Source organism: Croceibacter sp., from assembly GCF_002716225.1.
Classification (GTDB): Bacteria; Bacteroidota; Bacteroidia; order Flavobacteriales; family Flavobacteriaceae; genus Croceibacter; species Croceibacter atlanticus.
On the sequence record NZ_PAZX01000005.1, the window covers coordinates 173,015 to 230,685 of the forward strand.

Genomic DNA, 57,671 nt, shown 5'->3' on the forward strand with positions numbered 1-57,671 from the left:
AAAATTAAAAATGCTTCTGAAACTTGGCTTAATGCAAATGGATATTCAGGTTACACTTCAGATTACCGTTGGGAATATAATTTAGTGCAAGATGATCAAATTAACGCTTGGTGTATGCCAGGTGGAAAAATTGTTGTGTATACTGGTATATTACCAATTACTCAAGATGAAGCAGGTTTNGCTGCAGTTATGGGTCATGAAGTTGCTCACGCATTAGCAAATCANGGACAGCAACGTATGAGTGCAGGACAATTACAACAAATAGGAGCTGTTGCAGGAACTATTGCTGTAAGCGGAAGTAGCCAAGAAACACAACAAATCTTTGGTACAGCTTATGGTTTAGGGACTCAATTTGGTGTCATGTTACCATTTAGCAGAAGCCACGAAACAGAGGCAGATATTATAGGACAACAAATTATGGCCATTGCAGGTTACGAACCATTAGAAGCTGCAGAGCTATGGCAACGTATGAAAGCAAATTCTGGAGGACAAGCACCACCAGAGTTTATGAGTACTCACCCAAGCAGTGATACCAGAATTAACAATTTGCAAGCCAATGCAGATAACGCTAGGGCAGAAGCTAGACGATTTGGAGTTACTAGCTTTAAACGTTAATTCTTAAAAATATAATCTATAAAAGCCGTTCTATTTGAGCGGCTTTTTTATTTTTATAACATGCAAAACCTACCAAAAGGAAGTAAAAAATTGCTCAATGCTTGGGCGTTTTACGATTGGGCCAACTCGGTATATAGTTTAGTAATTGCTTCTGCAGTCTTTCCTATTTTCTACGGCGCCATTACATTAGTAAAAGATGAACAAACAGGTAAAATCTTAGATGATACCGTTACCTTTTTAGGCATCAATTTTAATAACGATAGTCTAATAAGTTATATTACNGCNTTAGCTTTTTTAGTGGTATCCTTCTTAAGTCCGTTTCTAAGTGGTATTGCCGATTATGTAGGGAATAAGAAATCTTTTTTAAAATTCTTTTGCTATTTAGGCGCTATATCCTGTATAGGTTTGTTTTGGTTTAATATAGATTATCTGTGGTTTGGTTTTTTATGTTACTTTTTGGCTTTAATAGGATTTTGGGCAAGTTTAGTATTTTACAATTCATACCTGCCAGACATCGCTTTTCCAGAACAACAAGATAAAATTAGTGCTAAAGGCTTTTCATTAGGTTATATAGGTAGTGTTATATTATTAGTTATTTGTTTAGCAATGATAATGTTTTACGACACATTTGGATTTGAAGATGAAGGCTTACCTACCCGNTTATCTTTTNTTCTTACTGGAGTTTGGTGGATAGGATTTAGCCAATACACCTATAAATACTTACCCAAAGGGAATAAGGCTGAAAAGAAATTAACTAGAGGTGTGTTATTTAATGGTTTTAAAGAACTAAAACACATTTGGATTAAACTTGGAGATAACATAAGATTAAAACGATTTTTAGGCGCTTTTTTTGTTTATAGTATGGCTGTGCAGACAATAATGTTAGTAGCCACTTATTTTGGAATTGAAGAATTAGATTGGGGAGAACAAAACTCTACAACAGGATTAATAATTAGTATTCTACTTATACANTTAGTAGCTGTAGTTGGTGCTACATTAACGTCTAGAGCCTCAGGTAAATTTGGTAATATCCCAACATTAATTGTAATAAATATTATATGGATGGCAATTTGTATATATGCATATACAGTAACTACTCCAAATCAATTTTATGTTGCAGCAGCTTGTGTTGGTCTTGTAATGGGTGGCGTACAAAGTTTATCTAGATCTACGTACTCAAAGTTGCTTCCAGAACACGCTATAGANACAGCATCATACTTTAGTTTTTATGATGTTTCAGAGAAAATAGGAATCGTGATAGGAATGTTCTCTTATGGTTTTATTGCTGAGCTTACTGGAGATATTAGGTATTCCATTATCACATTAACTGTATATTTTCTAATTGGTATTATTTTGCTCTTAAGAATTCCTAAAGCTTTGGGATAATCATCTTAATATTTTTTAATTATGTTTGTTATGACTAAAAAACATATGATGAAACACCTACTTAACTTAAAATGTATTTTTATTGCCCTAATTGTAGTTAGCTTTTCAGCTTGCGANAATGAACCTTTAGAAGGAGAATTTGCAGCTAGTGGCGGCGCAAATCTTACCTGTGAGCAAGCAGCACANGCAACTGTTTCTGCNGGACTTGCNCTTTCTGATGCTACAACAGAAAATGTAGATCAACTTTGTAACACTTATAGCTTAGCTATTGAACAACAAATTACATCTTGTGGAGATGAAACNGGTGTTTTACAACAATTATTAGATAGTATTGAAGACTGCTCTGCCTTTGTTGGTGGTGGTGGAAGTACNTCTGGNATNTTCGATTTTGATATTGTAGATGGAGATGCTTTTGAAGGTGTTTCAATTTCTGCCGTTAGCAATGAAGACGGATTGTTAGTTGATGCAACAGTAGGAACAAGACAAGCAGGATTCCAAATATTTAACCCAGTACAAGGCACTACATATGATCTNTCTGACCCAGATCAAGCTATATTNCTTTANGATACAGATATTTCAAATGAAGAGTCTGACGTTTTCTTTGCTATTTCTGGATCACTTACATTAAGTACTTATAATACTAATACAAATATAGCTGGAGGTAGTTTTTCTGGTGTAATGCAGGAATTTTTTACAGAGTCTACAATTACTGTAGAAAANGGAATTTTTCAAAATATTGAATTTTCTGTAGAAGAACCAGTAAACAGCTGTACAGCAACAATAGATGGTGCAGGATTTAATGCAAGTTTATTTCCAGTAGTATTTGTACAAGAAACAATACAGGTGACTTTTGATGATGATATGGGAAGACAGATCCGAATTATTTTTCCAGATAACATTATAGAAGGAACATATGATTTAGCTGCTACTCCAGAAATTTATAGTGCCACGTATACAGAAAGTGATGTGGATTATACAGGAGTTGAAAATAGTGGAAGCATTGTTATTACAAATGTAGAAAATGATGTAGTTACAGGATCATTTAATTTTGATGTCGTTAATGATGGTGACCCAGAAGATGTAATAGTAATTACAAGCGGNGAATTTGTTATAGATGTAAGCTTTTAAGTTTNACCTATAATTTTAAAAAAGCCGATAGAGTGAGTATATGCTCTATCGGCTTTTTTTATGCCTTAATTATTATTGGTTTTAAATATACAAGTAATGTTTTATAGANNNTTNATTCAACTTTAAATACCTAATTACTGTCTCTNAGTATTTTAAGTTTAACAACATTAGTTACACTNAAATTAGCATTAAATCTTAAACACAAATATTATAGCATAAAAAAAACCGACTCAAATTAATGAGTCGGTTTTAATAATATTAGGATTTAGAATTACTTCTTAGAAGCTTCATCCATACCTTCTTTTACCATACTGTAAAATTGGTCTAANTTAGGAAGTACTACAATACGAGTTCTTCTGTTTTTAGCTCTACCTTCTGCAGTNTCATTACTAGCAACAGGAATGTAGTAGCTACGNCCTGCAGCTGTCATACGCTGAGGTGGCACACCATACTCGTCTTGTAAAATTCTTACAACACTTGTTGCACGTTTAGCACTTAAATCCCAGTTGTCTTCTAAAACAGCATTCTTAATTGGCACATTGTCTGTATGACCTTCTACCATAAATTCAATATCTGGTTTAGCATTTACAACTGTAGCAACTTTACCTAAAACTTCTTTAGCACGGCTAGTTACGTTGTAGCTACCACTCTTAAATAATAATTTATCTGAGATAGATACATATACAACACCTTTTTCAACATTAATTTCAATGTCTTCATCTGCCATATTACCTAAAGCACCTTTTAAGCTTGTTACTAATGCAAGAGTTACAGAATCTTTTCTTGTAACAGCATCACGTAACGTTTTAATCTGTAAATCTTTTTCTTTTAAAGATTCTAAAGATTTTTCAAGGTTTGTAGCACCNTTAGTTGTCAAGGTNGTTAAGTTACCTTTNGTTTCAATAAGATCTGCATTAGTTCTTCTTAAGTCTGCTACCTGATCTTCTAAAGCATTTGCCTTAGCAGTTGCTCCAGCTTTTTCTTCTAAACAAGAGTTTAATTTTACGGTAGCCGTATTTAACCTGTCTTGCGTTTCCTGTTGCTGAGCTTCTAAATCAGCATATTTCTTCTGAGAAACACAAGAAGACAATAAAACCGCTGCAGATGCAGCAATAATCATTATTTTTTTCATAATTGTTTTAATTCGTTATTTGTACATCAAAATTATCAAAAAGAATGCCGACTTTCTTAGTATTAACAATACTTTAAGTAAAGATTATAGTTCCTTAAAGGATTGTTTTTTCAGAATAAAGTGTTTGTAAACTACCGAGTTAATTTGATGATATTTAATACTACTTTTTAATGCCTTTCGTTTCTTTAAAAATTTTGGTAGTTGNGCATAAAAGCTACCGTGNGCTTTAAGAATAGCAATAAAATGTTTTGGTTTTTTTTCAAGTAGAAATTTAAATCCTGCAATCCCATCTAAAATTAAACGAATTAAGATGAAGCCATAAACTTTAGGGCCAGCAACGTTTTTAATTAGGGCAAATAAGGTATTCCTAAAGTTAAAGAATGTTTTCTTAGGATTCATACTGTTTAATGTAGCACCACCAACATGATATACAGTGCTTTGCCCAGTATAAACTATGTTATATCCTGCATTTTTAATGCGCCAGCATAAATCAATTTCNTCTTGGTGAGCAAAAAAGTCTTCATCTAAAGCGCCTACCTCATGAAATACATCATTTTTAATTGCAAGGCAAGCGCCGCTTGCCCAAAATATNTCTTTAGTGTCATTGTATTGTCCATGGTCTTTTTCTAAGCTATTAAAAATACGACCTCTACAATAGGGATAACCTAAAGCATCAATATAACCACCAGCTGCACCAGCATATTCAAAGTAAGATTTATTTTTATAATCTAATATTTTTGGTTGTACCGNTGCTACGTTAGGGTTGCTTTTAAAACANGTTAAAATAGGAGTGAGCCAATGTTCTGTCACTTCTACATCACTATTTAANAGAATAAGGATATCTTCGTTAAGATGTTTTAAAGCATCATTATACCCTTTAGCATAACCGCCATTAACANCATTCTGTATTATTTTTACTGAAGGGAATAGTGAAGTTATCAATAAGATAGAATCATCTGTCGAGGCATTATCTGCCACATACACAGTTGCTTCTTTAGAGAAATTAACAACAGATGGTAAGAACTTTTCTAAGAGCGCTCTACCGTTCCAATTTAATATGACAACTGCAATCTTCAAAGGATAAAATGTTTAANGGCAAAACTACTTTAAAATATGTTATTTCTAAGTTATTACTCGTGTAATTGCAATTTTCTGTAGTTTAGTAACCTCTAAAAGTTTCCTTATGAATGTTATAATTATTGAAGATGAAAAACCATCTGCAAGGCGTTTACAACGTATGCTTGCCGAAATTGGAATCTCTGCATTAACAATGCTTCATAGTGTAGANGAATCAATCGAGTGGTTGAGTATGAATGCACATCCAGATCTTGTGTTTTTAGATATTCAACTAAGTGATGGNTTATCTTTCGAAATTTTTGATGTGGTAAACCTTAAGAGTGCAATAATCTTTACTACGGCTTATGATGAGTATGCGTTAAAAGCATTTAAATTAAATTCTGTNGATTATTTACTTAAACCTATTGATGAAGATGAATTAAAAGTGGCAGTTAAGAAATTTAAGACAACATTTTCTACAGCATCATCTGCATCAATAAACATGTCTGAGATACGACAATTATTAAATGTTGCTGAAACTGCTTCTTANAAAACAAGATTTACNTCTAAAGTTGGTCAACATATTAAAGTATTTAACAGTTCTGCAATTGAGTGTTTTTATTCTGAAAACAAAGGAACCTATCTTTTTAATACTGAAGGAAGAAGTTATTTAGTAGACACAACAATTGATGAATTATCAACCGATTTAGATCCAAAAAAATTCTTTCAAGTTAGTAGAAAGTTTATCGTGAGTTTTAAGGCAATACAAGATATTGTTAGTTATTCTAACTCAAGGTTAAAGGTGAANCTAAAAACATACAATGAGCAAGAAATTATAGTNAGCCGAGAACGTGTNAAAGAATTTAAAGCTTGGTTAGAGTAAGTATATGTCTAAATCTTTAAGAGTTCTTCAAATTATAGATACGTTAAATGCAGGTGGTGCAGAGCGCATGGCAGTACAAATAGCTAATGGTTTAGTTGATAAGACTGGCTTTTCAGGACTATGCTGCACTCGTGAAGAAGGTGTGTTGAAAGATTCAATTTCTGAAGGAGTTTCGTTACTATCTTTAAATCGTAAGTATAAATTTGACATACCATCATTGAAAACGGCTTTGCGTTATTGTAAAGAAAATAAAGTGCAAATTTTGCATGCACATGGAATGTCCTTTTTCTTTGCTATGCAGCTAAAGGCTTTTTACACNCATCTAAAAATTATTTGGCACGATCATAATGGGCAAAGAGTTAATCATAATAAAAAACAACATCTAATTTTAAAACTTTGCTCTTTTAAATTTTCACAAATATTATGCGTTAATGAAACGTTGAGCACTTGGTCTAAAATTAATTTAAATTGTAAACGTGTTACGTATTTGCCGAATTTTGTTCAATTGCAAGAGAACACTCGTCAAGAATTAAATTTAAAAGGTGAAGATGATAAACGAATAGTATGTGTAGCAAACTTAAGGCCTCCAAAAAATCATATATTTTTATTAAAATCTTTTGCTAAAACTAATTTAGCCAAAACAGGATGGTCTTTNCATTTAATTGGAGCTGTATATGAAGACGAGTATTTTGCTGAAATACAAAAATATATAGAGCTAAATAATTTAAAAAATTCTGTGTTTATATTAGGAATGCAAACTAATATAAATTCTCAACTTAAGCATTATGATATTGGTGTACTTTCTTCTAAGGATGAAGGCTTACCAATGGTAATTTTAGAGTATGGATTAGCAGGATTGGCAGTTTTATCAACACGCGTAGGTCAAATACCTAAGGTGATATTGAATTATGGTAAAGTAGCTGAAGTAGATTGCATACAAAATTTTTCAGAACAATTAACTTTGCTTGCTTCAGATAAAGAGTCTAGAATACAATTGGGAAAGTCTCTTCAGAAACATATTATTAAAAACTATTCAGGCTCATACATAATGCCTAGATTAATAAAATTATATACTAAAGCCATATCAAACCATTAAATAAAATAGCGTATTTACAGTTAATTATATTACATATAGTAATAGCGTTACTTATTACAATTTTACCTGTTCTTTCTAAGGTTTACTCTCTTGCGTCGCTTTTTATATTATTATTTCTGGTTGTAAAAAATAAAAACAAAAACAACGAGGTTTTAGTAGCTGCAGCATATTTTACATCTTGTGAAGTATTCTTGAGAATGACCAATGGTGGTATTGCTTATGAGTTTGGTAAATATGTTGTTATTGGGTTATTACTAATAGGTCTTTTTTATAGAGGTGCATCTTCTCGATCTGGCCCATATTGGTTATATCTTATCCTATTAACACCTGGAATTTTATTTGCAGCAATGTATTTAAATCCAGAAACAAACGTTAGGAATACAGTTTTATTTAATTTAACAGGACCTGTTTGTCTTGGTTTAAGTGCAATTTACTGTTATAGGCGTTCAATTAGTACGCGTAGGTTACAGCATATTATTCTTGCGCTGTTGCTACCGGTAATAACTATGACCGTTTACTTATTTTTTAATACTCCAGATATTGGAGATATTTTAGGAAGTACACAATCTAATCATGAAGCTTCTGGAGGTTTCGGTCCTAACCAGGTTGCTACAACTTTAGGAATAGGAATATTTGTACTTCTTACCCGCTTATTTTATATAAAGAATAAGTTCATTAATATTTTAGATCTCATATTGCTAGCATTAGTTACATATAGAGGTTTAGTTACGTTTTCGCGTGGAGGTATAATTACAGGGTTAATTTGTGCTATAGCTTTTGTAGGTATTTATTTTTTAAGAGGAAATATAAAAACTAAAGCGTTTTTAATACCGAGGCTATCTATAATAGCTATTATACTAGCAAGTACCTTTGCTTTTACGGCTATTAAAACTTCTGGGTTAATAACGAATAGATACACAAACAAAGATGCTGCTGGTCGTTTAAAAACTGATATTACCACTGGAAGAGCAGAGCTAATTACTTCGGAACTTGAAGCGTTTTATGATAAACCAATTACTGGAATTGGTATTGGTAAAATTAGAGAGTATCGCTATGAGAAAACTAAAATTCTTGCAGCTACACATAATGAATTTAGTAGATTATTATCTGAACATGGTATATTAGGTATTGTAATACTTCTTATTTTAGTATTAACTCCGTTACTTTACAGGTTTAAGAATAGGCGTAATAATTACTTTTATGCATTTTTGTTATTTTGGGCATTAACTATTAGTCACTCTTCAATGAGGATTGCAGCACCAGCATTTATTTATGGCCTCTGTTTATTAAATGTAACCTATGAAACATCTCCTTTACGTAGGAAACAAACTTCAGCAGCACGGTTACACACCTAGTGGTGTAGATGTTTATTCTAAAAAATTTGAAGAATTAGGCTTTAAGGTAACTGCAGTTTCTTCAATAAAAAATAAATATCTAAGACTTTTAAAAATGCTTTTTTCAATACTTAGATATAGAAATAGTGTTGATTTTATTTTAATAGATACCTACAGTACTCAAAATTTTTATTTTGCTTTTCTATGTGGTCTATTAGCTAAGCTTTTAAAGATAAAATACATTCCTATTTTAAGAGGTGGCAACCTACCACAAAGGCTTGTAAAATCTAATAAACTTTCTAATTTATTATTTAAAAATGCTCACGTAAATATAGCGCCATCAAAATATTTAAAAGACGCTTTTAACGTTCATAATTTTAATAATGTCTTATACATCCCTAATAGTATTTCTTTAAAAGATTATGAGTTCACTCCTAAACCAATTGATATTCCAAAATTACTTTGGGTAAGATCTTTTGTGAAAATTTACAATCCCAAACTTGCTATTAAAATTTTTAGTGCTATTAAAAGTAAATATCCAGAAGCTACACTGTGTATGGTTGGGCCAGAGAAAGATGGTAGTTTGCAAAATTGCAAAGCCTATGCAGAGCAGTTAAATTTAAATGTAAAATTTACAGGGCAATTAACAAAGCAAGAATGGAGAGAACTTTCAAATAATTATAACATCTTTATAAACACTACAAATTTTGATAATACACCAGTAAGTGTAATTGAAGCTATGGCTCTTGGTTTACCCGTAATCTCGACAAATGTTGGAGGATTACCTTATTTGATAAATCATGGTGAAGATGGAATATTAGTTCCTGCTAATAACCTCACACATTTTATAGATGCAATTATTTCCTTAGTTGAAAACCCAACAAAAGCTCAGGAATTATCAATACACGCAAGAGAAAAAGTTTCTAACTATGATTGGCAAATCGTTAAGCATAATTGGCAAAAACTCTTTACTTAAAATGTTATATTTGAATCCCAACTAAATGAAATGCCTAAACCTACAACTATTCATTTCGAAATATCTGAACGTAAAGTTTTATTAAGAATATTTGATGTTCTTTTGGTACTTTCTAGTCTTTATTTGGTTAGTGAATTGTTTGATTTAGAGTATTTTAATATAAGTGAAGAACATTGGGTGTGGTCTATTGTACTGTGTGTTTATTTACTTGTATTTTCTACTATATTTGAACTCTACAACCTTCAAAAAGCAAGTAATCTTCAAAAAACCGTCAAGAATATATTTGCAGCTGTTTCACTAACAGTATTACTTTATCTTTTTACTCCTTTTTATACACCTAAACTGCCTAGTAACCGATTACAAATTTTAGTGTTTTTCGGTATTATAACATTTACACTCTTTATATGGAGATTGGCTTACATAAAGTTAATTTCTGCACCTAGGTTTTTCAAGCGTATTTTAGTGGTAGGCGATTCTTTTGATATAGAACTAATTGCTGAGGCATTACAAAAAAGTGATCCTAACTATCAAGTAATTGGATATGTAAATACAGATGTTAATAATGACGAACAATCAGAATTTAAAAATTTAGTTCAGATAGATGTTAACGTTATAGATGATGCCATAAAGCAATATCATATAAATGAAATTGTAGTAGCAAGTTCTTATACAGAAGGTGTAATGTTGCCGCTATATAATAAGTTAATAACTCTTCTAGAAGATGGTTTCCCTATTAGAGAATATACACAGGTATATGAAGAAGTAACTCATAGAATACCAGTACAGCATATAGATAAAGATTTTTATAAATTTTTCCCTTTTAGTAGAAGTAATCAAAATAAATTCTACTTGTTTTATCATCGCCTTTTTGATGTTCTAGTTTCAGTTTTAGGTATTTTACTATCTACTATATTATTGCCTTTTATCCTCATAGGAAATTTAGTAGCCAATCGAGGTCCTTTATTTTACACACAAGAACGTATAGGGAAAAATGGAAAGCCATTTAAGATAATGAAATTAAGAACTATGGTTGTAGATGCTGAAGTTTCTGGGGCACAATGGGCAAAAAAAAATGATACTAGAACAACTCCATTTGGAAAGTTTTTAAGACGGTCAAGAATAGATGAAATTCCTCAGTTTTATAATATTATATTAGGACACATGAGTATTATTGGTCCTAGACCAGAACGACCAATGTTTGTGAAAGAACTATCATCCATAATCCCTTTTTATGAAACTAGACACGTTGTAAAACCAGGTTTAACAGGTTGGGCCCAAGTAAATACATCTTACGGATCCTCTTATGCAGACAGTCTAGAAAAACTGCAGTATGATCTTTATTATATAAAACACAGAAGTGTTTATTTAGATATAAGCATTGTACTTAAAACGTTAAGCACTATAATATTTTATAGAGGACAATAGGTTGTTAATTTAGACTTCACCACGCCTTCTTGTTATAGCGTATAAGAAAAGGAAAATTAAGACAAAGGCAGATGTTCGTGCTATATAATCACCATATTTTACATAAAATGTCATAGTATCATTTAGGGTAACAGTGCCTTTAAAGCTTCCTCGCTTCTCATATCCTAAAGTTTCTAAAACCTCTCCAGTTTCAGAAATAAAACCAGAAATTCCAGTATTAGCACTTCTAGCAATACTTCGTCTAGTTTCTATAGCTCTTAATCTTGCGTAATTAAAATGCTGCTTATGACCTTGAGTATTGCTCCACCATGCATCATTGGTTATAATACTTAAAAACTGAGCTCCGTTTCTTACGTAACCCGTTACAAATTCACCATAAATAGACTCATAGCAAATTATAGGAGCTGTTTTTATATTGTAATTTAAAGTAAAAGCTTCTCTATCTTCTTGTGTCGTTTTCATTGCTACTGTACCGCCTAAATCTAACATAACATCACCAAGTAGCGGTTTTAATAGTCCTTGATACGGAAAATTCTCTACGCCAACTACAAGTTTAGATTTATGATAAAGCTGAATATCTTTACTTGTATTCATCATATAAGCAGAGTTATAATCATCAAACCAACCACCTTTAGGATGACTGTTAGATTGTGGTGTTACTCTAGAACTTTCAGTAAAATAATCATACATAGAAATGCCAGAAAGTATGCTTAGTTTATAGTGCTTACTCACCATTGTTTTCCCAAATTGATAAGCTGGTGAATAGTTTATTTTAGAAAGTGGTGTATTATCTGCAAATACTGTCTCGGGTGCTAAAACTAAAGCCGTACTATCTGTAACTCGCTCTTCTGCTAAAGTAGTAAGGAGTGTTTGTATGTTGCTATCTGTAATGTTATATTTCTCGTTGTAAGGATCTATATTAGGCTGTAAAATAACAACCTCTGCAGTTTTAGTAGATGTTTTGTAAGTTTTTAAAATGATTACAGATACAAGTAATGGTAAACCTATACAAGCCATTAACTTTATCGCACCATTTAAGATAAGTTTAGTCTCTTTATATTTAAGGTAAAGCAACGTTGCTTTAAAGACAATAAAATTCCCTATCCAAACCCATAACGTTCCTCCAAAAGCACCTGTGTACTCATACCATTGAATCCACGATGTATATTCTGCAAATGCATTTCCTAAGTTTAACCAAGGCCAAGAAAATTCCCATTGTAGGTGAAGGTATTCAAATGATATCCAAAGCAGTACGAGAAATAGTGCGCTTTTCTTAAAATCTAATCGTTTGGTTATTTTGTAATAAAATAAAAACACCAAAGCCATTAAAAGTGTGTTTACTAATACAGCAAACCACATACCGAAAGGCGTAGAGTAGTAGAGCCAATACGTGCTTACAATATTCCAAATAAAGAATGATAGGTATGACAAACCTAAAATTAACCAGCCAGATTTTTTTTGAGATGCACTGCGTTCATGAATTACAATGAGTAATGGTACAAAAGCAAAAAATAGTAATTGTGGTATACCGTATGTTGGCCAAGCTAAAGCTAACAAAACTCCAGAGAGTAGAGAAAGTATGAGGTGTCTCATCTATTTAATTTGAAATCCTCTCAAAAATAGCAAAAGGTAATCCCATTACCTAAAGGAATCTAAACTTACCTTTAAAGAAAAAACGTTAGAGTAAAGAGCAGCACTTTGATCACCAATGTCTGTAAAAGCATAATCTACCTGAATACCTCTGTATTTAAATCCAACACCAAAACTTGGCTGAAATCCAATACGTTCGTCACCTTGAAACTCACCTTCAAAATCTGGATCATTTGGTGCGCCTTCTAAAGTTTCAATATTTTGAAAATTATTAACGCCACCTCTTAAGTAAACAAGGTTTATATAGCCAACTTCAAAACCAAATGCTGGAGAGATACTAAATGCTGAGGTTGAAATAATATCATTAGTTTCTGCAAAGCGCATATTTAAATCTAATTCTGCTTTTACATCAAAATCGTATCTAATCGTCATGCTTTTTGCAATACCTAATTGTAATTTTGGAAGCGTGATCTCTGTATTTTCAGGAAGTTCTTGGTTTTGGCCTTCTACAGCATTTTGTACAGTAGCATACTCTTCTTCATCTATACTCCAAGCATTAAATGTTGTTGTAATATCACGCGCCATAAAACCAAATTTCCAGTTGTTTCTTTCAAGCTGAATACCTGCATCTAAACCAAAACCCCAAGAATTTGCAAAGTCGCCAATAATACGGCGAATTACTTTAGCATTTACACCATAACTAAAACCAGGTATCTTTAACTGTCTTGCATAAGAAAACGTAAAAGCGTAATCTGCAGTTGAGAATAAGCTTATCCTATCATAATTTATGTTTCCTTGGTCGTCTATTAATTGTGTTGTGTTTAAAATATCGTCAACACCAAAGCGTATGACACTAAATCCAATTGCACTTTCATTATCTAAAGGTTTTGCAACCGCCAGGTAATCATAATTAGCAATGTTTGCAAAGTAGCTGGCATGCATTCCAGAAACTTCCCAATCTTCAATATTAACTAAGCCAGCTGGATTCCAATAACCAGAATTTACATCATTACTAAGTGCCGTAACAGCATTACCCATACCAAAAGCAGCAGCATCAACACCAATATTTAAAAATTCATTGGAGTATTTACGTGTGGTCTGTGCACTAAGTGTAACAGATACTAAAATTAAAAAGAAAGTAAAACTATGGCGCAATATGATGATTTTAGGCAAATATGCTGAAAAAAATACAATTCTATAACTCTAATTACGAGGCAATATTGCCTTTGGTTGTTATAAGACGAAAATACTTTGCTATTTTTACATTGTAACTATAATTATCCTAAATGACTAAGCAAATTCCTAACCTAATTACGCTATTAAATTTATTGTGCGGAAGCATTGCAACAATCCTTGCAGTACAAAACCATTTGGTGCTTGCAGCTTTGTTTGTAGCTATAGGTATTTTCTTTGATTTCTTTGACGGTCTTGCAGCAAGACTTCTTAATGCAAAAAGTGAATTAGGTTTACAGTTAGATTCTTTGGCAGATATGGTTACAAGTGGATTAGTTCCAGGCATTGTAATGGTGCAACTATTAAATAACGCTCTGGTATCTAAAGATGGTTTTTATGGNAGTTGGGATGTTGAAAATCATATTTTCGAATACCCGATGTTATCATTTATCGGCTTAGCGATTACGTTAGCGTCTTGTTANAGGTTAGCTAATTTTAANGTAGATGATAGGCAGACAGATAGTTTTATAGGATTACCAACACCTGCCAATGCATTGTTAGTTTTAAGTTTGCCGCTAATATTAGAATACCAACCTGTAGAAATATTTGTTGAGCTATTTACTAATATGTGGTTCTTATTTGCTTTTACAGTTTTAAGCTGCTTTTTATTAAATGCTAATTTAGAATTATTTGCTCTTAAATTTAAGAACTTCAAATTAGATGGAAATAAAACAAGATTTGGATTCTTGCTATTGTGTATATTGCTAATTGTGTTTTTAAAGTTTATAGCTATTCCAATTATTATGTTAAGCTATATTTTAATTTCATTCTTTAAAAAACCATCTCATGCCTAAAAAATCTTTAGTCCTATACGTTGTTATATTTATAGTAGTTTATTTTGGATTTAATTACTTTTTACAACGAGAAGTCTTTGCAGAGAAATGGCCTGCAATTTTAATTACTTCAATAGTCGCTGGATTGTTTTCTGGAGCTGTACTTTACTTTTTGTCTAAGAAGAACCGTAAAAAGTAATTATACATTTTGCTATGAGTAATATTATTTATTTAAATCTTACTCACTTAGATGTCTTAAAAAAAAGAGAATTTTGATAGTAGTTGTGTTTATTAAGTAAACAACTTTTTCTTACGTAACTCAAAGTTTTGCCCTAAGTATACTTTACGTACCATTTCATCTTCTGCCAACTCTTCTGGTTCGCCATGTTTCAAGATGCTTCCTTCAAACATAAGATAAGTTCTATCTGTAATGGCTAACGTCTCTTGAACATTATGATCTGTGATAAGAATACCTATGTTTTTGTTTTTAAGCTGCGCTACAATACGNTGTATGTCTTCAACAGCTACAGGATCTACTCCTGCAAAGGGTTCATCTAAAAGTATAAAACTGGGATCTGTAGCTAATGCACGAGCAATTTCTGTTCGCCTACGCTCACCACCACTTAATAAATCNCCTCTATTTGTCCTAATATGATTAAGACTAAACTCATCNATAAGGCTTTCCATTTTCTCCTCACGTTGCTGCTTATTAAGCTTTGTAAGTTGTAAGACACTCATAATATTATCTTCTATACTTAGCTTTCTAAATACAGAAGCTTCTTGAGCTAGATACCCAATGCCGTGCTGTGCACGTTTATACATTGGGTATTTAGTAATATCTTGTTGGTCTAGATGTATGCTTCCGCCGTTAGGTTTAATNAGGCCAACTATCATATAGAACGAGGTTGTTTTTCCGGCACCATTNGGTCCTAATAAACCAACTATTTCTCCTTGGTTTACTTCAACAGAAATACCTTTTACAACTTTACGGCCTTTGTAGGCTTTCATTAAATTGTCTGCTCTTAATTTCATTGTTGTCTATATTAAATCACTAACTAAACGTAAAGATAGCAATTAGATTATGCTTCAGAGGTTTCTAAAATTTCCCANTACTCATAAGCTCTTCTTAAGTGAGGAATTACTATTGTACCACCAACTAATGTACCAATACTTAATGTTTCCATTATTTGTGCTTTGGTAACGCCTTGGTTAAANCTACTTTCTAAATGGTACTTTACACAATCGTCACAACGTAAAACTAAAGATGCTACTAATCCTAATAACTCTTTTGTTTTTACATCTAAAGCACCTTCTGCAAAAGCATTGGTGTCTAGGTTAAAAATTCTCTTAATGACTTTGTTNTCTTCATTAAGGATTTTGTCGTTCATCTTACTACGGTAAGAGTTGAACTCATCAACCATATTTATCATGAGGTCTTTTTTAATTGTTGTTCTTTTTTTCGTTGTTTACGCACAACCCATTTTGCAATTACGATACTTACTTCGTATAAAATAAGTACAGGAATTGCTACAATAACCTGACTGGCTATATCTGGAGGCGTAATAACTGCTGAGATTACCAAGATGATAACTAACGCATACTTTCTATAGGTTTTTAAGAATTCTGGAGTTACCAAACCTATTTTTGTCAAGAAATAAATGACAATTGGTAACTGAAATATTAATCCGCTAGCTAAAACTGAAGCTCTTACTAAACCGGTATAACTACTTANATCAAAATCATTAAANACCTCTTTACTTACTTGGTAACTACCAAGAAAGTTTATAGATAATGGNGTNATCACGTAATAACCAAATAGCACTCCTAAAAAGAATAGCATAGATGAGGCCGTTATAAAGCCTCGTGCGTGTCTGCGTTCTGTATGGTGTAATCCTGGNGANATAAATTTCCAGAATTGATAAATTATNTAAGGAAAGGCTACTATAAATCCTGCGGTAATAGACATCCAAATGTGAGCAGAGAATTGTCCTGCTACCTTTCTACTTTGTATTCTAAATGGTAANTCTTCAAAACAAAAGCTATCATCTAANTGAACAAGTTGNGCTAATTGGCATAAAATATCATAGGTTACAAAATCTGCTTTNTTAGGGCCAAGTAAAACAACATCAAATAAAAATTTATAAGAGAGNAANGCTGCAGTAGCACANATTAAAATAGCAATAACGCANCTAATAAGATGCCATCTTAAATCTTCAAGATGATCTAAGAAAGACATTTCTTTCACGACTTCTTTAACAGATTTTTTTGCCATTATATAATACCTTCTCTAATAAGATTGTGTAAATGTACAACGCCGCTATATGTACCGTTTTCTTCGGCAAGTAGTTGTGAGATGCCATTGGTTTCCAAAACATCCATAGCATCAACAGCCATAGCATCATTATCTATAGTTTTTGGAGATGCACTCATGATATCCTGAGCAGTGAGCGCTTCAAAATTATCTGTTTTTGCGAGCATACGTCTTAAATCTCCGTCTGTAATAATACCTACAATTTTGTTGTCTTTAGTTACAGCAGTAACACCTAACATTTTTTCAGAAATCTCTACTATTACTTTCTTTATGTCTGTAGTTAAAGATACTTCTGGTTTTTGGTTTGCTTTGGTAATATCACTTACGCGTAAATAAAGTTTTTTGCCCAATGCACCACCAGGATGATATTTGGCAAAGTCTTTACTTGAAAATCCGCGTAGGTCTAAAAGNCAAACNGCTAAAGCATCACCTATAACCAATTGTGCNGTTGTACTTGTTGTTGGTGCAAGGTTATTAGGGCAAGCTTCTTTTTCGACAAATGCGTTTAAAACATAATCTGCTTGCTGTCCTAAAAATGAATCCTTATTACCTGTAATAGCAATAAGTTTATTATTAAAGTTNTTAATTAATGGTACTAAGACTTTAATTTCTGGTGTATTACCACTTTTTGAAATACAGATGACCACATCATCTTCAAGAATAGTTCCTAAATCACCGTGTATGGCATCTGCAGCATGCATAAAGATTGCTGGAGTTCCGGTAGAGTTTAAGGTAGCAACAATTTTAGTAGCTATAATNGCACTTTTGCCAATACCTGTAATAATTACACGCCCTTTTGAGTTATAAATACATTCAACAGCATTAGAAAATGAATCATCTAGCAGGCTCTCAAGGTGAGCAACGGCTTTAGCTTCATTTAAAATGGTGTCTTTTGCTACGGAAAGAATTTTATTCTGAAGTGTCAATTTTATGAATTTTTGGACTTGTAAGTCCTTTAGAAATCTGTATATTTAAAATACAAAGGTAATGTAAAAATGTAATTAAGCTTAATGGGATTAACCGAAATCAATTTACACGAGCAGCTTAAAAAGTACTTTGGCTTTAGCCAATTTAAAGGCCTTCAAGAACAGGTCATTAAGAGCATAGTTTCAAACGAAGATACATTTGTAATTATGCCAACTGGTGGCGGAAAATCTTTATGCTATCAATTGCCAGCGTTAATAAAAGACGGTACTGCAATTGTAGTTTCGCCGTTAATTGCATTAATGAAAAACCAGGTAGATGCCTTAAGAAGCATTTCTTCGCAAGAAGGCATTGCTCATGTCCTTAATAGTTCTTTAAATAAAACTGAAATTAATCAAGTAAAATTAGATATCACAAATGGTGTGACCAAGCTATTATATGTTGCGCCAGAATCTTTAACAAAAGATGAGTATGTCGATTTTCTTAAAGAACAAACCATTTCTTTCTTAGCTATAGATGAAGCACATTGTATAAGTGAATGGGGACACGATTTTAGGCCAGAATACAGAAACCTTAAAAAAATTATTAAGCGTATTGGAGATGATATCCCAATAATAGGACTTACGGCAACCGCAACACCTAAAGTACAGGAAGATATATTAAAGAACCTTAATATGTCTAACGCCAATACATTTAAAGCTTCTTTTAATAGACCAAATTTATATTATGAGGTACGTCCAAAGACAAAAGAAGTCTTTTCAGATATTATTAGATTTATAAAAAAGCGTACTGGAAAAAGCGGTATTATTTATTGTTTAAGCAGAAAAAGTGTTGAAGAACTTGCACAGACACTACAAGTAAACGGTATATCTGCAGTGCCATATCACGCTGGTTTAGACGCTAAGACACGAGCAAAGCATCAAGATATGTTTCTTATGGAAGATGTAGATGTTGTTGTAGCAACCATAGCTTTTGGTATGGGTATAGATAAACCAGATGTAAGGTTTGTAATACATCACGATATTCCTAAGAGTTTAGAAAGCTATTATCAAGAAACTGGTCGTGCCGGTCGTGATGGTGGNGAAGGGCATTGCTTNGCATTTTACGCTTATAANGATATAGAGAAACTGGAGAAATTTATGAGCGGTAAACCTGTTGCAGAACAGGAAATTGGTCATGCATTATTGCAGGAAGTTGTTGCATANGCNGAAACCTCTATGTCTCGAAGAAAATTTTTACTTCATTATTTTGGTGAGTCTTTTGAAACTGAAACAGGAGATGGTGGTAATATGGATGACAATATCAGGAATCCAAAAACTAAAACNGAAGCCAAAGATGAGGTTACATTATTATTAAAGACTATTAAAGATACTAATGAGCTTTACAAGTCTAAAGAAATTGTAAATACCTTAATCGGAAAATCTAACGCATTAATAAAGTCTCATAAAACAGATGCTCACGAGCTATTTGGAAAAGGAAAAGATAAAGATGCCAGCTTTTGGATGGCGCTATTAAGACAAGTGCTTGTTGCTGGTTATTTAAAGAAGGATATAGAAAGCTATGGTGTTGTAAAACTTACCAAACGAGGTAAGGACTATTTAAATAATCCGCAGTCNTTTATGATGTCTGAAGATCACGTTTATGATAGTAACGCAGAAGGAGATATTATTGTAGCCGCTAAATCTAAATCAACGGGGCCAGATGAAAAGTTAATGAAGATGCTTAAAGATCTTCGTAAGTCTGTAGCTAAACGTAAGGAGTTGCCTCCATTTGTGATTTTCCAAGATCCGTCTTTAGAAGATATGACAGTAAAATACCCTATAACTATTGAAGAGTTAAGTAATATACATGGTGTAGGAGAAGGCAAAGCGAAAAAGTATGGAGCTCAGTTCGTAAAACTAATTTCTGAATATGTAGAGGAGAATGATATTTTCAGGCCAGATGATTTTGTTGTAAAAACAACAGGTTCTAACAGTAGTTTAAAACTCTACATCATTCAAAACATAGACAGGAAATTACCATTAGAAACCATTGCAGGTTCTAAAGGTATGACCACTCAAGAATTTATTGGTGAGCTTGAGGCTATTGTTTATAGCGGAACAAAATTAGACATCTCATACATTGTAAATGATTTGTTAGATGAAGACCAACAAGAGGAAATACACGATTACTTTTTAGAAGACGCAGAGACCGATAAGATTGAAGATGCCTTAGAAGAATTTGATGGTGATTATGATGAAGAAGAACTTAGGCTTTACCGAATAAAATTTATTAGTGAGGTAGCCAACTAAAATACTTCAACTATAACCTTTAGGAGGTAAAAATTAAGTAGTGTAACAAANAGCCACTATAAACTACTTATATAGTAAACCATTACCTATGAAATCATATTGGAAGAANGGCCGAAAACAAAAGCTAATAATTGTTTTTGGAAGCGTGTTACTACTATTGCTTTTGTTCTTCCTAAGAGATGATTATCAACCCATTTTATTATTTATAAGGAAATATATATTCCTCATTCTTCTTGGAGGTATATTCTTAGCATTTGCATTTAGAGCTTTTAGGCATTCAGAAACATTTTTTAAACGCATTGCATATTTGGCGCTAATTGCAGGAGTTTTTTTTGCGGGATGGNATGTTGGTTGGAAATTGGAGCTATACGAGTATATGCAAACCTACAATGTCTATAACAATCTAGATAAAGTTGAAATAGATGAATTGCCATTAACAACAAATGAGCGTATACAGCCTTATAATAANATACTTACAATGGCCTACGAGAGTATTTCTGAAACNCAAGAAGTGTCTCTGCCACAATTGGTTAGGGTNGATANTGAAAACAAGTGGACAATGGCTGTGCAACCGGCACAAGAATACACGTGGCAACGTGTAAATGATAATACCGAAGAGNTATTTTCTGTTGAAAGTACNTCTCCTTTTCCAAGGTTTTCAAATGAAAANAGAATTCCTGTAACTTTTTCAATAGGAGAATCTNTAGCTTTTAGCCGAAATACATATAATGCCGTAGTACAACGATTCAATATCTTTCAACTTTTTAATTTAGAGCCAAGTGAAGTTTTTTACATGAAAAATGACACAGGTGCTTGGGTGCAAGTTGTTAGTCTTATAAAATGGAAAGGCTTCTTTTTTCCTTATCCTACTTTTGGAGGAGTTATGATTATAGATTCTGGAGAGCATAACTTNAATGATTATGTAGAGCGAATGACAATAGGAAAAGGCTTATATGTTAGCCCAGACCAAATGGACAACTATCCTTTTTTAAGAAAGCAAAATACATTAGCAGAGCAAATTTCAAAGTTGCAAGCAGAATCACTAAAATTCTTAGCAGGTTTTTCTGATCCATTACCCTGGAATATGGAAACAGCTGTTAAAATTCCAGATCTTAAGGATGATGAGAATACTCAACCTTACGTAACAGATTTTATATTTGATGATGTAGATAATACCGCATTTAATGGTCTATACCATTGGTTTGGGTTGGAGCCAATAGGNGAGGAGCGTACAAGTTTAGCTTTTAGTGTGTTTGTACCTGCAGATGGTACTCAAAAATTATATTATTATAATCATGCGGCAAAAAAAGAAGGTTTAGCAGGTGTGTCTGCAATGCCTTTAAAAGTCATTGAATCTAAAAAAGAATACGATTGGGNTAATAATAGACCAGTTGAATTTAGACCATANATNAANCATATAGGAGAACGTAAGCGCATGTTTGTACTAGGTACAGTTACAGCAAAACGGAAAGACAGCAAGAAGTTTGATGGCTCTGCAACACCAGATTTAGCTTTGGTAGATGTTCAATATAGAGATGTAATCTGGATAGATGCTAAACATCCTTCATCTTGGGAAAAAACTATTTACAACCAAATGGCTGAGGTTTGGTCTACAGCAGAAGGTTTAAACCTTAAGNCAGAAAACANCNTGGAAGTTAAAGCAACAGATACAATTACTAATACTAAAGCTATTAAAGAAGCTTTACAGGCTATAGCTAGAGACAGTATAAATTAAAATCTATTTTTTTATAGCAGAAACTTCGTCTTCTGTAACCATTGTNTCTTGNGTNTTGCCCCAAGAATTCATAACGTAATTCATAACATCTGCAACTTCATCATCAGATANGCCAAGNGGTGTCATAACATTGTTATACGTTTTGCCATTAACTTGTATTNCACCGTTTAGTCCANATTTTACAGAATGTATGCTTTCCTTGCGTTTTTCTTCTAACCAATTAGAGCCTGCTAGTGGAGGATAGGTAGTGCCAACACCTTTACCGTTAGGCATATGGCAACGCTTACAAAAATCTATATATACAGCTTCACCTCTTTTTATACTTTGCTCCAATGGTGATTCTTGAGAAAATGTTTTTTCAGANTCTGGTATTAATGAAGTCTCAGTCTTTTGAGTTTCATTTTTACAGGAAAGCAGTGAGAATACTGTTACACAGATTAAAATACTATATTTCATTATTGTTGTTTTGCTACTAATTTTAATATTCCTTTACTTTCTACACCTATATATATAAAACCATCNGGTCCTTCTTCTACACTTCTAACACGACCAATGTCNTTAAGTAAGCGTTCTCTNTTGGTTACATTTTCACCATCTAATATATTATGTTCTAGATATTGAAATTTAAGTGATCCAGAAAGTAAGTTTCCTTTTAGATTAGGGTATTTATCTGAAGTTACAAAAGACATNCCGCTAGGTGCTATTGAAGGAACCCAATAAAAAACAGGTTGCTCCATTCCTGGTTTGCTTGTATCTTTTGTGATTGTTGTTCCAGAGTAATTTTTACCGTAAGTAATAGATGGCCAACCGTAGTTTAACCCTTTTTTAGGNATATTAATTTCATCGCCACCTTTAGGACCATGTTCATGTAACCAAATGGTATTTGTTTCTGGGTTTATCTCCATACCTTGAGGATTTCTATGTCCGTAAGACCATATGGCTTCTTTTGCNTTTTCTTTACCAACAAAAGGGTTGTCTTTAGGTACAGAACCNTCTATATGTAGTCTATATAACTTTCCGCCNTCTCTTGTAATATCTTGTGGATTTTCATCTCTATTACCACGTTCTCCAATTGTAAAGAAAATAAAACCTTGATCATNAATCACAATTCTACTTCCAAAGTGCTGACCTCTAGTTGTATTAGGCGTAGCCTTNTATAATGTTTTAATATTTTCTAAAGCATTATTTTTTAACTCAGCTCTAATTAATGCAGTATTTCCACCTTTGCCTTCACCTTCCTCAGAAGCATATGTAATAAAAATAAAATTGTTGTTTTTAAAATCAGGATGTACTTTAATATCTAACAATCCGCCTTGACCTCTATTATAAACCGCAGGAACATTTTTAATAGCTGTCTTTTTACCATTTANAATATGGTATAGAGTTCCACTTTTTTCAGTNACCAACATACTTTCATCNGGAAGAAAATCTATGCCCCAAGGAATATCTATTCCGTCTACCACTAATTCTGTTGTATAAGAGGTATTATCAACTAAATCTAGTGTTTCTTGTGGTATAGTTTGTTCGTTTGTGGTTGTCGTTTGTGCNGTATCTTCAGAAGATTTCTCTTCATTTTTACAACTACTAAAATTGGATAAAATTAAAACAGAAAGTAAAAGTTTAAATAGCTTCATAGGTAAGTATGCTTTAGACTTGAAAATTAATAAAACTAATTAATAAGTTTCTAAAACTTAGGTTAAGACTTCATATAAACTATAAGACTTACTTAACCAAGACGATTAAATTTATGGGTTTTATAACATCTCAAATTTGTATTTGTTGAAGTTTTAAAGCATATTACAGCAACAAAATATATTACTATGACAACCTTAAGCGCAGGAGATAAAGCTCCAGATTTTAAAGCTGTAGATCAAGACGGCAACACACATACATTACAAGATTATAAAGGCAAAAAATTAGTGGTATTCTTTTACCCTAAAGCAAGCACACCAGGNTGTACTGCAGAAGCCTGNAACTTAAGAGATAATTGGACAACNTTTCAATCTCAAAATTATGCAATATTAGGCGTTAGTGCAGATTCACAAAAAAGACAAAGTAATTTTAAAANTAAACACGAATTACCGTTTCCTTTATTAGCAGATGAAGATAAATCTGTAATAAATGCATTTGGTGTTTGGGGTCCAAAGAAGTTTATGGGTAAAGAGTATGAAGGTATACACCGCACAACATTTGTTATAGATGAAGAAGGTGTGATCTCAGAAGTAATACAGAAAGTGAAAACCAAAGCTCACGCAGAGCAAATTTTATAATCATGGCAATATTTGGTAGTTTAATTAAGAGTGCAATTGAGTTTAGAGAAAAATTTACTTCAGAGTCTCAACCAATACAGGAGCAAGAGAAAGTTTTAGAAGAGCTACTTAAAAAAGCAAAGGATACGCTTTTTGGTAAATATTATTTNTTTGATANTATTTTGCAGAGTGATAATATTCAGAAAANATTTGCAGAAAAAGTGCCTTTTTTTGATTACCACCAAATGAATGACCAATGGTGGTCACGATTACACGAAGGCCAAACCGATGTGTCTTGGCCTGGAAAGCCATCTTACTTTGCGTTAAGCTCTGGAACTACAGGAAAAACCAGCAAACGTATACCTGTAACAGATGATATGATTGAAGCTATTAGGTTAGCAGGAATTAAGCAAGTTGGTGCATTAAGTAATTTTGATCTTCCTTCAGATTTTTTTGAAACAGAGTTTATGATGCTAGGAAGCTCTACAAACCTTGTGGAAAAAGACGATCATTTAGAAGGTGAAATTAGTGGAATTAGCGCAAGTAGAATTCCGTTCTGGTTTAAAGGATATTATAAACCAGGAGAAGATATTGCAAAAATAGACGATTGGGATGAGCGCGTACAACATATAGCAGAAAATGCTAAAAACTGGGATATAGGTGCCTTAAGCGGTATTCCATCTTGGCTTGAATTAATGTTGAAAAAAGTTATCGAACATCATAATCTAGATAATATTCATGATATCTGGCCAAACTTACAAGTGTATACTTCTGGCGGTGTAGCTTTTCAACCCTATGAAAAAAGTTTTAACGCTTTATTAGCGCATCCCATTACAGTAATAGATACTTATTTAGCTTCAGAAGGTTTTATCGCTTTTCAAAATAGACCAGAAACTACAGCCATGAAACTCATAACAGATAATGGTATTTATTTTGAATTTGTGCCATTTAAACCAGAGTATATTCTTGAGGATGGTAGTATTTCTCAAGACGCAGAAGTTCTCAATCTATCTCAAGTTAAAACAGATGAAGATTACATTTTAATTATGAGTACAGTTTCTGGAGCTTGGAGATATTTAATAGGAGATACTATTGCTTTTACAGATGTAGAGAGAGCAGAGATTAAAATAACTGGTCGTACAAAGTTCTTCTTAAATGTTGTGGGATCACAGCTTTCAGTTAATAAAATGAATGCTGCTGTTAAAGACCTTGAAGAAACCTTTGATATAGAAATACCAGAATACACCATATCTGCAAAACGATTTGATGGCGAATTTTACCATAGTTGGTATTTAGGGACCAATGCTACAATAGATAATACGAAACTTGCTGAAGCTTTAGATGAATCATTGCAAAACGCAAATAAGAATTATAAAGTTGCAAGAGGTAAATCTTTAAAAGGCGTAAAAGTTACTTCCGTATCTCCAGATGTTTTTTATGAATGGAGTGGAGCCAACAAAAAGAAAGGTGGCCAAGTAAAAATGGAAAAAGTGATGGGTGAGGAGAAATTTAAAGATTGGGAGGCATTTGTTGAAGAGAATAAATAAGTGACTTTGTTTTAGTAACTTATTTGATCTTTAATCGTTCGTGTGTAACGAGGAAAGATTATTAATCATATACGCATGTTGTAGACGTTTATACCGAAGGAGAATTTACTAGATTTATAAATATAAAAAATGCGTTAACTAAAATTGCTAACGCATTTACTTTAAAAATTTGCATAATGAAGATTATGGCATTTATGCAGGTACACTTAATTTTACTTCGACTTTATGGTCATTAAATTTAACTTCAACCTTACTATCATCAGTTTTAACTTCAAATTGATTTGAAGTATTTTTTTCACCTCCAGCCTTTAGTGCATTATCGCCAGAAAAGAATGTTTTATGGTCGTCTCCTAAATTTGAACCTGCCATTCTTTGATGTTTTACGCAAGATACACCTTTGCGAATTTCTTGTCTTTGTACCTCTTTTACATAAGACAACATACCAGACTCTCCAAAATAACCTTTGGTAAGATCATTCATGTGTAATGCGGTTGTATGATATGTAGGCAATGTGATTAAGTGATGGAAAATTCCGGCGTCTCTTGCACTATCTGTTTGAAATGTTCTAATTTTCTCATCTGCGCGATAGCATAGTTCTGAATTATCATATTGAGCATCCATTAAATTATTTCTATCATAAGCTGTCATGTTTTCACCTTCCAAAAGCATTTCTTCAAATACTTGATTACGGAAATTTAATGTCCAATTAAAAGAAGGTGAGTTATTGTAAACCAATTTTGCATTAGGCATAACGTCTTTAATTCTGTTTACCATGTGTGCAATTTGCTTAACATTAGGCGTAGGTGTTTCAATCCATAACAAATCTGCTCCGTTTTGAAGATTTGTAATACAATCTAACACAACTCTATCTATATTTGAGCCGTTTTTAAATTTGTATAAACCATTTGCTAATCGCACAGGGCGAACTAATTTACCATCTCTTTTAAGCAGCACATCATCTTCTTTAGCATCATTAATCGCTATTTCTTCAGTTTCTACAAAGGCTAAATATTTAGATGCTAAATCACCAGGTTCTTGGCTAACTGGCAGTTTTTGGGTAAGGCCAGCACCTTCAGAATCTGTTCTTGCCACAATGATCCCTTCGTCGACTCCTAATTCTAAAAAAGCATACCTAATAGCATTTAATTTAGCTATAAAATCTTCATGTGGTACTGTAACCTTTCCATCTTGGTGTCCACATTGTTTTGCATCAGAAACTTGATTTTCAATTTGGATAGCGCAAGCTCCAGCTTCTATCATTTTTTTAGACAGTAAATAGGTTGCTTCTTCATTACCAAAGCCTGCATCTATATCTGCAATGATTGGGACAATATGTGTTTCAAAATTGTCTATTTGATCCTGAACATCCTCACCGTTTTCAAGTCTGTTAAACAAATCATTCAATTCTATTGCATCTGCTTGTCTTAAAAAGTCATAAATTTCTTTTATTAATGCCGGAACAGCAGTTTTTTCATGCATAGATTGATCTGGTAATGGTCCAAATTCTGAACGTAATGCAGCAACCATCCATCCAGAAAGGTACAAGTATTTTTTATTGGTGGTCTTATGATGTTTTTTAACTGCTATCATTTTTTGCTGAGCAACAAAACCGTGCCAACAACCAAGGGATTGTGTGTATTGAGATGAATCTGCATCATACTCGGCCATATCTTTTCTCATTATTGCAGCCGTATAATTTGCAATATCTAAACCTGTTTTAAAACGATTTTGAGTCACCATTCTAGCAGCACTTTCTGGATCAATTGCATTCCAAGTATCTCCATACTTTTCTTTAAGGTTTCTTACAGCTTGCAGTGCAGAACTATAATTAGCTTGTGATAAATTTTTCATAATTTTGTGATATGTTATTTAGTATTAATAATTAGGTCCTGTTGATTGTTGCCGCAATCGCAGGATTGTTTTTTACAGATATTGATAAGCTGAAAGCGTTAAAAATTCTTCAAATTTTTCTGACAATACTATTTTATCAAATAGCTCAAACGCCAGTTCAAACTTGGTATTTTTAATGTTAGACTCGCCATACTCTTTTATTATTTTTTCAACTTCATCATTAAACAACGCTTTGTAGAGTGTAAGGTCAAATTTTCTGTCATCTTCAAGTATGACTTCATTTTTTAACCATTGCCAAACTTGTGTTCTAGAAATTTCGGCAGTAGCAGCATCTTCCATTAAATTGTATAGTGCTACAGCTCCATGTCCTCTTAGCCAAGCTTCTGTATATAAAATACCTACGTTAATGTTTTTTCTAATTCCTGCTTCTGTCACAGTACCTTTTGGAATTTCTACTAAATCTTCTTCGGTGATGTGTATATCGTTACGTGTTACGTGTAACTGGTTTGGTGTTGGCATAAACTTGTTAAATTCTGTCATTGCTATTTCAACTAAAGCAGGATGCGCAACCCAAGTACCATCGTGACCGTTCTTTACTTCACGTTCTTTATCTTTTCTAACTTTTTCTAGCGCAACCGCGTTGGCTTCTGGATTGTTTTTAATAGGAATTTGCGCTGCCATACCACCAATGGCAAGTATGCCACGTTTATGACAACGCTGGATCACTAATTTTGAATAAGCATCCATAAATGGTGTCGTCATAGTTACCTGGTCACGATTAGGGACTACAAAATTTGGGTGATTTCTGAATTTCTTGATGTATGAGAAAATGTAATCCCAACGACCACAATTTAAACCAACAATATGGTCTTTAAGCTCGTAAATTATTTCATCTAATTGAAAACTTGCAGTAATTGTTTCTACTAAAACGGTTGCTTTAAAAGTTCGTTTTGGAACTTTTAAATAGTCTTGAGCGAAAGTGAAAACTTCATTCCACCAGCGTGCTTCTAAATAATGCTCTAATTTTGGTAGATAAAAGTAAGGAGCTGTACCATTTTCTAACAATGTTTTTGTGTTGTGAAATACGTATAACCCAAAATCTACTAAACTTCCTGAAGCTTCTTCATTATTTATTAATATGTTCTTTTCGTTTAAATGTAAGCCTCTTGGTCTTACTAGAAGAACAGCTGTTTTATTATTTAATTTGTAAGATTTCCCACGTTTTGTGTCAACTAATTTAATTGTTTTCTTATTAGCATCCATTAAGTTTTGCTGTCCTTGAATGCTGTTTCTCCAAGTAGGGGCATTGCTGTCTTCTAGGTCAGCCATAAACGTTTTGGCACCAGAATTTAAAGCATTAATAATCATTTTTCTATCGACAGGACCAGTAATCTCTACGCGTCTATCCTGTAAGTCGCCCGGAATGCTACCTGCTGTCCAGTCGGTATTTCTAATCTCTTTCGTTTCTTTAGGAAATTCTGGAAATTGCCCGTTGTCAAATACACTTTGCTGTTGTAAACGTCTATTTAACAATTTTAATCGCTCTCCATTAAATTTTTCATGAAGTGCAGCCAAAAAATCATGAGCTTCATCAGTTAAAATTTCTGGATAATAATTATTGACATCTTTGGAGTATGTGATTTTTGGTAATTTTAAAAGCGTGTGTTCCATCTTGTGATTATTTTATGAAGCAATATTAGTATAAAGATTGCTATAAAACAAGCGAACGTTCGCTAAAAGTGTATTTTCGCAAAAAATTAAGTGTTCGCAGAAAAGTTTATATTTGCTATTATGGAAGAAGATTATATTAAACTTATATTCGGCTTGAAGTTAAAGCAAATAAGGACTGACAAGAATTTGTCATTGTTTGGTTTGTCTAAACTTTCGGGTTTATCTAAGTCGTATTTAAATGAAATAGAAAATGGGAAAAAATATCCCAAACCTGATAAAATCGCCATACTGTCTAAAAAATTAGACGTGCCTTTTGATCAAATGGTATCACTAAAATTAGATAAAAATTTAGCGCCAATTGGAGATATTTTACAGTCTAAAATACTCAAGGAAATACCGCTCGAGGTTTTTGGTATTAAAGAAAGTAATTTAATTGATATTGTTGCAAACGCACCAACTAAAGTGAATGCGTTTATAAGTACAATTATCAAAATTGCACAGCATTATAATTTTGGTAAGGAGAATTTTTACCTCGCTTCAGTGCGTTCATTTCAAGAGGCAAACAAAAATTATTTTGAAGATTTAGAACAAAGTGTTTTAAAGTTTGCTAAAGCTTATCACTTGGATTTGAATCAAAAAATTACCGCTAAAGATCTAGAAGATATTCTAATAGAGGAATATGGCTATAGTATTGTAGCTAATGAGTTAAGTAAATATGAAGCTCTAGGTAATTTACGATCTGTTTTTATTCCAAAGACTAATACTTTATTACTTACAGATGAGGTAGATGATGCGCAACGCACCTTTATTTACGCCAAAGAATTGGCTTATAATTTTCTTGAGATAAATGAACGGTTATTTACGTTTCCTTGGATAAAGTTTGATTCTTTTGATCAGGTATTAAATAATTTTTATGCGTCTTATTTTGCAGGTGCATTGATAATACCTAACGATCAAATTAAAGCAAAATTGACTAAAATCTTCAAAAAGGAAACTTTTGATACATCTCTTTTTTTAGAAGCTATAGATGCGTTTAATGCTTCTCCAGAATCTTTTTATCAACGCTTAACTAATATATTACCGAAAGCCTTTAATATCCAAAATTTATTTTTTTTAAGATTTACTCATAAAGCTGCAAGTAATAAATTTCATCTTAAAAAAGAGTTACATCTGTCACACCAGCATTCACCACGTGCCAATGAAACTAATGAACATTATTGTAGAAGATGGGTGTCTTTAAAAGCTTTAAAAGATATAAGTAAAAGTAAAAAAGAGCACGAATTTGATATTCAGATTTCTGAGTATGAGGATGGCGCAAAGTATTTAGTAATATCTTCTGCTACTAAAGATCCATTTAAAGATAACCACTACAGGAGTATAAGTGTTGGAATGTTAATTAATAAACATTTGCATCGAAAGCTCAGTTTTTTAGAAGACGCAAAAATAAAAAATCAGAATGTAGGCGTGACTTGCGAGCGTTGTGCAATTAAAAACTGTGAGGTTAGACAAGTTCCACCAACTATATTAGATAAAGTTGCTAGAAACAAAAAGATAGAAGAAATTGTTCAAAAATTAAATACGAAGTTCACGTCTTAAATGAATTACGTTTTGCATATGGCTAGTGGCGGCTTCGAAGCACTTTCCTGTCCACCGAAATCAAGGCTTGCTACGTAGCGAAATTCTTGCTGACAGCCGTTCACCCGCTATAAAATATATGTTTTGTTGTGTGCAGTTTTTATTCATTCTTTTATTGATTGTGGAGGACCTGCTTGTTCAATTGCATCTCCACCAAACTTAATTAAATCAAAAAGATGAGTTACCGTCCATCTTAATTCATCTTGATTGCAGTAGTAGCCTTCAATCTTTCCATATTCGTTGTAATCTGATATATTAAAACCGTCTTCGATGTCATTAAACCAAATCACTTTCTTGCCACAGATTCCTACGACCCAAAATCCACCACCTTCGCTCCCATAGTCCGGTTCAGTCCATTTTTCAGGATTAATTTTTATCAGTTGCCAGAAATTCCATAATTCTCCGTTCAGGTCAGTTTCTGTTTTCAGAATTTTGACCAGTATCTCAATCTCTGTTATTGGTTTCCACATAGTTCTTTCAAATTGCACACAACTCGCTAAATAATCTATTTTATTGTCGATATCCAGTAAAGATATAGAATTAAACTATTTGTCATTTGGCGTCAATTGGGTTAATGGTTTTTAAGATTTTAAAGTTATCGACTTCTGAACTGTTCTTTATGTTGGGTATTCTCAGAATTATTAACATAATTCTTCAAATAATGCTCGAACTGACATTTGAGGATAAAAAAAAAGCCTTCCAAAACTGGAAGGCTTTTTAGTTTATACAAAACAGGAATTAATCTCTGCTTTTGTTTCTATCGCGATCACCACTACGATTTCTATCACGGTTTCTGTCGCCTCGAGGTTTGTCTTCTCTAGGAGCTCTTTCTTTATAACCTTCTGGCTTTTCTAAAAGTGCTTTACGAGATACTTTCTCTTTACGTGTACGTTTATCTATACCAAAGTACTTAACATCAATAATATCACCTAGTTTTACTACATCAGAAACATTTTCTGTGCGTTCCCAAGCAAGTTCACTAACGTGCAGTAATACTTCATTTCCTGGAGCTTCTGTGTATTCTACAACAGCACCAAAGTCTAGCATTTTAATAACTTTAACTTCGTAAACGCTACCAACTTGTGGTTTAAACGTTACAGAGTCTATCTTAGCTAGTACAGCATCAATACCTTCTTGCCCAGTACCAAGTATTTCAATAATACCTTCTTCTGTAACAGGATCTTCGTTAATAACGATAGTTGTACCTGTTTCTTTTTGAAGTTCTTGAATTACTTTTCCACCAGGTCCAATCATTGCACCAATATACTCATTAGGTATTCTTACAGAAACCATTTTAGGAGCATAAGATTTTACATCTTCATTTGGTTGAGAAATAGTATCTGTTAACTTCTCTAAGATATGTAAACGACCATCACGAGCTTGTTTTAGCGCATTTACTAAAATCTCATATGATAAACCTTTTACTTTAATATCCATTTGGCAAGCTGTAATACCATCTGCAGTACCAGTTACCTTAAAGTCCATATCACCTAAGTGATCTTCATCACCTAAGATATCAGATAGTACAGCATACTTTCCACTTTCTGCATCAGAGATTAATCCCATTGCAATACCAGAAACTGGTTTTTTCATTTGTACACCAGCATCCATCATTGCCATTGTACCAGCACATACTGTAGCCATAGAAGAAGAACCATTAGATTCTAATACTTCAGAAACAACACGTACGGTGTAAGGACAATCTTCAGGAACCATACCTTTTAAGGCACGTTGTGCTAAGTTACCATGACCAACTTCTCTACGTGATGTTCCACGAATAGGTCGTGCTTCACCAGTTGAAAAAGGAGGGAAGTTATAGTGTAAGTAAAAACGCTCTTCACCTTCATAAGAAGGCATATCAATCATATTTGCATCTCGTGATGTACCTAAGGTTACTGTAGCTAAAGCTTGAGTTTCTCCTCTGGTAAATATTGAAGATCCGTGTACAGATGGTAAATAATCTACCTCACACCAAATAGGTCTTATATCTGTAGTTTTACGACCATCAAGACGTAAACCTTCATTAAGCGTTAAATCTCTAATAGCAGCTTTTTCTGCTTTGTAGTAATACTTAGAGATTAAGCTGCCAAAATCTTCTTGTTCTTCTTCAGAGAAGGTAGCAATAATTTCATCCTTAATATCAGAAAATGCTTGGCTACGTTCGTGCTTAGCAGATCCAGCTTGTGCAATAGCATAAACTTTATCATATGCCATATCATGCACTTTCTTAGCAAGATCTTCATCTTCACGTTCTGCAGCGTATTCACGAGTCTCTTTCTTACCAAATGCTTCAGCTAATTTTACTTGAGCCTCACATTGTACTTTAATAGCTTCGTGTGCAAACTTAATGGCTTCTGTCATTTCTTCTTCAGAAATCTCATCCATTTCACCTTCAACCATCATTACAGAGTCTGCAGATGCACCAATCATCATATCGATGTCAGATTCTGCTAACTGTGCTCTTGTTGGGTTGATTACAAATTCCCCATTTACACGACCTACGCGTGCTTCTGAGATAGCACACTCAAAAGGGAAATCTGAAAGTTGAATTGCTGCAGATGCTGCTAAACCAGCCATTGCGTCTGGCATTACATCGTCGTCATGAGACATTAACTGAATCATCACTTGAGTTTCTGCATGATAATCTTTTGGGAAAAGAGGACGTAAAACACGGTCTACTAGACGCATTGTTAATACTTCACCATCACTTGGTCTTGCTTCTCTTTTGAAGAAACCACCAGGATAGCGTCCTGCAGCTGCAAATTTTTCACGGTAATCTACCGTAAGTGGAAGAAAGTCCACATCACTTTGTTTGTAGTTAGACACTACGGTACAAAGAAGCATACATTTGCCAGATTGTACCACTACCGAACCGTGTGCTTGCTTAGCAAGTTTACCAGTCTCAATAGTAATTTCTCTACCATCACCTAAATCGATGGTTTCTTTAAATACTTGAGGTATCATAAATTGTGTTTGTTGAGAGCAAATACTGCTCTCATTGTTAAAATTGGTCTTCGTCTTTCCTGGACGATACAGGGTTGTGTGTAGTAGTAGTGTGGCTTTCGCCGAAAATTGACCAATGAAAAACTAGAGTTTAGCTTTCTTGTATAGTTGTAGTTTTAAATGCCCAACCAAACATTGTAATAAAAAAGGGAACGCCTAGACGTTCCCTTATATATAACTTACTTACGTAAATTTAATTTCTTTACAATCTCTCTGTATCGTACAATATCTTTCTTCATTAAGTAATCTAATAAAGAACGACGACGACCTACCAAACGTACTAGAGAACGCTCTGTAGCGTAATCTTTACGATTGTTTTTTAGGTGATCTGACATGTGTGAGATACGGTGAGTAAATAATGCGATTTGTCCTTCTGCTGAGCCAGTATCATTTTTATCTTTACCGTGTTCTGCGAAAAGGTTTCCTTTTTCTTCTTGAGTTAAATACATTCCAAAATTGTTTCAATGAATATCATGTACATGGCAGACGTTCTACCAAGCCGCAAAGATATACTTTTTATTTAGATAATTAATTTTCAGTTTGAAAAATTATTTAAACATACGATTACAATTAATTTCTCGTTATTCATAAACTAATAAAAACTCAAAAACTAAACTTATGAAATTAAAATTTTTAGCTATTTGCTGTATTACTTTAGGAATAGTATCGTGCTCTGATGATGATAACGAATCAGAAAATGAAACACCTTCTAATTTTTCTGTCGAAAATGAACAACGCTCTGCTCAAATGAGTACAAGTTCAGATTTAAGCTTTAACGTAGTAGAAAATGCATTCGATGAACAAACAGCTCCAAGTGAACTAGTCTCTAGCACAACATTTTTTCCTACTTGTGCAACAATTACTTTAAATGGAAATGGTGACGGTAGCGGTACAATAACTGTTGACTTTGGTGAAGGTTGTACCTTAAATGATGGCAATTATGTACAAGGTGCTATTATTATAGATTATGAGACAGTAGATGAAAATACACGAAATCTTACATATACTTATGAAGACTATGCTGTAAACTTAATTGAAATTACCGGTGGTGGTACAGCAGTAAGAACCCTATCTAACAACAATGGTTTACCACAATCTGTAGCTACAGAATCTATTTCTGCATCTTTTCCTAATACAGATGTTACAGGTACAAGAGTTGCAAATCGTACTGTAGTATGGGTTGAAGGTGTAGGTTCTGGAACCTGGACTGATAACGTATATGAGGTTTCAGGAAACTGGGATACGGAATTAAGTAATGGATTTTCAAGATCTGGAAATGTTACTACAGTGTTACGTAGAGAGCTAAGCTGCCCAGTAGTGGTAAGTGGTGTTGTGGAAATTACTCAGAATATAGGTACAGCTAGTTTAGACTATGGTGATGGCACTTGTGACTCGATAGCTGTTTTAACCTTTAACGGTGTAGATTATGAAATCTATATTGGAAATTAAGAGCTTTTCAAAATAGGATAAAAAAAGCCTCCAATTATTGGAGGCTTTTTTTAGTTTCTTACCGGCTGATTTAAAATTAAATCAAGGTATAAGTTTACTTTTTTCTTTAACTCGCTTCTTGGAGTTATAAAATCTAAGAAACCGTGTTCTTGTACAAACTCTGCAGTTTGGAAACCATCTGGTAATTCTTTACCTGTAGTATCTCTTACTACACGTGGACCAGCAAAACCTATTAAGGCTCCAGGTTCACTAATATTTATATCTCCTAACATTGCAAAAGATGCTGTAGTACCACCAGTAGTAGGATCTGTACATAATGATATGTAAGGAATATTTGCATCTGCCAATTGAGCAATCTTTGCAGATGTTTTAGCTAATTGCATTAAAGACAAAGCAGCCTCCATCATACGAGCACCACCAGATTTAGATATCATTAAAAATGGAATGTTGTGTTTAAGTGAGTAGTCTGCAGCACGTGCAATTTTTTCACCTACAACACTACCCATAGATCCTCCAATAAACCTGAAGTCCATACAGGCAATAACTAGATCTTTACCTTGAGATTTTCCAACTGCAGTTCTTACTGCGTCTTTTAAACCTGTTTTCTTTTCAGCTTCTTTAAGACGATCTACATATTTCTTTTTGTCTTGAAATTTAAGTGGATCTTTAGAAGTTAGGTTAGCGTCTAACTCTTTGTATTTATTGTCATCAAATAGTATTTGAAAATACTCGTTACTACCAATTCTTACGTGATAGCCATCTTCTGGACTAACATAAAAATTTTCTTCTAATTCTTCTGCATCTACAATCTTACCAGTAGGACTTTTGTACCAAAGTCCTTTAGGGACATCTTTCTTGTCTTCTGTCTTTGTCTGTATCCCTTTTTGGGTTCTTTTAAACCAAGCCATATTTTTGGGTTTTTTAAGTTGAAATTAAATTCAATTTCAATCTTTATAAAGTATTCACATTATTTAAATCTTCAAAAGCTTTCTTTAGTCTAGCTTTAAAAGTTAATTCGCCTTCACGTACCCATTTTCTTGGGTCGTAATATTTTTTATTTGGGATATCATCTCCGTCAGGATTTCCTATTTGTGCCGAGATGTAATCTTTTTTGTCTAAAATATAATCTCTACATCCTTCGGTAAATGCATATTGTAAATCTGTATCAATATTCATTTTTATTACGCCGTAACCTATAGCTTCTCTAATTTCTTCGACTGTAGAGCCACTACCACCGTGAAATACAAAATCTATGTGGTTATGTTCTACATTGTATTTATTAGAAATATATTCTTGAGAATTTTTAAGAATCTTTGGAGTAAGCTTTACATTTCCTGGCTTATAAACTCCGTGTACATTTCCAAAAGCTGCTGCAATTGTAAATTGGTCGCTTACTTTGCTTAACTCTTCATAAGCGTAGGCAACTTCTTCTGGTTGTGTGTATAGTTTAGAGTCGTCTACATCTGTATTGTCTACACCATCTTCTTCACCGCCAGTAATACCTAGCTCAATCTCTAATGTCATACCCATCTTACTCATGCGAGCAAGGTATTCTTTACAGATTTCAATATTTTCTTCAAGAGGCTCTTCACTTAAGTCTATCATATGAGAGCTGTATAGAGATTTACCAGTTTCGTTATAAAACTTTTCACTAGCATCTAACAAACCATCTATCCAAGGTAATAACTTTTTAGCACAGTGATCTGTATGTAAAATAACAGTTGCGCCATAAGCTTCTGCAAGCTCGTGTACGTGTTTAGCACCTGCTACACATCCTGCTATTGCAGCTTTTTCATTTTCATTAGATAATCCTTTTCCAGCATTAAATTGACCGCCACCATTTGAAAACTGAATAATTACAGGTGAGTTTAACTCTGCCGCTGTTTCCATTACAGCATTAACAGTACTTGATCCAACCACATTTACGGCAGGTAAAGCATAGCCGTGTTTTTTAGCGTGGTTAAAAATATCTTGAACTTCTTTGCCTGTAGCAACTCCAGGTTTTATTGTGTGACTCATAATTTTTAGTTTGTTAGGTTACAAAAGTAGTAAAAAATGCCTGCTTAAAAAGGATAGTTTATACCAACATTATATACGGCATTTGCAAAGTTATATTGTTTAAACCATCTGTCTCCTTCAGTTAATGCTGGATTGTATGTTTTAAAGCCGATATCAAATCGTATTACGAAAAAATTCACATCGTATCTTAAACCAAAACCAGAACCTACAGCTAACTCACTAAGGTCTGAAAGTGATGTGAATCTTGCATCTTCATCATCTACATTATCTAGTACATTCCAGATATTTCCTACATCTACAAATAAAGCACTGTTTAATTGTCCAAAAAGATTAAATCGGTATTCACCGCTAAAATGTATTTTCATATTAGCTTCATTAAACTCATTACGGCCACCTGTACTTCCTGGTCCAAGATCATATGCTTGCCAACCTCTATTATCATTTGTGCCTCCTGCAAAAAATGACCTAGAAAAAGGAATGCTTTCTGAGTTGCCATAAGGAATGGCTATACCACCAAAAGTGCGTATTGCAAAAATATTCTTGTTGCCCCAATCCCAATGCTTTATGTAATCTAGCTCTAATTTTGCGTATTGAGAAAATCGTACACCAAAGATATTATAACCACCAGTATTGTTTTCTTCGAGACCTATACTACTGGCAATTGTTGACAGTGTATTTCCTGCAAATTCTATTTTACCTCTAAATCTTGAAAAATCATTATCATAAAGGTTGTCTCTATTATCATAAACATAGGAGAAATTAGAGGCAAAAATCAGGTTGTCTTCTGTTAACCTGTCTTGGCGTTCATTTATATTGTTTATGTCTTGTAGCTCATCTGTAGTTAAGTTATCTATGTTGTTAGATAAAGCATCATTAATAAAGCTATTGGCGCCTTCGGGAATTATTAATGTAGATGTGCCGTCTTCGTTAGTATTAAAGTATGCAGGGTTTACATCATTATTGTTTTGAGCAATGTCATTTAGAATATTAAAAGAGTTTCTGTAAACATTAAAATAATTTCCTGTATTTAAATTTCTAACATACTGAACGTTAAGTAAATCTAGTTGATGTGTTAATGTTTTTTTAGGCTGCCAACGGTATGAAAAAGCACCTGTGACATTTTGTTTATCTAAGCCTATATTTTGTTGAGTGCTTACACCTACGCTTAATGTGGTGAAGGGTGACATGTAATTAGGAATATATTTTTCTGTGTTTATAGGGAACAGTATTTTTGGGAAAGACAATTTCATATCTGCTCCAACTTCTGATATATTAAAAAAACGATCTTCGCTATCTGCAGCATCACTGGAAGAACCTATACTACCTCTAGTTGATATTTCAAAAGTTTCTGCACCTCTAAAAATGTTTCTAATTAGTAAAGAGCCACCAAAACCAATACCGAAATCTTGTATATTACTTTGAGAGACATCAAAATTAAAGGCGACATTGTATTTTTCTCTAGGCGTTAAAAATACATTGGCTATTAAATTAGTATTTGTGCTGTCTCGAGGATCTTCCACATATTTAATATTAGGATATTTAAAAATCCTTAATTGTGAAATTCGATTGTATGTTAAGGTTCTGTCTATGTCTTTAAAAACATCGCCCTTTTTTATAAAAATATTATCTGTTAAAGATTTGGGCCTGTACTTTATTTCATCGAAAGCCATGAGGTTATAACCGTCATAGCTAGTGGTATCTGTAATGGGTTTATTTCTATTTTGATACGTGTAGTCTGTAATAATATTAACCTCACTAATCTTGTGAATTTTAAAGGGAACCTTTATAGCAGTATCTCCCAGTTTTACAGGTCTGTCACCAATAAGCACATTTACATTAACCTTATGGTTAGTGTTTACAGTATCTGCATCAAAATTTAAAAATTCTTGCTCAAAATGATAAAGGCCACTATTTCTAAACAGTGTTGTAAGGCGGTCGCGTTCATTCCCAAAATCTTTAGTAGCATATTGTACTCCAGACTTAATAAGACTTTTATCTTTATGGGCTTGATATAAAGAATCTACAACTGGTGACTCTATTTTTCTTGAAATGCTATCTACTATGTAGGGTTTGCCTGTAGTAATAAAATAATCAACAGTACCACGTTTGTTGTCTTCTAAATTTATTTCATATTTAGAATCAACATTAAACCAGCCATTATTCCAGTACCAAGCTTCTAATCTGTTTTTAGATTTTTTGGTTTTTTCTTCATTTATAATAGTAGGTGCTTGTCCTGTACGTTTAATCCACTCGTTAAAGTTAATTCCAGCATCTATGCGCTTGATAATTTGCTTTTCTGACCAGAATTTTTTCAGAAATTTTAGTTTCTTAGGGTTGTCATAAATTCTAGAAGTAAGAATAGAATCTATATTTGGTCTTGCCATATTATAAATGTGCAAGCGTAAAGGAACGCCAAGTATTTTAACGTTAGGGTTTTGATATAATTGGTTTCTTATGCGAGGATCTGAAACTTTTTCATCGTTTTGATAAATAGTATTTTCAGTAAGTAAATGCTCATCTGCTTCTAAGCGTTTTACAGCATTACAAGAGCTTAACACCACAAGGATTAAAAGAATAAGTGTTATTTTTACGTGCTGTACGGTCAAGCCTATAGTATAATCTAATATTAAACGTTCAAAAGTACCATTTTTACATGGTTAGCAAAAGCCAATCTAAGTTAATACGCAGTCTAAACCAAAAAAAATTCCGTTTAAAACATGGGCTTTTTGTTGTTGAAGGTGTTAAGAGTATAAATGAATTTTTAAACTCAAGTTTAGAGCTCTATTCATTATTCTCAACAGAAGATATTTTTTTAAGTCATACTAAAGAAACTCAGCTTATTTCTTTAAAAGAATTGCAGGCAATATCTCATTTGTCTACAGCTCAAGTTGCTTTGGCAGTGTTTAAGATTCCCACACCAAAAACTAACTTTAAACAAAATAGACTTATTGCTTTAGATGGTGTTAGGGATCCTGGAAATTTGGGAACTATTATTAGGTTATGTGATTGGTTTAATATCCAAAGTCTTATTTGTTCTAAGGATACTGTAGATTGTTATAACCCTAAAGTTGTGCAAGCCACTATGGGATCATTAACTAGAGTAGAGGTTATTTATACAGACTTACATAAGCACTTAAGTACATTAGATTTGCCAATTTTTGGAACTTTCATGAATGGAGAATCTGTTTACAGCAAACCATTGCCAGAAGATTTTGTTATTGTTATGGGTAACGAAGCTAATGGTGTTACAAAGGAAATAGAGGAACTTTGTAATTATCGTATTTCCATACCTCAATTTGGTAGTGGTGCACCTACAGAAAGTTTAAATGTGGCAACTGCTACTGCAATTACATTGAGCGAATTTTCTAGACGTCTTATTGAAAGGTAAAGTTTATAAATACGCCTCTAGAAGACATTTTTTCAATATTACTTGTATAAATACTGTTAGGGTCTGCATCTCTTACCAATTCATCATTAAGAGCAAAAACACCTCGTATTGAAGGTGTAAATTTGAAATAGTAAAGGTACAGGTCAATCCCAAAACCTACTTCATAATAATAACTGTTATTGGTCATTCTAAACTGGCCAACACTATTATCATCTGGATTATCTTGGTTACTAGAAAGGTTTATTGCTGTTGAAAGGCCACCAACAATAAATGGCTTCCAGTTATTTAAGCGTTTTGTTGAAACTTTTAATAGTAGCGGAATATGAACATAGGTAGATTTTACTTCTCGCAATCTATCTTGATCATCTTCACCTGCAAACGGAAATATTAAGTTTCGGCTACTAAACGCAACCATTGGCTCAAGCCTTAAATCTAAATAATCATTAAGTCTTAAGTTTCCTAAAAGCCCAACATTAAAACCAACGCTTTTTTCTACTATGATATCTTCTGTTTGGTTTTTGTAATCAAAATCAAAGTCATAACTATTAAACCCTAAGGTGTATCCCCAAGATAATCTTGATTTATCAAAATTGTCAAGGTTTCTAATTTTCTCTTTCCCAAAAGGCCATTGGGCTTGGGCATTATGAAATGATACTAAAGCTATTAAGATGATAAGAAGTCTTCCCATTAAGATGTTTTTGAAGCAGTATAAATTGTTGCAGAACCTAGAGTTTGTGGTAAATTCTTCACATTTATAAACCCTACTTTTCTCAAAATATTGTTGAAAGCTTCACCATGTGGAAATTTAGAGGCACTTTCACTTAAATATTTATAAGCTACTCTGTCTTTACTAAACATTTTTCCAATGGTTGGTAAGATAAACTTGCTATATAAATTATAACCTTGTTTAAAAGGGAATCTTGTGGGAACAGAAGTTTCTAATACCACAAAAGTTCCAGAAGGTTTTAGTACTCGTAATATTTCAGACAGTCCTTTTTCTAAATCTTCAAAGTTTCTAACACCAAAAGATACCGTTATAGCATCAAATTTATTGTCTTCAAAAGGTAAGGCTTCACTATCTGCTTTTTGTAAGATAACCTTATCTGTAAGATTTGCTTGAGCCACCTTTTTATGACCTATAGAAAGCATTCCTTCACTAATATCCACACCAATTATTTCAGAAGCACCGGTGCGTTCCATTTGTATAGCAAGGTCTCCAGTACCAGTGGCAATATCTAAAACGCTTTTAGGGTTGGTAGAAGCCACTATGTCTATCACCTTTTTACGCCATTTTACATCAATACCAAATGAAATAACACGATTAAGCCCATCATAATCTGAAGAGATATTGTCAAACATTTGTTCAACCTGCTGCTTCTTATTAAGTTGAGAATCTTTATAGGGAGTAACTTTCTTAGACATTTAATTTTTTTTGCAAAGATAACTTTCTAAATTGATACCTATGGAATTGTAGATAAGTAAAATTAATAGCTACACTATACAATTACAAAAAACAATTTTAAAGCAGTTTAAACTTCTGAAAGTCTTTAGGTTAAAAACCTTCCGAAATTTGACTTAACGTGTTTGGTGTCTAAATAACCCTTATAATTCTTTAAGAATTTAAATTTGAAGTATCTTTGTATCACTTTTTTATAAACTATGAAGATTATTATTGCCGGAGCTGGCGAAGTAGGCTTCCACCTTGCAAAACTACTTTCTTACGAGTCTCAGGATATTACCCTGATAGATAATGATAGGAAAAGTCTTAATTACGCCGATACGCATTTAGATATTAGGACAATTAAGGGTGATGCTACATCTATACGTATATTAAGAGAATCTCAAATAAAAGGTGTAGACCTTGTCATAGGTGTAACCGAAAGTGAAAATACAAACATTACAATTTGTGTGTTAGCAAAGCAATTAGGTGCTAAGAAAACCATTGCAAGAATCTCTAACACAGAGTTTATAGATTTTAAAGAAGAAATAGGGTTTACCAAATTTGGAATAGATGAGCTAATTTCTCCAGAAGCCTTAGCTACTAAAGAAATTGGGTTACTGCTTAATCAAAGTGCATTTAGTGATACTTATGAATTTGAAGGAGGCGCACTTACACTTATAGGAGTAACATTATCTAGAACAGCATCTTTTGTTGGTAAAACAGTTAAGGAAGCCGCTAAGATATTTCCAGAATTACACTTTCAACCTATTGCCATACAGAGATTTGGAACTCAGTATACCTTAATTCCTCGTGGAGATACTCAGTTTAAAGAAGGAGATCAAGTATATTTTACAACCATAAAAGGTGGCGTTGAAGAGCTTTACAAATTAACTGGTAAAATTAAGCAGGAGATTAAGAATGTCATGATTCTTGGTGGTAGTAAAATTGGAGAGCAAACAGCAAAACAATTATGCTCTACTAAATTTAACGTTAAGCTTGTAGAAAACAATAGCGATAGGGCTTTTGACCTTGCAGACGATTTGCCGAAAGCTTTAGTAATAAATGGAGATGGTCGTAATGTCGAGCTTTTAGAAGAGGAAAACATTCAGGATATGGATGCTTTTATTGCCGTAACAGGTAATAGCGAAACAAATATCATGTCTTGCCTTGTTGCCAAAAGTAAGAGTGTTAAGAAAACTATAGCGCTAGTTGAGAATATGGATTATTTTCAATTGAGCCATTCTATCGGGATTGATACATTGATAAACAAAAAGCTATTAGCTGCAAATAATATTTTTAGATATATACGTAGAGGAGATGTTGTTGCTATGACAAAGCTCAACAATATGAATGCAGAGCTTTTAGAGTTTATAGTAAAATCTACATCAGAGGTTTGTAATACATTAATTAAAGATGTCGCATTTCCTAGAGCCGCTATTATAAGTGGTGTTATAAGAGATGGAAAGGGTATTATAGCTTTAGGAGATTTTCTTATAAAAAGTGGAGACCGTATAGTAGTTTGCTGTTTACCTAGAGCCATAGTAAAGGTTGAAAAACTCTTTTTATAATGCCAAGGTTAAACTTTAAAATCATCTTATATATAATGGGACTACTATTGCTTTGCAATGGTGGTTTTATGTTACTTTCTGTAATTGTAAGTTGGTATTATAATGATGGTGTTACTTTAGAGTTATTCTCTTCTTCATTACTTACTCTAATCATAGGGACATTATTAATGTTCACTACAAGAAACCATAGTAAACGTATAGATAAACGTGAAGGGTATATCATAGTTACTTTTGGTTGGATTTTTATGGCTCTTAGTGGTATGATACCCTATTTGCTTTCTGAAGCTATTCCAGGTTTTACGAATGCATTTTTTGAGACCATGTCTGGTTATACAACAACAGGCTCTACAGTATTAAGCGATATAGAAATAGTACCTAAAGGTGTTTTGTTTTGGCGTAGCCTTACACATTGGATAGGAGGTATGGGTATAATTGTACTAGCAATTGCCATTTTACCATTATTAGGAATAGGCGGTATGCAGTTGTTTGCTGCAGAAGCGCCAGGGCCAAGTGCAGATAAACTTAAACCTAGGATTACAGACACAGCAAAACGTCTTTGGTTAATTTATGTTGGCTTCACTTTTTCTGAAACTATTCTTTTAAAAGTTGCAGGAATGGGTTGGTTTGATGCTGTGAACCATTCCTTAAGTACATTATCCACTGGAGGTTTTTCTACTAAAAATGCCAGTTTAGCTTATTGGAACGATACGCCAATTATACAATATATAGTAATTGTATTTATGTTTTTGGCAGGGATGAACTTTGTCATGAGCTACTTTGCATTAAAAGGCAAATTTAGTAGGCTTTTACAAGATGATGAGCTGCGTTGGTATTTTGTATTTATAACTGGCTTTACCATAATAGCTTCTGTTTTGGTTTACTTATTTGCAGATGTAAGCATATCCTCAATAGCTCATCCAATGGTTTGGGGTGAAGCAGAAAGCAGTTTTAGACATTCATTATTTCAAGTATTGGCAATTATAACTACAACGGGTTTTGTAACCGCAGACTATACGTTATGGACACCATTCTTAACCATTTTCTTTTTCGGAATGTTCTTTTTGGGTGGTTCTGCAGGATCAACTTCTGGTGGTGTGAAAGTGGTGAGACACCTTATTCTTATTAGAAACGGTATAACAGAATTTAAGCGCACTTTACATCCAAATGCAATCTTACCAGTACGATATAGACAAAAAGCTATTCCAAAAGAAATTGTTTTTAATATCCTTGGTTTCTTTATCCTTTATATGTTGGCATTTATTATTGGTGCAATAGGATTAGCTGCTTTAGGGTTAGATTTTGAAACAGCTATTGGTGGTGCAGCAACATCAATTGGTAATATAGGGCCTGCATTTGGTGATTTAGGACCTGTAAACAACTTTAATGGTTTGCCTAATTTTGGAAAATGGTGGTGTAGTTTTCTTATGCTAATAGGAAGACTAGAGCTGTTTACAGTACTTATTATACTTACACCATTCTTCTGGCGTAACAGATAACTTTAATTTAGGTTTTCATTAAATGCACTAGGCAATAGTTTAGGAATAAACTTAATGAGGATAGGTAGCAAGATGCTTCCGCCAGGAACTAAAAAAATAGCCAGAGATGGTATAGATTTACAAATATCTAATAGCTGCTCCTTAACCTTTTGTTTTTCCACATCATTTAAATCTCGCACTGTAGACTGTCCCAAGAGGATAACCAACTCTTTACTTTCAGATAATTCTTTTAGGAGTCGTTTTCTATTTCTTATTACTAATACTTTTACAGTACGGTTAGTTTGTTTGTAAAAGTGTTTTACAGGATTACTGTATTGAAAAAATGCAATCTTATTTTTATGCGTTTCTATAAAAAAATGAACGTGAGTTAAAGCCTGCTCAACAAAATCCTTTCTTATGCTCAAAGCTTCTCCTAGATCATAAATAAATTGAAATTCTGTTTGGTCAAGCCTATTGTCATCCCAAACCGCAAGGCAAGACATATCTAAAAGGTAATAACGTTCTAAAACTTCAGAAAGAGAATCAATGGAAAGATCAGACAAGTCTGCAGCATTATCATGTACAATGGTATTGTAACGAACAGAGCTTTTAAAGAGCTTTAGTAATAGTTCATCATACTCTTCTTTATTTTCCTTTTGCTTTAAGGACAAGCATATAGATTTAACAACAGTAGCCTCAATATGCTTTGCGTATTTTAAAGTATCATTACTGTACATTAAAAAATGATCGAAAGCTAAGACATCAATAAACAAAAGAGCATTGGTTACTAAATGGCTAAAGTTCTTTTTAATAAAAGATTCATTGGTTTGTATACGTTGCTGAAGTAAGTTTTCTAAGGTTTCATAGTTAGAAAGTTTAGAAACACTAGGTAATTTCAAAAATGTATACGTTTTACTATTTAAGCTTCTGTAAAATTCAATTATAGATAGAACGCAATCTTCTTCAGATGCATTTTCAATAGATTGAAAGTATATATAACATAAGGCATCAAATAAATTAACCTTTGTAAGTTCTTCCTCTGTTAACTTAAGTCGTTTAGTTTCTTCGGTATTTAAAGTTTTTACAGAAGTACCATAAATGAAACCAGATTCTCTAAACTGCGTATAAACATCTTTCTCTTCGCCTAAATAGGGAAGAGTGGCTGTTATAAAATGAGGTAAGTGCTTCTTAATCCAGCCTTTCGCAGAAGGGTTCATAATTTAAGATTATGCAGGTAAAGTTAAAATATTATCAAAACAATATGTTAATCTATTATCATATTTAGCTGTTTAATATTTCTTTATATGTGTTTAACACAACATTAACGATTGTTACAAAACTGTAGCCTCTAATTCCCCGTAAGTTTAGGTGAACGAATAAAATTTTTAAATTCTAATTATGAAAAAATCAAAATTAATAGCAGCAATAGGTGGTCTTACGCTTGCTGCGGTTGCGACAGTATTTATCGCGGCTGACCACATTGACTCTCCATCTGTTGTAAACGGAGGAGCAGACATTGCAGACCTTTACGCTTTTGAAGGAGAAAATCCTGATAACACAGTATTTATTGCGACTTTGCCAGCTATGACATTACCAGCAGGTTCTCCAGCAATAGATTTTGACGAGAGTGTTCTTGTTGAGTTTAACATAGATACCACAGGTGATGGTGTTGAGGATTTCGTATTACAAGCTATCCCAAGAGATGGTGTAATGTATTTCTTTGGACCATATGCAACTACTGCAGATACTACTGGTAAAGTAAGTACTATTGACACGAATGCACAGTACCAATCTTCTGTAAACATTAACGGAGCTCCTGTAACTAGTACAGACGGTCTTAGTTATTATGCAGGTACAAGAAATGATGCTTTCTTTTTCGACTTTGAGCAATTTAACAATGTGAAGCAAGGTCCAGACGTAGCACCTAATGGTTTTGACCAAGCAGATGAAGCTTCAGATTTATTCTCAGGTTTAAATGTTAATGCTATCGTTGTAGAAGTTCCTAACTCTATTTTAGGTGATGGTGCTCCACACGGTGCAGGTACAGGCGTAGACGTTTATAACGTTTGGGTTGAAACTAAAAGACAATAAAAGAAAACGTAAATTTTTAAAAAGACAATAATTATGAAAATATTTAAATATACAATCTTATCACTTTTTGCAGTTGCTGTATTAGCTAGTTGTGGTGATGATGATGATAATGGAAACGTTGTAGCTGCAGATCCTACTTGTAGCGATGGTATCCAAAACCAAGGAGAAACAGGCGTAGACTGTGGTGGTCCTTGTACACCTTGTGAAGATATGGGTACAGTAGATTTCTCAGGTACTTTTACGCAAGTAGATATTATGGGACGTCCAGGTATTAATACTGTATTAGGTATTAGTGATGAGAGAAAAGACGATTTTAATGACTCTACTCCAGCAGAACAAGGTGCAAACTTTGCAACTGAATTTACAGGTATGATTAATGGTTACCATACTGCATATGGTGCAGAATATGAAAATAATATTCTTAACTTAACTGCAGACCAAATGGGATCTATCTTAGCTTTAGATGTATTACAAGTAGCACCTAACGCACCAACTACATATTTTGATGGAGAAAATGTTCTTACAGGTCGTAACTTAACAGACGATGTTGTAGATGTTTCTTTAGTATTATTATTTGGTGGTGCTAACGGAGATAGATTTGATGGTGACGATGGTTTACCAGAGTTAGTAAGTGACAATGTAGGGTTTGACTCTACAAATGCAATTACTACTAGTTTCCCATATATGGCTCCAGCAAACTAATAATTAAGAGTTTTATTGAGTAAATTTGTAGAAGAGAACACATATATGTGTTCTCTTCTTTATTTAAACCTATTTTAAAATGAAATATTTAGCCTACATTTTTATTGCCAGTTTTCTGTTTATTTCCTGTAAACAAGATGCAAAGCAAGATTCAAAAGAAGAAACTTCAACTGTTTTAAACAAAGAAGATTATAATACGTATTTAGCGAGCAACAATACAAGCACTTATGATTTTGCACTAAAGAATAAAGAAAAATGGGCATCAAATGTTGCTAAAGATAGTAATGCTATTGCAAGCTTAAGCTATTTAGCCAGTGCCTACAATATGCTTTTTAATACAACAGGCAATGTAAATTATTTAGATACAGTTGCACTATTGCAAGACCGCGCTTTAAATGTCTCTTCTGAAACTTTTAAAGCAGACAAGATGCGTGCAAGAGCTGCAACATTCATTTCTCAGCATAGATTTCAAGAAGCAAGAGATAGTTTGTTGGCAATTAAAAATTTATCTGGTAAGTCTGGAACAAACCTTATGTTGTTCGATGCTTTTATGGAAACTGGTGAATATAACAAAGCTGAAACCATATTAGATTCTTTAAAAAATAATAAGGATTACGATTACCTAATAAGAGCAGCAAAATGGAATGATCATAAAGGCGATCTAGATACTGCTATTAACCTATTAGAAAAAGCTAGAGAAATTGCAGACAAACGTAAAAATCCAACTTTACAAATTTGGATTTACTCTAATCTTGGAGATTTTTATGGTCACGCAGGAAGAATAGAGGATTCCTATAATAGTTATTTAAAAACGCTTGAGTTGCAACCAGATAACGCATACGTAAAGAAAGGTTTGGCTTGGATTGCCTATTCTTATGAGAAAAATGCAGATGAAGCCTTAAGAATACTAGATAGCATAAATGTAAATTATAATACACCAGATTATCATTTACTAAGAGCAGAAATTGCAGAATATAAAGGTGATGATGCTCAAAAGGAAAAAGAATTACAAGAGTATAAAGATAAAGTGAACAATCCTGCTTACGGTGAAATGTACAATGCATACAATGCTGTGGTGTACGCTGAAGAATTTAAAGACTTTGACAAGGCACTACAAATTGCACAAAGAGATGTAAACAATAGACCTAATCCAGAAACCTATCATAACTTAGCTTATGTACACCATTTAGCCGGTAATAATGAAAAAGCTTTAGCGCTTATTGAAGATCACGTTAAAGGAAAAACATATGAGCCAATGGCCCTATATCATTCAGCAATAATTTATAAAGCCAACGGAATGACCGAACAAGTCGAAACTTTAAAAAATGATGAGTTATTAGGTACAGCCTATGAAATGGGACCAGTAACTTATGAAAAAATAAAAAATCTTTAAAAAATTTAAATCTGAGAAAACCATCGTCTATATTTTCTCGTAAGTGATAGTATAGAGAAAGTTTGAAATTCAAAGTAAGAGGTGATTTTCAAAAAAATAAAAGCTCGAGAGAGCTTTTTGTATAAGCTAGTTTAGCTTAGAGTTTTTTCAGAGTTTTTTGTTAGTAGGATACCTGTCTAGAAATAGACAGGTATTTTTATTTAGAGTTATTTGCAAAACAAATTAGTATATAAAAAAAAGCAGCTTAAACTATTTAAGCTGCTTTTGTAATAATGAAAGGGGTTTATCTTTATGCACCAACGGCACCTAAAACATATAGTTGTTCTAGAGTTGGAGATTCACTTCCGCCTTCCGGCTCTAATGTAATACCAAAAGCTTCAGAAGTATTGCTGTTATCTAATTTATATATTTGAGAAGATTGTGACTCATTCTCAGTAAGCAAACCTAAACTAGTAGGCGTAAGCGGATCTAATTTAAGAGACCATACTTGGTAAACCTTACCTTTTGGAGGCGTTGGTAAACCTTGGGCATCAATATAGGCTGTATTTGTTTTTGTGTTCCAATACACAGAAGCATAAGCATCTTTATCAACAGCTTGTGCTCCAAGAGGAACTTTTATATACTCATTACTTCTTACAATGGTAAGCAAGTCTTTGGTTTGAGTAAGTTCAAGTTCAGCTTGCTCATATTTACTATTTACAAGTACATTTTGAGTTTTTTGATATCTTAAGTCTTCTCTTAAATTATTAGTTTCGTTAAGTGTATAAAATAATCCACCTATTAAAGCTATGCTTGCAGCCCAACCAATAATTGCAGGCATGTTATAACTCTTTTTAGGAGCTATAGAAACTACTTTGCCTGTATGGTTAAGTTTTCGTTTTATATCTGCCAGAACTGTTTCTGGGTTATATGGTGCAACATGAGTAGATAAGCTTTTTAAGGCAGTTTCAATTTCTTCTACTTCTTTATGTACTTCTGGGTATTGGTGTAATACCTTAGACACTTCTTCTGCCTCTGCTTGAGTTAAAGCGCCGTATACATAAAGTTCAAGTATACCAGATTCTATATATTTATTAATATCCATGTGTAACTATTCAGTCATTAATTCCCTCAACCTGTTAATACAAATCCTATTTCTGGTTTTTACAGTACCAAGTGGCATATCTAACTCGACTGCGGCATCTTTTTGTGTAAACCCTTTGAAGTATAAAATTTCAATAACTTTTTTGCAAAGTGGCTCAAGAGCGTTTACAAATTTTCTGATTCCGATAGTGTCTGTACGTTTAGAGAAACTATTCTGATCTTCAAGAATATTTACGAAAAACTCTGCCTTTAGGTTTTTCTTTTTGTTCTTAAAGTCTTTAGATCTAATCTTATCTATAGCTGCATTGCGAGCAATGTTAAGAACCCAAGTAAAAAATCGACCTTTAGTTGAAGAATAAGAGTTGGCATTGTCCCATATCTTAATAAAGACATCTTGCAAAACTTCTTCTGCAATTGCTGTGTCTTGTACCACGTTATAAATAATACCAAATGTGCTTTCGGAGTATAGTTCGTAAAGTCTTTCAAATGCTTTTTCGTCTCTACGTTGCATTTGAAGAATTAAACTGTCTGGTTGCATAGTGCTTTTTTAGTTCAGCTAAAAATAAATAAAAAAATGGAAGAAGGGCATAAAAAAAGCGACCATTAGGTCGCTTTATGATTTTTAGCAATGAAATCTACATTTTTGCAATCACACCGCACCCAACTCTTGTACCTGCAGCACCAGATGGTTGGCTTGTAAAATCATCTACACCATCGTGAATAATAATAGCTTTGTTTAAAATATCTTTGTTAGTATCTCCACAACCAATACACCATTCATCTGTAGTTAAGTTTACTGTACCATTACCTTTAGCATCTACGTTAAAGTTTCCAATATCACCTTTATGGTAGCCATCTTCACTTCCCCATTTGCCGTGTGGTGCTCCAGTAGGATTCCAGTGTCCACCAGCACTTGTGCCGTCTGTTGCACTACAATCTCCTTTTTCATGAATATGAATGGCATGTTTACCTTCTGCTAATCCAGAGATTAAGGCTGTCATAGTTACATTGTCTCCTTCTTGTTTAAAAACAACGCTTCCGCTTATAGTACTTTCGCTTTTGGCTTCAAGGGTAGCTTTGGCTTTTTTTACCATAGTTTCCTTAGGAGCTTCAGTTACTTCTGTAGTGTCCTCAGACATTTTATCTTCTTTCTTTTCTTTCTTACAAGCAACTGCAAAACATAATAATGTAGACAGTGCTAATACGCTTAATTTTTTCATCTTTAATTCGTTTTGTATGGTTATAATACCAAGTTACTATTATTTGCCTTTCCTATCAATATTTTAAGGAGGTTTAACTTAAATACAACACTTATTAAGATTTGCTAATGCTGCCTTTGTTGTGCATATATAATAGTAGTAAGGGTATTAAACCGTGTGGTAATCTATATAACATCTCAAATGTGTTTTGATGTAAAGATCTTATTATGAAATCTGAATAAAAATTACCGAGTAATCTAGCCATTGCTGTGGAGAATCCCCAGATTACAGCCCATATAAGACAATATTTTACAATGGTTTTGTTTGGAAGAAAAATGCCAATTGCAATTACAAAATCTAAAATACCTGCTATAAGTAAGAATGATTTTGCAAAACTTTCTGAACAATTAAAAATGCGTATAACCATATCAACAAAATAACCAGGTACAGGATAATACCCTAATGCATAAAATCCGTGACCAATAAAGGTTAATGCTGTAATTAGTTTTAATATAAATTGAAGCGTTTTATAACTCAAATTAAATCTCAAGTAGCTTAACAAAATAAAAGGAGTTGTAAACTGAATACTGTACTCTATAAATTGTCCAATCTTATAATTTTTGGTAATTGTAAGTAACACAGCTAGAAATATGAGGCCAATGCCAGAAAGTAATATGGGTATTTGAAAGGCTTTATAATTTTTTTGCCGTAACCATATGACAAATGGTATAGTTATGATAAATAACGTTCCAAAGCAGTATACAATATAATCTGTGTAAATATCTATTTCTGGTAAGGACAAGAACTCGTGCCAAGTCATTTTAAACTGCTTTTCTACATACGGCTTAAAATATTCTGCATAATAATATAGACTTATAAATGGCGCCGAGAAGAAAATAAATTGGTAAGCTCTTCCTAGTAATACAAGAATTACAGAAATTTTTAAAAACGTAATCAGTTTTGAGTTTGGCATTTTTAAAATTTCAGCAAAAATAGAGGCTTTATTTACAAACAAGACCACTTAACAATTATGTAACTTTTTAATAAAATAAAAAGGTATTTAAGGTAACATAGCAAGGTTAATATTGCATGTGTAACATCTTAACATTTTCATTAACAATTAATTATGTGTAAAATTACCTTCATCGCTTTTTTTGTCTCTTTATCTGTTTTTTCGCAATCTGAGAAATATAGATTAATTATAAACGACGACCCTGCCACTTCTGGAACAATTGCATGGCACCAGCCAATATCTTCAATAGGATCTTCTATATTATATTATGGTACTGAAGATTTTGGTTCAGATTGGAATTCTTATCCAAACTCTCAAGAAGCATACAGAACATCTTTAGCACAACAAATGCATACTAAATTTGTTAGGTTAACTAACCTACAACCAAACACTGCCTATTACTTTGTTCTTAGAAATCCTATTACAAATGTAACCAGTGAGCGTATGTTTTTTAAGACCTTACCAAATGACCAAAGTAGGTTATCTTTTGTTGCTGGAGGAGATTCTAGAACAGATGGAACACCAGATGTTTTTGCAAATAGAGATGCTAGGTTAAATGCCAATAGGATGGTAGCTAAAGTTAAACCTCACGGTATATTTTTTGGTGGCGATTTTACGTTTGCAGACACACCAACAGAATGGGATTATTGGTTAGATGATTGGCAGCTAACAATATCAGATGAAGGTCAATTATTTGGTATTGTACCAGCTAGAGGTAATCATGAATTTAATCCATCTACTGTTTACGATCTTTTTGATGTGCCAACTTCAGACTCATATTACGCAATAACATTTGGAAATAATCTTGTAAGAGCATACACTCTTAACTCAGAAATTTCTGTTGCAGGAGACCAAGCGTTGTGGTTAGAAAATGATTTACAAGAAAACAATGCAGATCAATGCTGGACTTTTGCTCAATACCACACACCAATAAGACCACACGAATCTGGCAAGACTGAAAATGACGATCAATATGATGCTTGGGCAGGATTGTTTTATGAACATGGTGTCGACTTAGTTTTCGAATCTGATTCTCATATGGTTAAAACTACCAAAGCATTAAAACCAGACGTAAACGGAGAATTAGGTTTTAGTGAAGATCCTATAAATGGAACCTATTATGTAGGAGAAGGTTGTTGGGGAGCACCCACAAGAAATAATGATGATGATAAGGATTGGACTTTAGCATCTGGTTCCTTTAATCAAATAAAGTGGGTTTGGGTAGACTGTGAACGTATAGAAATGCGTACTATAATGACAGATAATGCTGAAGAAGTAGCAAGTTTAGGAGACAATATATTTGAAGAGCCAGATAATATTGAATTATGGAATCCAGAGAGTATTGGAGAAGTATTAGTAATTCAAAATCAAGCGTTGTCTAATCCAGATTTTGTTAAAACTAATGTAGCTGTTTATCCAAATCCTTTTAATGGCATACTTAATGTTGAAGTGCCTAGTATATTAGAGAAAGTTAATATTACACTATATGATATTAATGGTCGTCTATTATTAAATGAAACTAAAAAAGTTGTTAAAGGTTCTTTTGCAATCAATACCACAACAATCTCTAATGGGATGGTGTTTTTGAGAATTTCAACCACAAGAGGTCAAGCTATTGCTACTAAAAAGTTGCTTAAGCAGTAAGACATCATCAATAATTTATAAATAAAAAAACCCTAAACATTATATATGTTTAGGGTTTTTTTATTTATAAATACTTAATAATAATATGCTATGTTTTCTTTACCAAATTAATTAGTGAGTATAATAATATCCTATAGCCATTCACTATTAATATTTTCTATTTCAAATCAAAAAAAGGCTATTTCATCACATTTAACATTTTAACATCTAATTTCTTAATAAAATGTTAATACATTCGAGCTCTCAAAAAAATGATATGAAAAAAATTATGTTTCTTCTTGTAAGTATTTTTACAAGCATCACGTTATCATCACAAACCAAAGTAGGACAGGATATTAATGGTGTAGTGCCAAATGACACATTTGGTCGTTCTGTAAGCCTAAATTCTGATGGTACCGTTATGGCCATTGGAGCTATTGGTAATGATGGAAATGGACCCGATTCTGGTCATACTCGAATTTTTGCTTTAAATGGAAGTAACTGGACTCAAGTTGGAGGAGATATTCGAGGTCTAATGCCTAATAGTAGATCTGGATGGTCAGTTAGTTTAAGCTCAGATGGTAATACCGTAGCTATCGGAGCTCCAAATATTTCTACAATTGGAAGTAATAATGGCCATACACGTATTTATGCTTTTAATGGAACTAGTTGGGTGCAATTAGGGGCAGATATTTTTGGTAATGCTCCAGGAGACAGATCTGGATACTCTGTAAGTTTGAGTTCAGATGGTAGTACTGTTGCTATCGGAGAAATAACAAATGCTGCAAATGGAAATATTTCTGGGCGTACACGTATATTTACTTTTAATGGAACTAGCTGGTTACAAGTAGGATTGGGTATTATAGGTGAAGTTGCAAATGACTCTTTTGGATATTCTGTTAGTCTAAGTTCAGATGGAAATACTGTTGCTATTGGAGCGATTGGTAATGATGCAAATGGTAATAATTCTGGTTATACTCAAGTTTATACTTACAACTCTACTAATTGGATCCAAGTAGGCTCAAACATTGTCGGTCTTTTACCTGAAGATCAATCTGGATATTCTGTTAGCTTAAGCTCAGATGGAAATACAGTAGCAATTGGTTCTCCTTTTAACGATGGGAATGGACCCAATTCTGGTCATACTCGTATTTTTACTTTCAATAACACTAATTGGGTACAAGTAGGGTCTAATATTAATGGTGAGACAGTTGGAGACCGTTCTGGTCAGTCTGTAAGTTTAAGCTCAGATGGTTCTACGGTAGCCATAGGTGCTAATGTTAATAACAATAATACGGGTCATACTCGAATATTTAGTTTAATCAACGGAAACTGGATACAAGTAGGTAATGATATTAATGGACAACTTCAGGGAGATCAATCTGGATTTTCAGTAAGTTTAAGTGATGGTGGAAATAGAGTCGTAATTGGAGCTCCCTTCAATGATATAAATGGGCCAAATTCTGGTCTTGTGCGTGTGTATGATATTACACTACCTAATCAAGCTCCTACAGCAATTTGCCAGAATGTTACTGTAAGCTTAGATGAAACTGGAAATGCCACTATTTCTGCAGAAGATATAAATAATGGAAGCACAGATCCAGATATGGATTCGCTTTCATTTAGTTTAGACGTTACAAGTTTTAACTGTAATAATTTAGGTGATAATACAGTGACACTTACAGTGAACGATGGTAATGGAGGTGAAGATACATGTACTGCAACGGTAACTGTTGAAGATAATACAGCACCTGTACCAGATATTGGAGCAAGTGTTTTGCCTAATGCTCCTGCAACAGCACAGGCTAATGTGACAGAAGCTCTAGGTTATGGCGTATTGTATGAATACAACATATCTAATACACCAAATTTTTCTACAAGTGTACCTTATAACATTAATAACTCTGGGCTTTCTGGTTTAGACACATCAAGAATTGCTTATTTTATGGAGCTAGATTCCCAATGGGTTTGGGTGTCTTTAGATGATTTTACAGGTGGCGATTTAACCGCTATGGGATTACCAAGTTTTGGCAGTAATCCTGTAAACTTTGATAATCTTGTCACAAATATGAATGTCTTTTCAAATGTTTCTAGCATAGTTACAGGTACAAATATAGCTACTGGTAATGTAGAGATGTGGCCTCAAAATTATGGTACACCTCAAAATCAAAGCTTAGGTTCTTTAACTAATCTTTATGATTTTGATGATACAGCAAATACACCAGTTGCTAATGGATTTGGCTCTTTTCAAATCCATAATTATGGTGAGTCCCAAACTTTGTTTTCATTTAATCATTTTAACCAAGGTGTGGCGCCAGATTTAGGTATAGGAAACCAACCAACATCACATCCAGATTGGACAACGGCTAGTAATGGTCCGTCATATACAAACAAGACAATATATATCTTACTCCAAGATGGATTACCAAAGGTTATGGCTGAATGTGAAGTAGCAAGCATCACACCACCAACTGCAACAGATAATTGTGATGCAGGTACTATAACGGGAACAACTACAACAAGTTTTCCAATTACAGAGTCAACTACTGTTGTATGGACATTTACAGACAGCTCTGGTAATAGTTCTACTGTTACACAACCTGTTGTAATAGAAATTCCTGAGATTACTTATGATAATGTTAATGGATGGTCACCTGCAGCACCAAACTCGTCAACTACAGAATGTACTAATGTAATTGTTGAAAGCGGCTCTGTAACTTTAACCGAAAATTTTATTGCCGGAAACTTAACTGTAAATACTGGTGCTTCTTTAACTATTGAAGGTTTTGCAGCAATAAACACTAATTTAGTTAATAACGGTACATTAGATGCAACTGCAGGTACATTGCAGTTTTTTGGTAATAACGATCATATTATATCTGGAGAGTCGCCAATAATGGCTGGTAATGTAACAATTACTGCATCTACACCTTCAAGAACCTTAAGTTTAAACAACAATAATCCAGGAAGTGGAGCACTTAATGATACTCGCATTTTAGAGGTTTACGGTTTATTAAATGTGTTTAATAATACCTTGGTAACTAACGATCAGCTTGTATTTAAAAGTAATGCCTCTGGAACAGGAATTTTAGATGTAATCGACACCGATGATATTTCAAGAAATGGTACAATTAATGGACCTGTAGTTGTAGAGCGTTACAATTCAGTCAACCGAGCATATAGATTACTTTCAGCACCATTAGCTTCAGGTAGTTTAAAAGACAACTGGATGGAAGGAGTTAATAATGCTGATACTAATACAAACCTTAATCCTAATCCAGGTTTTGGTACACATATAACAGGATCTGGTAGTAGTTGGGACGCTACAACAACTAATAACCCTTCAGTATTTGGTGTGAACAACTTAGGTATGCCAGCAGCATA

General features: G+C 33.3%; 47 protein-coding genes (2 of these 47 running past the window's edge). 22 read left to right on the forward strand and 25 right to left on the reverse strand.

Translation table 11 applies throughout. The features are described 5' to 3' along the window. Window positions 1-615, forward strand: the 3' portion of a protein-coding gene (locus CL818_RS02750; RefSeq protein ID WP_286971431.1) for a M48 family metallopeptidase. 210 nt of this gene lie to the left of the window's left edge; 615 of the gene's 825 nt are visible here — the last part of the coding sequence; the start codon falls outside the window, past its left edge; its stop codon occupies window positions 613-615. A gap of 60 nt (window positions 616-675) precedes the next feature. Beyond that, entirely contained in the window at window positions 676-2,001 is a 1,326-nt protein-coding gene (locus CL818_RS02755; RefSeq protein WP_286971433.1) for an MFS transporter, read from the forward strand. 1,399 nt (window positions 2,002-3,400) lie between these two features. Here the strand turns inward: CL818_RS02755 and CL818_RS02765 are convergent. Together CL818_RS02765 and CL818_RS02770 are read right to left on the reverse strand one after the other, a co-directional pair. Further along, window positions 3,401-4,261, reverse strand: coding sequence for an OmpA/MotB family protein (locus CL818_RS02765; RefSeq protein WP_286971436.1), 861 nt, complete (start codon window positions 4,259-4,261; stop codon window positions 3,401-3,403). Between the two features lie 84 nt (window positions 4,262-4,345). Beyond that, the gene (locus CL818_RS02770; protein ID WP_286971437.1) at window positions 4,346-5,338 is read right to left on the reverse strand and encodes a glycosyltransferase family 2 protein; all 993 of its coding nucleotides are present in this window, start codon (window positions 5,336-5,338) and stop codon (window positions 4,346-4,348) included. A 106-nt stretch (window positions 5,339-5,444) separates the two neighbouring features. Here CL818_RS02770 and CL818_RS02775 point away from each other — a divergent pair, with 106 nt between their 5' ends. From CL818_RS02775 to CL818_RS02795, 5 genes are all read left to right on the forward strand, one after another. Then, window positions 5,445-6,200 carry a LytR/AlgR family response regulator transcription factor gene (locus CL818_RS02775; protein ID WP_286971438.1) on the forward strand — a complete coding sequence of 252 codons (756 nt, stop codon included), beginning with the start codon at window positions 5,445-5,447 and terminating at the stop codon, window positions 6,198-6,200. Window positions 6,201-6,204: 4 nt separating this feature from the next. Next, window positions 6,205-7,296 (forward strand): glycosyltransferase, encoded by a 1,092-nt coding sequence (locus CL818_RS02780; RefSeq protein ID WP_286971439.1) that lies wholly within the window; start codon window positions 6,205-6,207, stop codon window positions 7,294-7,296. A 197-nt stretch (window positions 7,297-7,493) separates the two neighbouring features. Continuing rightward, window positions 7,494-8,651, forward strand: a complete 1,158-nt coding sequence (locus CL818_RS02785; protein ID WP_148232866.1) for an O-antigen ligase family protein — start codon at window positions 7,494-7,496, stop codon at window positions 8,649-8,651. Continuing rightward, window positions 8,596-9,606 carry a glycosyltransferase family 4 protein gene (locus CL818_RS02790; RefSeq protein ID WP_272973961.1) on the forward strand — a complete coding sequence of 337 codons (1,011 nt, stop codon included), beginning with the start codon at window positions 8,596-8,598 and terminating at the stop codon, window positions 9,604-9,606. The genes CL818_RS02785 and CL818_RS02790 overlap by 56 nt, the downstream gene beginning before the upstream one ends. 30 nt (window positions 9,607-9,636) lie before the next feature. Further along, the gene (locus CL818_RS02795) at window positions 9,637-11,031 is read left to right on the forward strand and encodes a sugar transferase (RefSeq protein WP_272973960.1); all 1,395 of its coding nucleotides are present in this window, start codon (window positions 9,637-9,639) and stop codon (window positions 11,029-11,031) included. Window positions 11,032-11,040: 9 nt separating this feature from the next. On the opposite strand, the gene lnt is transcribed toward CL818_RS02795, so the two are convergent. Together lnt and CL818_RS02805 are read right to left on the reverse strand one after the other, a co-directional pair. Then, entirely contained in the window at window positions 11,041-12,624 is a 1,584-nt protein-coding gene (gene lnt / locus CL818_RS02800; protein ID WP_272973959.1) for an apolipoprotein N-acyltransferase, read from the reverse strand. A gap of 45 nt (window positions 12,625-12,669) precedes the next feature. Continuing rightward, window positions 12,670-13,776 (reverse strand): putative type IX sorting system protein PorV2, encoded by a 1,107-nt coding sequence (locus CL818_RS02805; RefSeq protein ID WP_219360068.1) that lies wholly within the window; start codon window positions 13,774-13,776, stop codon window positions 12,670-12,672. Between the two features lie 131 nt (window positions 13,777-13,907). On the opposite strand from CL818_RS02805, the gene CL818_RS02810 reads away from it, so the two are divergent. Further along, a complete protein-coding gene (locus CL818_RS02810; RefSeq protein ID WP_286971440.1) occupies window positions 13,908-14,648 on the forward strand; it encodes a CDP-alcohol phosphatidyltransferase family protein in 741 nt (246 codons plus the stop codon). Then, window positions 14,641-14,826 carry a hypothetical protein gene (locus CL818_RS02815; protein WP_013188213.1) on the forward strand — a complete coding sequence of 62 codons (186 nt, stop codon included), beginning with the start codon at window positions 14,641-14,643 and terminating at the stop codon, window positions 14,824-14,826. The genes CL818_RS02810 and CL818_RS02815 overlap by 8 nt, the downstream gene beginning before the upstream one ends. 92 nt (window positions 14,827-14,918) lie before the next feature. Here CL818_RS02815 and lptB read toward each other — a convergent pair whose 3' ends face one another. The 4 genes from lptB to CL818_RS02835 all read right to left on the reverse strand — a co-directional run bounded on the left by lptB (window position 14,919) and on the right by CL818_RS02835 (window position 17,864). Then, the gene (gene lptB, locus CL818_RS02820) at window positions 14,919-15,659 is read right to left on the reverse strand and encodes an LPS export ABC transporter ATP-binding protein (RefSeq protein WP_286971441.1); all 741 of its coding nucleotides are present in this window, start codon (window positions 15,657-15,659) and stop codon (window positions 14,919-14,921) included. A 47-nt stretch (window positions 15,660-15,706) separates the two neighbouring features. Further along, window positions 15,707-16,057, reverse strand: coding sequence for a carboxymuconolactone decarboxylase family protein (locus CL818_RS02825; RefSeq protein ID WP_286971442.1), 351 nt, complete (start codon window positions 16,055-16,057; stop codon window positions 15,707-15,709). After that, window positions 16,054-16,899, reverse strand: coding sequence for a twin-arginine translocase subunit TatC (tatC, locus tag CL818_RS02830; protein WP_286971443.1), 846 nt, complete (start codon window positions 16,897-16,899; stop codon window positions 16,054-16,056). Before tatC ends, CL818_RS02825 begins: the two co-directional genes overlap by 4 nt. Further along, window positions 16,899-17,864: a KpsF/GutQ family sugar-phosphate isomerase gene (locus CL818_RS02835; RefSeq protein ID WP_286971444.1), complete on the reverse strand. Its 966-nt coding sequence runs from the start codon at window positions 17,862-17,864 to the stop codon at window positions 16,899-16,901. The genes tatC and CL818_RS02835 overlap by 1 nt, the downstream gene beginning before the upstream one ends. Window positions 17,865-17,948: 84 nt before the next feature. On the opposite strand from CL818_RS02835, the gene recQ reads away from it, so the two are divergent. Next, entirely contained in the window at window positions 17,949-20,153 is a 2,205-nt protein-coding gene (gene recQ, locus CL818_RS02840; RefSeq protein WP_286971445.1) for a DNA helicase RecQ, read from the forward strand. Between the two features lie 1,738 nt (window positions 20,154-21,891). Here recQ and CL818_RS02850 read toward each other — a convergent pair. Then, window positions 21,892-22,344: a c-type cytochrome gene (locus tag CL818_RS02850; protein WP_286971447.1), complete on the reverse strand. Its 453-nt coding sequence runs from the start codon at window positions 22,342-22,344 to the stop codon at window positions 21,892-21,894. Next, a complete protein-coding gene (locus CL818_RS02855) occupies window positions 22,344-23,522 on the reverse strand; it encodes a PQQ-dependent sugar dehydrogenase (RefSeq protein WP_286971448.1) in 1,179 nt (392 codons plus the stop codon). The genes CL818_RS02850 and CL818_RS02855 overlap by 1 nt, the downstream gene beginning before the upstream one ends. 186 nt (window positions 23,523-23,708) lie before the next feature. Here CL818_RS02855 and bcp point away from each other — a divergent pair, with 186 nt between their 5' ends. Beyond that, window positions 23,709-24,158 (forward strand): thioredoxin-dependent thiol peroxidase, encoded by a 450-nt coding sequence (gene bcp / locus CL818_RS02860; protein WP_286971449.1) that lies wholly within the window; start codon window positions 23,709-23,711, stop codon window positions 24,156-24,158. 2 nt (window positions 24,159-24,160) lie between these two features. Further along, window positions 24,161-25,684: a GH3 family acyl-acid amido synthetase gene (locus tag CL818_RS02865; RefSeq protein WP_286971450.1), complete on the forward strand. Its 1,524-nt coding sequence runs from the start codon at window positions 24,161-24,163 to the stop codon at window positions 25,682-25,684. Window positions 25,685-25,876: 192 nt separating this feature from the next. Here CL818_RS02865 and CL818_RS02870 read toward each other — a convergent pair whose 3' ends face one another. Together CL818_RS02870 and aceB are read right to left on the reverse strand one after the other, a co-directional pair. After that, on the reverse strand, window positions 25,877-27,535 hold the full coding sequence (locus tag CL818_RS02870; RefSeq protein WP_013188202.1) for an isocitrate lyase: 1,659 nt from the start codon (window positions 27,533-27,535) through the stop codon (window positions 25,877-25,879). Window positions 27,536-27,607: 72 nt separating this feature from the next. Further along, window positions 27,608-29,206, reverse strand: a complete 1,599-nt coding sequence (gene aceB, locus CL818_RS02875) for a malate synthase A (protein WP_013188201.1) — start codon at window positions 29,204-29,206, stop codon at window positions 27,608-27,610. A gap of 120 nt (window positions 29,207-29,326) precedes the next feature. Between aceB and CL818_RS02880 the strand changes: the two genes are divergently transcribed. Then, entirely contained in the window at window positions 29,327-30,802 is a 1,476-nt protein-coding gene (locus CL818_RS02880) for a helix-turn-helix domain-containing protein (protein WP_272973952.1), read from the forward strand. A 143-nt stretch (window positions 30,803-30,945) separates the two neighbouring features. Here the strand turns inward: CL818_RS02880 and CL818_RS02885 are convergent, their stop codons facing one another. The 3 genes from CL818_RS02885 to rpsO form a co-directional block, all read right to left on the reverse strand. Then, window positions 30,946-31,311 carry a hypothetical protein gene (locus tag CL818_RS02885; RefSeq protein ID WP_013188199.1) on the reverse strand — a complete coding sequence of 122 codons (366 nt, stop codon included), beginning with the start codon at window positions 31,309-31,311 and terminating at the stop codon, window positions 30,946-30,948. Between the two features lie 268 nt (window positions 31,312-31,579). Further along, on the reverse strand, window positions 31,580-33,805 hold the full coding sequence (locus tag CL818_RS02890) for a polyribonucleotide nucleotidyltransferase (protein WP_272973951.1): 2,226 nt from the start codon (window positions 33,803-33,805) through the stop codon (window positions 31,580-31,582). Window positions 33,806-34,023: 218 nt separating this feature from the next. Further along, window positions 34,024-34,293 carry a 30S ribosomal protein S15 gene (rpsO, locus tag CL818_RS02895; RefSeq protein ID WP_013188196.1) on the reverse strand — a complete coding sequence of 90 codons (270 nt, stop codon included), beginning with the start codon at window positions 34,291-34,293 and terminating at the stop codon, window positions 34,024-34,026. A gap of 169 nt (window positions 34,294-34,462) precedes the next feature. Here rpsO and CL818_RS02900 point away from each other — a divergent pair, with 169 nt between their 5' ends. Then, window positions 34,463-35,293 carry a hypothetical protein gene (locus tag CL818_RS02900; RefSeq protein WP_286971451.1) on the forward strand — a complete coding sequence of 277 codons (831 nt, stop codon included), beginning with the start codon at window positions 34,463-34,465 and terminating at the stop codon, window positions 35,291-35,293. Window positions 35,294-35,343: 50 nt separating this feature from the next. Here CL818_RS02900 and accD read toward each other — a convergent pair whose 3' ends face one another. The 3 genes from accD to tamL are packed head-to-tail and all read right to left on the reverse strand — an operon-like array spanning window position 35,344 to window position 39,918. Continuing rightward, window positions 35,344-36,201 carry an acetyl-CoA carboxylase, carboxyltransferase subunit beta gene (gene accD, locus CL818_RS02905; protein ID WP_013188194.1) on the reverse strand — a complete coding sequence of 286 codons (858 nt, stop codon included), beginning with the start codon at window positions 36,199-36,201 and terminating at the stop codon, window positions 35,344-35,346. A 43-nt stretch (window positions 36,202-36,244) separates the two neighbouring features. Then, complete coding sequence (gene fbaA / locus CL818_RS02910; RefSeq protein ID WP_013188193.1) at window positions 36,245-37,312, reverse strand: class II fructose-bisphosphate aldolase; 1,068 nt, start codon at window positions 37,310-37,312, stop codon at window positions 36,245-36,247. A 44-nt stretch (window positions 37,313-37,356) separates the two neighbouring features. Next, the gene (tamL, locus tag CL818_RS02915; RefSeq protein ID WP_286971452.1) at window positions 37,357-39,918 is read right to left on the reverse strand and encodes a translocation and assembly module lipoprotein TamL; all 2,562 of its coding nucleotides are present in this window, start codon (window positions 39,916-39,918) and stop codon (window positions 37,357-37,359) included. 47 nt (window positions 39,919-39,965) lie between these two features. On the opposite strand from tamL, the gene CL818_RS02920 reads away from it, so the two are divergent. Continuing rightward, on the forward strand, window positions 39,966-40,700 hold the full coding sequence (locus tag CL818_RS02920) for a TrmH family RNA methyltransferase (RefSeq protein WP_272973949.1): 735 nt from the start codon (window positions 39,966-39,968) through the stop codon (window positions 40,698-40,700). Here the strand turns inward: CL818_RS02920 and porT are convergent. Both porT and ubiE read right to left on the reverse strand, forming a co-directional pair. Continuing rightward, window positions 40,687-41,388 carry a type IX secretion/gliding motility protein PorT/SprT gene (gene porT, locus CL818_RS02925; RefSeq protein ID WP_013188190.1) on the reverse strand — a complete coding sequence of 234 codons (702 nt, stop codon included), beginning with the start codon at window positions 41,386-41,388 and terminating at the stop codon, window positions 40,687-40,689. The two genes, CL818_RS02920 and porT, sit on opposite strands and share 14 nt — an antisense overlap. Further along, window positions 41,388-42,122 carry a bifunctional demethylmenaquinone methyltransferase/2-methoxy-6-polyprenyl-1,4-benzoquinol methylase UbiE gene (ubiE, locus tag CL818_RS02930; protein ID WP_013188189.1) on the reverse strand — a complete coding sequence of 245 codons (735 nt, stop codon included), beginning with the start codon at window positions 42,120-42,122 and terminating at the stop codon, window positions 41,388-41,390. The genes porT and ubiE overlap by 1 nt, the downstream gene beginning before the upstream one ends. A 237-nt stretch (window positions 42,123-42,359) precedes the next feature. Here ubiE and trkA point away from each other — a divergent pair, with 237 nt between their 5' ends. Continuing rightward, a complete protein-coding gene (gene trkA, locus CL818_RS02935) occupies window positions 42,360-43,709 on the forward strand; it encodes a Trk system potassium transporter TrkA (protein ID WP_013188188.1) in 1,350 nt (449 codons plus the stop codon). Then, window positions 43,709-45,205 (forward strand): TrkH family potassium uptake protein, encoded by a 1,497-nt coding sequence (locus CL818_RS02940; RefSeq protein ID WP_013188187.1) that lies wholly within the window; start codon window positions 43,709-43,711, stop codon window positions 45,203-45,205. Before trkA ends, CL818_RS02940 begins: the two co-directional genes overlap by 1 nt. Before the next feature lie 2 nt (window positions 45,206-45,207). On the opposite strand, the gene CL818_RS02945 is transcribed toward CL818_RS02940, so the two are convergent. Beyond that, a complete protein-coding gene (locus tag CL818_RS02945; RefSeq protein ID WP_272973948.1) occupies window positions 45,208-46,401 on the reverse strand; it encodes an LETM1-related biofilm-associated protein in 1,194 nt (397 codons plus the stop codon). 181 nt (window positions 46,402-46,582) lie between these two features. Between CL818_RS02945 and CL818_RS02950 the strand changes: the two genes are divergently transcribed. The 3 genes from CL818_RS02950 to CL818_RS02960 all read left to right on the forward strand — a co-directional run bounded on the left by CL818_RS02950 (window position 46,583) and on the right by CL818_RS02960 (window position 49,370). Then, window positions 46,583-47,275 carry a DUF4331 family protein gene (locus tag CL818_RS02950; protein WP_013188185.1) on the forward strand — a complete coding sequence of 231 codons (693 nt, stop codon included), beginning with the start codon at window positions 46,583-46,585 and terminating at the stop codon, window positions 47,273-47,275. A 33-nt stretch (window positions 47,276-47,308) separates the two neighbouring features. Continuing rightward, window positions 47,309-47,977, forward strand: a complete 669-nt coding sequence (locus CL818_RS02955) for a DUF4331 family protein (RefSeq protein ID WP_013188184.1) — start codon at window positions 47,309-47,311, stop codon at window positions 47,975-47,977. A 79-nt stretch (window positions 47,978-48,056) separates the two neighbouring features. After that, window positions 48,057-49,370, forward strand: coding sequence for a tetratricopeptide repeat protein (locus CL818_RS02960; protein WP_272973947.1), 1,314 nt, complete (start codon window positions 48,057-48,059; stop codon window positions 49,368-49,370). Between the two features lie 289 nt (window positions 49,371-49,659). On the opposite strand, the gene CL818_RS02965 is transcribed toward CL818_RS02960, so the two are convergent. From CL818_RS02965 to CL818_RS02980, 4 genes are all read right to left on the reverse strand, one after another. Continuing rightward, a complete protein-coding gene (locus CL818_RS02965) occupies window positions 49,660-50,454 on the reverse strand; it encodes an anti-sigma factor (protein WP_219360079.1) in 795 nt (264 codons plus the stop codon). Between the two features lie 6 nt (window positions 50,455-50,460). Then, window positions 50,461-50,991: an RNA polymerase sigma factor gene (locus CL818_RS02970; protein WP_013188181.1), complete on the reverse strand. Its 531-nt coding sequence runs from the start codon at window positions 50,989-50,991 to the stop codon at window positions 50,461-50,463. A gap of 97 nt (window positions 50,992-51,088) precedes the next feature. After that, window positions 51,089-51,673 carry a superoxide dismutase family protein gene (locus CL818_RS02975; protein WP_272973946.1) on the reverse strand — a complete coding sequence of 195 codons (585 nt, stop codon included), beginning with the start codon at window positions 51,671-51,673 and terminating at the stop codon, window positions 51,089-51,091. A gap of 94 nt (window positions 51,674-51,767) precedes the next feature. Next, complete coding sequence (locus CL818_RS02980) at window positions 51,768-52,625, reverse strand: hypothetical protein (RefSeq protein ID WP_272973945.1); 858 nt, start codon at window positions 52,623-52,625, stop codon at window positions 51,768-51,770. A 153-nt stretch (window positions 52,626-52,778) separates the two neighbouring features. Here CL818_RS02980 and CL818_RS02985 point away from each other — a divergent pair, with 153 nt between their 5' ends. Together CL818_RS02985 and CL818_RS02990 are read left to right on the forward strand one after the other, a co-directional pair. Beyond that, window positions 52,779-54,308 carry a T9SS type A sorting domain-containing protein gene (locus CL818_RS02985; RefSeq protein ID WP_272973944.1) on the forward strand — a complete coding sequence of 510 codons (1,530 nt, stop codon included), beginning with the start codon at window positions 52,779-52,781 and terminating at the stop codon, window positions 54,306-54,308. A gap of 256 nt (window positions 54,309-54,564) precedes the next feature. After that, window positions 54,565-57,671 carry the 5' portion of a T9SS type A sorting domain-containing protein gene (locus CL818_RS02990; RefSeq protein WP_272973943.1) on the forward strand. 1,312 nt of this gene lie beyond the right edge of the window, so the window shows 3,107 of its 4,419 coding nt (coding positions 1-3,107); it begins with the start codon at window positions 54,565-54,567; the stop codon falls past the right edge of the window.

What these genes read in the sequence shown, in the direction of transcription:
- CL818_RS02790 (WP_272973961.1), top strand. Translation starts at nt 8,596, where the DNA reads ATGAAACATCTCCTTTACGTAGGAAACAAACTTCAGCAGCACGGTTAC.
- CL818_RS02920 (WP_272973949.1), top strand. Translation starts at nt 39,966, where the DNA reads ATGGTTAGCAAAAGCCAATCTAAGTTAATACGCAGTCTAAACCAAAAA.
- CL818_RS02980 (WP_272973945.1), bottom strand. Translation starts at nt 52,625, where the DNA reads ATGCCAAACTCAAAACTGATTACGTTTTTAAAAATTTCTGTAATTCTT.
- aceB (WP_013188201.1), bottom strand. Translation starts at nt 29,206, where the DNA reads ATGGAACACACGCTTTTAAAATTACCAAAAATCACATACTCCAAAGAT.
- fbaA (WP_013188193.1), bottom strand. Translation starts at nt 37,312, where the DNA reads ATGAGTCACACAATAAAACCTGGAGTTGCTACAGGCAAAGAAGTTCAA.
- accD (WP_013188194.1), bottom strand. Translation starts at nt 36,201, where the DNA reads ATGGCTTGGTTTAAAAGAACCCAAAAAGGGATACAGACAAAGACAGAA.
- CL818_RS02885 (WP_013188199.1), bottom strand. Translation starts at nt 31,311, where the DNA reads ATGTGGAAACCAATAACAGAGATTGAGATACTGGTCAAAATTCTGAAA.
- CL818_RS02795 (WP_272973960.1), top strand. Translation starts at nt 9,637, where the DNA reads ATGCCTAAACCTACAACTATTCATTTCGAAATATCTGAACGTAAAGTT.
- CL818_RS02785 (WP_148232866.1), top strand. Translation starts at nt 7,494, where the DNA reads ATGACCAATGGTGGTATTGCTTATGAGTTTGGTAAATATGTTGTTATT.
- CL818_RS02950 (WP_013188185.1), top strand. Translation starts at nt 46,583, where the DNA reads ATGAAAAAATCAAAATTAATAGCAGCAATAGGTGGTCTTACGCTTGCT.
- CL818_RS02945 (WP_272973948.1), bottom strand. Translation starts at nt 46,401, where the DNA reads ATGAACCCTTCTGCGAAAGGCTGGATTAAGAAGCACTTACCTCATTTT.
- porT (WP_013188190.1), bottom strand. Translation starts at nt 41,388, where the DNA reads ATGGGAAGACTTCTTATCATCTTAATAGCTTTAGTATCATTTCATAAT.
- rpsO (WP_013188196.1), bottom strand. Translation starts at nt 34,293, where the DNA reads ATGTATTTAACTCAAGAAGAAAAAGGAAACCTTTTCGCAGAACACGGT.
- CL818_RS02940 (WP_013188187.1), top strand. Translation starts at nt 43,709, where the DNA reads ATGCCAAGGTTAAACTTTAAAATCATCTTATATATAATGGGACTACTA.
- CL818_RS02975 (WP_272973946.1), bottom strand. Translation starts at nt 51,673, where the DNA reads ATGAAAAAATTAAGCGTATTAGCACTGTCTACATTATTATGTTTTGCA.
- ubiE (WP_013188189.1), bottom strand. Translation starts at nt 42,122, where the DNA reads ATGTCTAAGAAAGTTACTCCCTATAAAGATTCTCAACTTAATAAGAAG.
- CL818_RS02880 (WP_272973952.1), top strand. Translation starts at nt 29,327, where the DNA reads ATGGAAGAAGATTATATTAAACTTATATTCGGCTTGAAGTTAAAGCAA.
- CL818_RS02965 (WP_219360079.1), bottom strand. Translation starts at nt 50,454, where the DNA reads ATGGATATTAATAAATATATAGAATCTGGTATACTTGAACTTTATGTA.
- CL818_RS02815 (WP_013188213.1), top strand. Translation starts at nt 14,641, where the DNA reads ATGCCTAAAAAATCTTTAGTCCTATACGTTGTTATATTTATAGTAGTT.
- CL818_RS02960 (WP_272973947.1), top strand. Translation starts at nt 48,057, where the DNA reads ATGAAATATTTAGCCTACATTTTTATTGCCAGTTTTCTGTTTATTTCC.
- CL818_RS02900 (WP_286971451.1), top strand. Translation starts at nt 34,463, where the DNA reads ATGAAATTAAAATTTTTAGCTATTTGCTGTATTACTTTAGGAATAGTA.
- lnt (WP_272973959.1), bottom strand. Translation starts at nt 12,624, where the DNA reads ATGAGACACCTCATACTTTCTCTACTCTCTGGAGTTTTGTTAGCTTTA.
- CL818_RS02890 (WP_272973951.1), bottom strand. Translation starts at nt 33,805, where the DNA reads ATGATACCTCAAGTATTTAAAGAAACCATCGATTTAGGTGATGGTAGA.
- CL818_RS02870 (WP_013188202.1), bottom strand. Translation starts at nt 27,535, where the DNA reads ATGAAAAATTTATCACAAGCTAATTATAGTTCTGCACTGCAAGCTGTA.
- CL818_RS02970 (WP_013188181.1), bottom strand. Translation starts at nt 50,991, where the DNA reads ATGCAACCAGACAGTTTAATTCTTCAAATGCAACGTAGAGACGAAAAA.
- CL818_RS02955 (WP_013188184.1), top strand. Translation starts at nt 47,309, where the DNA reads ATGAAAATATTTAAATATACAATCTTATCACTTTTTGCAGTTGCTGTA.
- CL818_RS02985 (WP_272973944.1), top strand. Translation starts at nt 52,779, where the DNA reads ATGTGTAAAATTACCTTCATCGCTTTTTTTGTCTCTTTATCTGTTTTT.
- trkA (WP_013188188.1), top strand. Translation starts at nt 42,360, where the DNA reads ATGAAGATTATTATTGCCGGAGCTGGCGAAGTAGGCTTCCACCTTGCA.